This window comes from Streptomyces durocortorensis (assembly GCF_031760065.1).
Lineage (GTDB): Bacteria > Actinomycetota > Actinomycetes > Streptomycetales > Streptomycetaceae > Streptomyces.
Map to the genome: position 1 here is coordinate 115,343 of NZ_CP134500.1, position 55,947 is coordinate 171,289.

Sequence of the window (55,947 nt, forward strand, 5' to 3'; positions counted from 1 at the left end):
TCGTCGGCAGATCCATCGTCACGCATTACCTCTCAGTAATCAAGCGAAACCTTCTACGGATTCATACTTGCGAGTAGAAATCCTCCGGCCGCACGGAGCGCCGATTTTTGACACGCCGAATCGCCCTTCGGCACCGAGAAAGCAACGAAGGGCGTCCAGTTGCACCCAAGAGGAATTCAGTTCAGAAATGAACAATTCTTGAACTTATGAAATCCCCGACACGCGGTGCGCCCATGAGGGCCATCACCTCGGCGAACTCGTCCGAAAGTAGCCGTAGGACGGCCTCGACGCCCTCAGCCCCGGAGTGCGCCAGACCCCACAGGGCAGGGCGGCCGACGAACACCGCGTCCGCGCCCAGGCACAGCGCCTTCGCGACATCGGCGCCATGCCGGATCGAGCCGTCGAGAATCAGCCGACATCTCCCGTCCACCGCTTCCGCGATCTCCGGAAGGGCCTCGGCCGCAGGTCTCGCGAAGTCCAGCTGCCGACCGCCATGATTCGATACGACCAGCGCCTCGACCCCGTGTTTCGCTGCCAGCTCGGCATCTTCTCCGGTGAGCACGCCCTTCAATACGAGCGGCAGTGACGTACGCTCCCGCAGCCACTCAAGATCGTCCCAGGTAATGGAGGAATCGAACTGCTCCGCCGAATGCCGGGCGATAGCGGACTGCCCCGCCTGCCCGCTGTGAGAGGCGGACATGACGGAGGGATCGACGTTGACCGCACGGATTCCCTCGGGCAGGGAGAAGCCGTTACGGACGTCTCTCGGCCGGTACGCCACGCGCGGAGCGTCGACCGTCAGGACCAGCGCCCGGCACCCTGCCTCCTCCGCTCGTCGGATCAGTTCCAGCATCGGCTCCCGCCGCTTGAGCCAGTAGAGCTGCAGCCAGAGCGGACCGGTCGCCTCGGCGGCGATGTCCTCCAGACTGCGGCTGGCGAACATGCTCACGACCAGAAGGGCGCCCGCGGCGCCCGCCGCACGTGCGGTCGCCACCTCGCCCTCGGGATGCGCGAGCCGGTGATAGGCCATGGGCGCGATGCCCAACGGGGCCGCCAGTCCCGCCCCGAGAAGCGACGTACCGGGATCGCACACCGAGACATCGACGAGACAGCGAGGCCGCAGCCTGATCCTGTCGAGCGCCTCGCGGCCCGCCGACAGCATCGACTCGGTGCCGCTCCCGCCCTCGATGAAGTCCCACACCGGGCGGGACAACCGCTCCCTCGCCACAGCCTCGTACTCGTCAAGCGCCAACGCCGCCATCCCGCTCCCCCGCCGATGGTTGAATCCGCGTGCCCCAGTTAACCGCACGACCGTACGCTTACCGTACTCTCGCACAATGACAGCACGGTCGTCCACTTTGTACAGTGACCGGGCCCTGTCAGGGGCCCGGATGGGAAGATTGAGGAGGTCGCGTGACTGCGACGCACGCCGACGGACGGGTCGAACGGGGCAACCAGACAAGGCGGTTGATCCTGCGCCACGCTGTCGGCATTGCATCGGTCGAAGGCCTCGAAGGCCTGTCCTTAGGGCGACTGGCGAATGAACTGGGGCTCAGCAAGAGCGGGGTGTTCGCCCTGTTCGGCTCCAAGGTGGAGCTACAGCTGGCCACCGTGCGCGCCGCCATCAAGGTCTACATCGAGCATGTGGTGCAGCCCACCCGCGAACTGCCCCCGGGCCTCGGCCGGGTCTGGCTGCTCTGCCGCAACTGGCTCACCTACTCCGAGCAGCGTGTCTTTCCCGGCGGCTGCTTCTTCTACTCGGTCTCCGCCGAGTACGACGCCCGCGAGGGCAGAGTGCACGATACGGTCGCCGGGGCGCACGGCAGCTGGTTCTCCCTCCTGGAGCACACGATCGACGACGCCAGGCGCGCGGGTGAGGTCCGGGACGACACCGACATCCCCCAGCTCGCCTTCGAGATCGTCGCCCTCCTAGAGATGGCCAACGCCGAGTCCGTCCTGCACTCCAACTTCACCTGCTACAGCAAGGCGGCGGGCGGAATCCTCAACCGCCTCCGAGGCGTCGCGACCGACCCCTCGCTGCTGCCCGACACCCCGGACGCCGTCCCTTCCGACACCGTCCCCTCCAGCACCGCCCCTTCCGACACCGCCCCTTCGCGGTCCCGCTGACCGCGCACCATGCCCGGAGGCACCATGCCCTTTGATCCGCAATTCCAGGAGCTGTACGACCGGCTCGCAGCCGAGGACGTCCGGCCGCTCTACACGATGACGCTCGACGAGGCCCGGGCCGCCGACCTCGCCGCCATCCAGGCCGGCGCGGGGACCCCCGAGCCGGTGCACCAGGTGACCGACGAAACGTTCGCCGGCCCCGGCGGGCCGCTCCCCGTCCGGATCTACCGGCCGTCCGGCGAGGGCCCCTTGCCGGTCCTCGTCTACTTCTTCGGCGGCGGCTGGACACTGGGTTCCATCGAGACCGGCGACGCGATCTGCCGGAGTCTGGCCAATGCCGTCGGCTGCCTCACCGTCGCGGTGGGCTACCGGCTCGCGCCGGAGAACAAGTTCCCGGCGGCCCCCGATGACTGCTTCGCGGGCGTGCGGTGGGCCGTCGAGCACGCCGAGCGGTTCGGCGGCGACAGCACCCGGGTGGCCGTCGGCGGCGACAGCGCCGGGGGCAATCTCGCCGCCGCCGTCACCCTCATGGCCAGGGAGGCGGGCGGCCCGGAGCTGCTGGCCCAGCTGCTGGTCTATCCGAACACGGACCAGTTCGCGGACACGCCCTCCCTCCGCGAGAACAGCGATCGTCTGCTCTTCAACCGCAAGTCCGTGCAGTGGTACTGGGAGAACTACCTGGCATCGCCCGAGGACGGCGGCCACCCCCTGGCATCGCCCCTGCGGGCGCCTGATCACTCCGGGCTGCCGCCCGCGCTGGTGATCACCGCCGAGTACGACCCGCTGCGCGACGAGGGGGAGTTGTACGCCGACCGGCTGCGCGAGAGCGGCGTACCGGTCGAGTCGACCCGCTACCCGGGCGTGGCCCACGGCTTCTTCGCCATGGCGGGCACCCTGGACGCGGGCCGCAGCGCCGTCGGACAGGCCGCGGAGTATCTGCGGAAGACCTTCGCCCTCGCCGCGACGGGAGGCTGATCCGATGAGCGAGACCACCCCTGCGGCGGGGCGGCCCCGGGCGCTCGACCTGACCGGTCTGCACCCGTCCCTCGCCGATCCGGTGCTCGACGCGATGAACTTCCTCAACGAGGTCGTCGCGCGCTTCCCCGACGCGCTCTCCTTCGCTCCGGGCAGGCCGTCCGAGGGCTCCTTCGCCACGGAGGACCTGGCGCGCTATCTGCGGATCTACACCGAACACCTGGAGCGGGAACTCGGCTGGTCCGCGGACCGGGTGCGCACCCAGCTCTTCCAGTACGGGCGCACGAACGGCATCATCCACGACCTCATCGCCCGGACCCTCGCCAACGACGAGGGCATCCACGTCGCCCCGGAGTCGGTCGTGGTGACGACCGGCTGCCAGGAGGCGATGCTGCTGGTGCTGCGGGCGCTCTTCGCGCGGCCCGAGGACACGCTGCTCGTCAGCTCGCCCTGCTACATCGGGGCCACAGGCGCGGCCCGGTTGCTCGACATCGCGATGCGCCCGGTCCCGGAGGGCCCCGACGGACCGGACCCGGAGGCGGTTCTGGAGGGTGTCCGGCGGACCCGCGCGGCCGGGGGAAGGCCTCGTGCGCTGTACATCGTGCCGGACTTCGCCAATCCCTCGGGCGCGAGCATGACCCTCGCCGCCCGTGAACGGCTCCTGGAGATCGCAGCCCAGGAGGACCTGCTGATCCTGGAGGACAACCCGTACGGCTTCTTCGTGCGGGTGGGAACTCCCCGGCCCACGCTCAAGGCCCTGGACCGGGAACGGCGGGTGCTGCACCTCGGATCGTTCGCGAAGACCGCGCTGCCGGGGGCCCGCGTCGGCTATGTGGTGGCCGATCAGGAAGTCATCGGACCGGCGGGCGAGCGGTCCCTGCTGGCCGACCAGCTCTCCAAGATCAAGAGCATGACCACGGTCAACACCTCGGCCGTCAGCCAGGCCGTCGTCGGCGGGCTGCTCATCGATTCCGGCTGCCGGCTTCGCGAGGCGAACGCCGCGGCCATCGCCTTCTACCGCGCCAATCTCAACACCCTCCTGGCCGAGCTGGACCGGCACTTTCCCGCCGAGCGGCGGGACGCGCTCGGTGTCGACTGGAACCGGCCGGACGGCGGCTTCTTCCTCGTGGTGGATGTCCCCTTCCTCGCCGACGCCAAGGCCCTGGAACATTCCGCACGGAACTTCGGCGTGCTCTGGACGCCGATGAGCGACTTCTACCTGGGGGGCGGCGGGGAGAGCCGACTCCGCCTCTCCTGCAGCTCATTGACTCCCGACCAGATCACCGAAGGCGTGAGCAGACTCGCCGCCTTCATCACCGCACAGGCCGCGGAGGCGGGCCGGTAGCGACCGGTCGGCACGAACCGGCGAAGGTGCCCCGGCCCGATCGGGCCGGGGCACCTCTCTTTCGCGCCATCCCACACTAACTAAACGTACGGTCGTGCTATTGTTTTCCTGCTCGCGCACTCCGTCAGGAGACGCCTGCGTGGGCCCGCACTCGCCGAAAGGTTCCGCATGGACATCCGGAAGCTGGACCGAGCCGCCGTGCTGGAGACCGTACGCATCCTGGAGCAGGCGGATCCTCAGGACTGGGACCTGCCCACCCCGTGCGCCGACTGGACGCTGCGTCAGCTGGTGGCCCATATGGCGGGCCAGCACCACGGCTTCGCGGCAGCCGCCGCGGGAAACGGGGCCGACCTCTCCGTATGGCGGCCCGCCGCACTCGGTGACGATCCGCTGACGGCCTATCGCACGGCGGCCGACACGGTCCTCGACGCCTTCGCCCCGCCCGGCGTACTCACCCGGGAGTTCGTCCTCCCGGAGATCAGCGACACCCTCGGCTTCCCCGCCTCGGTCGCGATCGGGTTCCACTTCCTGGACTACGTGGTCCACGGCTGGGACCTGGCCCGCGCCCTCGGGGTGAGCCTCGACCTGGACGACGCGACCGCGGAGGCCGCCCTGGTGTTCGCCCTGCGCGTCCCGGACGACGAACGCAGGGTCGGCCCGGCGGCGCTGTTCCGCCCGGCCCTGCGCGCGACGCCCGGCGCGGATGTGCTCGACCTGGTACTGACCGCCCTCGGCAGGCCCCCCGACTGGACCGCCGACGCGGCCCGCCGACCCTTCACCGCTCCGCGGGGCTGAGCACACACAACCCCGGCCCCTCGCCCGTACGTACCGACCTCACAGGGAGACACGCATGCTCGCCGACATCCGAGTCAATGTCGCACGCCGTCTGGGCCTGACCCAGGAAGAGGTGTTCGCCGGCCAGCCGCTGTCGGCCGTGCTGGTCGCCTCGCCGAGCGCGATCAACTCCATCGACCTGCTCGACGCGTTCGCCGGAGCGCTCGCCGACGCGGGCCTCGACGACGACGTCGAACTTCCGACGATGACCCTCGACCACACCGCCGAGGACGTCGTCTCGGCTCTCGGCAAGCAGCTCGCCACCACCTCCTCCTGACCGGAAGGCGCGAACCGTGCTGATCATGACCGACATCGTCAAGGAGCTCCGCACCGGAGCCACCGTCACCGACGTCCTGCGCGTCCAGCAGAGCTATCACGAGCAGCGGCGCTGGGGGACGGACAGCCTCTTCGAGGGCCGCCGTCTGGAGCGCCCCAAGGACGGTGACCGGGCCGCCCTGTGGCACGCCTCCCGTGCCGAACTGACCACCCAGCCGGCCGGTATCCGGCTGGCCGTCGACGGCGTCAAGCTCGCCAACGAGATCCGCGAGTCGAACCCGCTGGGCTCCGACATCCTGCACATCGCCGCCGCCTGGTCGGCCCGCTACTGGCTGGAGGAGGAGGCGCACCACGAGATCGCCTTCGGCCGGCTCATGGAGATGGCGGGCATCGATCCGATCGACGAGGAGGAGGTCATCGAGTGCCGGGGCCCGCTCCCGATGGACAACTACGCGCGGGTCTGCATGCTCCAGGCGTGCGTGGAGATCGAGGCGTGCGTCTCCTACGGCTGGCAGTCGCGGACCACCGAGGACCCTCTGGTGCGGGACGTCTTCCACACCGTCATGAAGGACGAGGTGCAGCACCGCCAGTACTTCGCCTCGTTCGCCAAGGCCCTGGTGGACTCCGGCGTCTATCCCCTCAAGGACGTCCTGTCGATGGCGTACACCTGGGTCCGGCCCGACGGCGGCGAGACCTTCGGCGCCGCCCGGGAGGCCCAGACCGAGCGCGATGGCCACGTCAACTGGTGGGAGCGGACCCGTAGCGGCGACGAGGAGTTCGCTCTCGCCGACGACGCCCTCCACGAGGGGTCGGTCCACGCGAAGAAGCTGACCAGCGTGTTCGCCCTGGTCCGCGAGGTGACCGGCATCCAGATCACATCGTATGAGGACCTCAAGCGTGCCTACTTCGCCAGCCTCCGTACGAACGATGTCGACCGGATTCGATCTGCAGTCCGTGGCGGAGCTTCGCGCGAAGCCGCACTTGCTCGATAGCGGCGCCCTGTTCACCGCCGGGGAGCGGGCACACTGCCGCTCCCGGCCCGACCCCTGGGCGTCGCTGGCCGGGCTGTTCTCGGCCAAGGAGGCCTTCGTCAAGGCGCTCAGCTCCCTGGGCGGTGCACCGGACCACACCTTTCCCGAGGTCGAGGTGGTGCACGGCCCCGCCGGGCAGCCACGGATACGGCTGCACGGGGCCATCGCCCGGTGGCAGCGGCAGCAGTGCCTCGCGATGGAGGTGTCGATCAGCCACACCGGTGACATGGCCGGTGCGGTGGTCGTCCTCCTGGCCGAGCCGACGAGGAGAGGAGGGCAGGCGCCATGAGCGTCCGCACACCGCTGGACTTCGCGCACGCCTGCGAAGTCGCCCTGCGGCCCAACGACTTCGACTGGGCCGGGCATCTGAACAACAGTGTCCACGTCCAGATCCTTGAGGCGGGCCGCTGGCAGTGGGGGCTCGCCCTGGGGGTCGACCTGCGGGACAGCACCCTGGTCGCGGTGGTCCTCCAGCTCCAGCTGGACTACCTCAAGGCCGTCGACTGGGACCCGGTGGGGCGTGTCGTCGTCCGTACGGCGTTCGCGGAGCAGTCCACGTACAGCTTCACGCTCACCCAGGACATCGAGCAGCCGGACGGCACCGTGGTCGCCCGGGGCCGGGTCCGGCTGGGGCTCGTCGACCGTGACACCAAACGGATCCACCGGGCCGATCTCCAGGCGCTGCTGGACGTCCCGGGGAGAGCGGCATGATCGTGAACACGCTCCAGGAAGCGGTCGCCGGGCAGGCCCACCGGCACGGCGCGACGGTCACCTTCGGCACCTCCGCCAAGCGGGAGAGCCTGTCCTACCCCGCCTTCGCCGAGCAGATCGCGGCCGCCGCCGGTGGCTTCGCCCAGCAGGGGGTACGTCCCGGGGACCGGGTGATGCTGCGCATCAGCAGCTCCCGTGAAGGTGTGCTGGCCCTGCTGGGCCTGATGCACCTCGGCGCGGTCCCGGTCTCCGTGAAACCGCGCGTCCCGGGGGCGATCCTCGGCCAGTACTTCGCCCGGGTGATGCGGCAGCAGAACGTGCGCCACGCCTTCCGCATCTCCGGGCACGGGCTGAACGAGCTCCGGCTGGTTCTCCGTCCGCGCTCCTCCCCGGAACCCTCGCCGGGCGACCGTGACGGCCTCGCGTTCGTCCAGTACACGAGCGGCTCCACCGGGATGCCCCGCCCCATTCCGCTCAGCCACCGGGCCGTGCTCGGAAACATCGACGCGATCAGCGTCATCGCGGGCATGAAGCCCGGCCATGCCGGGCTGATCGCCCTGCCGCTCCATCACGACATGGGGCTCATCGGGGTCCTGACCTCGCTCGTCCAGGGGATCGACCTGGTCGTCGAGGAGCCGGGCACCTTTCTGCGCAGGCCCATGGCCGCCCTGCGGCTGCTGCGTGACGCGGAGAGCGTGCACAGCGCCTTCCCCGACTTCATGCTGCGCTACCTCGCGGCCCGGATGACGGAGGCGGCCGCGGGCCAGGACGCGCCCGATACCCGGTTGCTCAGCACCTGGAGCACGGTGTTCTGCGGGGCCGAACCCATCCGCCCGCAGTCGGTGCGCACCTTCCTCGACGCCGTCGAGCCCTGGGGCTTCGACCCGACGGCCCTGGTGTTCTGCTACGGGCTCGCCGAGGCGGCGCTGATGGCCACCTCTCACCGCTATGTGGACGCCGCCACCGGCTTCCGTACGGACGGGCCCACCACCACCGCATGTCTCGGCAGCACCATGCCCGGCCTGGACCTGCGCATCGTGGACGAATCGGGCCGCGACTGCGCGGACGGGGAGGTCGGCGCCGTACAGCTGCGCGGGGCGACGCTGTTCGACGGCTACGACGGAGCCACCGACCATCGCGCCACCTGGTTCGACACCGGCGACCTGGGGTGCCTGCGCTCGGGACATCTCCATCTGAGCGGCCGCAGGGGCGACCGCATCTCCGTCAACGGCGCCAACGTCTTCGCCACGGACGTCGAACAAGTAGCGGCGACGGTTCCGGGCGTCGCCGAGTGCGTGGTCCTGCCGTACGCCGGATCGTACGCCGTCGTCATCGTGCCGGAGCGGGCGCGGGAGATCGACACGGACCAGCTGGCCGCCCTCGTCGCCACCGAATTCGGTGCGGCTCCGGAGCGGGTGGTGCAGGTGACGCACAGCGCCGTCGCCCGCACGGCGAGCGGGAAGCCGGCCCGTACCCATATGGTCGCGCAGCTCGAACAAGGAACGCTCGGCTGACCGGCACGTCTGCTCGAACAACGCTACGGGAGGACCTGAGGTCCAGCGCGTCGTGGACCAGGGGTTCAGCGCGTCGGCGGCATGAGGAATCCCCGGACCGCAATTGCGGTCCGGGGATTGTCCCGCGTATATTGGATTCTTCTGCGCTCATGCAGAAAGGCCCCGCTCGGGGGCCTTATAGGAACGAATATATCCGGCGGGGAGCCATTTTGTCAAACCGGGAAAGCGACGAATTGCGGGAAGAGCAGGAATTCATCGACCGGCTCCATGCCCGGGTCGACGCGCTGCGCGGCGGCGCGGCCCAGGGCGTCGAGCACGCGCTGACGCCGGTCGGTACGGGACAGCAGGCGCGGCTCGAACGCGACATCCTCGTCGCGGAGCGCTCGGGTCTGCTGGCGGCACTCAACGCCGTGGACGGCTCCCTGTGCTTCGGCCGCATCGATCGCACCGACGGTCTCGCGCACCACATCGGCCGCATCGGGATCCGCGAGGACGACACCGACCGTACGCCGGTCCTCATCGACTGGCGCGCACCGGTGGCCCGTCCCTTCTATCTCGCCACCGGACACACCCCGATGGGGCTGCGCCGTCGCAGACACATCGCCACCGAGGGCCGCACGGTCACCGAACTCCACGACGAGATCCTCGACCTGGGCGACGACGACCGCACCGGCTTCGAGGACCCGAACGGCGACGCCGTCCTGCTCGCGGCGCTGAACTCCGCGCGCACCGGGCGTATGGGCGACATCGTGCGCACCATCCAGGCCGAGCAGGACGCCATCATCCGCGCCCCGCACCACGGAGTCCTGGTCGTCGAGGGCGGCCCGGGCACGGGGAAGACGGCCGTCGCGCTGCACCGGGCGGCGTTCCTGCTCTACGAGCAGCGCGAGCTGCTGGCCAAGCGCGCCGTGCTGATCGTGGGACCCAACCCGGCGTTCCTGCGCTACATCGGGGAGGTCCTGCCCGCTCTCGGCGAGACGGGGGTGCTGCTCTCGACGCAGGCCGAACTCTTCCCCGGCGTGCACGCCACCGGTACGGACACGGCCCGTGCCGCCGCCGTCAAGGGCGCCGATCAGATGGCCGAGGCCCTCGCCCTCGCCGTACGCGACCGGCAGCAGCTGCCCGAACCCGGCGCCCCGATGGTCATCCCGCACGACGACGGCGGTGAGCTCGTCCTCGACTGGGAGATCGCCTACGAGGCGCGGCAGGCGGCACGGGACACCCTGCTCCCCCACAACCTCGCCCGCCCGCACTTCGTCTTCCGGATCATCGACGCCCTCACGGCCCAGCTCACCGAGCGCATCGGCGCCGACCCCTACGGCGGTCCCAACTTCCTCGGCCCTGACGACATCGCGCTGCTCGGCCGGGGCGTCGCCCTGAGCAAAGAGGTGCACGCGGCGGTCGACGAGCTGTGGCCGCCGCTCACCCCCGAGGCGTTTCTCGCGGACTATCTGGCCGCGCCCGTGTACGTACCGGACGAGGACGCCGACGCCATCCGGCGTACGGCGGCCGGGAGCGAATGGACCCCCGCCGACGTACCGCTCCTGGACGAGGCCGCGGAGCTGCTCGGCGTCGACGACAGCGCCGAACGGGCCGCTGCCGAGGCCGTCCGCCAGGAGCGGATCGGTTACGCGCAGGGCGTGCTGGAACTGTCGCGCGGGTCGGAGAGCTACGAGTTCGAGGACGAGGAGTCCGAGCTCCTCGCCGCCCACGACATCATCGACGCCGAACGGATGGCGGAACGGCACGAGGAGGCCGACCACCGCACCGCCGCCGAGCGGGCCGCGGCGGACCGTACCTGGGCGTTCGGGCACATCATCGTCGACGAGGCACAGGAGCTCTCGCCGATGGCGTGGCGGCTGCTGATGCGCAGGGTGCCGACCCGCTCGCTGACCCTGGTCGGCGACCCGGCCCAGACCTCCGAGGAGGCGGGCGTCGGATCATGGGGGAAGATCCTCGATCCGTATGTCGGTGACCGCTTCGAGCACGTCACGCTGAAGGTCAACTACCGTACGCCCGCCGAGATCATGGAGCTGGCGGCCGGGGTCGTACGGGAGCAGGACCCCTCCTTCACCGCGCCCGTCTCGGTGCGGTCGACCGGTGAGAGGCCGTGGACGCGGGACGCGGGCGACGACCTCACGGGCGCGGTGGCCGGGGCGGTCGAGGAGCTGACGCCCCGGGAGGGACGACTCGCGGTCATCGCGCCCCGGTCGCTGCACGAGGAGATCGCCGCCCCGCTGGAGGGGGTCGCGGCGGGCGCCGCGCCCGACCTCACCCGCCCGGTGGTGCTGCTGGATCCGCGCCAGGCCAAGGGGTTGGAGTTCGACCATGTGCTGGTGGTGGAGCCCGCGCGGTTCGGGACGAGCGATCTGTACGTGGCGCTGACGCGGGCGACCCAGCGCCTGGGCATCGTCCATCGGGAGGAACTACCCCGGGCGTTGAGGTGAGAGCGGTCCGGGCCCGGTGCGGGAGGGGTTGGGGAGCAGGCCCGGGGAGCCCATAGGGTGACGCCATGTCTTCGCCCCTGAGTTCGACAAAGACGGCCGCCGCCCTGCGCACATCGGCCCGTGTCTCCGCCGAGTTGCTGCTGGTCCTGGTGATGGCCGCGGTCGCTCTGTGGGTCCTCGGCCGGATGTGGTCGGTCGTATGGCCGCTGATGGTCGCCCTGTTCCTCACCACGCTGACGTGGCCGCTCGCCCGCTTCCTGCGTCGGCGCGGGTGGCGGCCGGCCCTCGCCGCCGCGGCGGTGACCGTGCTCTTCCTGCTGCTGGGGATGGGCGTCGTGGCCCTGATCGCGGTGCCGGTGGCGGACCAGTCCGGTGAACTGGCCGACGGGGTGGTCGAGGGCATCCAGCGGCTGCGCGAGTGGGCGGCGGGGCCGCCGCTGAACATCGGCGACGACGAGATCACCGGTGCTCTCGACACCGCGACGACCCGCATCCAGGACAGTGTCGGCAGCATGGTCACCACCGTCGTCAGCGGGGTGGGCACGGTGGTCAATGGTCTGGTCACGGCCGTTCTGGCCGTGTTCCTGATGTTCTTCTTCCTCAAGGACGGCCCGCGGTTCCTGCCTTGGCTCACCCGTCAGCTCCCGGGCCGGCTCTCCACCGACGTGCCGGCCGTGGCCGAGCGCGGCTGGAACACCCTGGGCGCGTTCGTGCGGTCCCAGGCGTTCGTCGGGCTGCTCGACGCGGTGTTCATCGGGATCGGCCTGTGGGTCCTGGGGGTGCCGCTGGTCCTGCCACTGGCGGTGCTGACGTTCGTCTCGGCGTTCGTACCGATCGTGGGCGCGCTGTTCGCCGGTTTCGTCGCGGTGGTCATCGCGCTGGTCTCCAACGGGCTGACGGACGCGCTGATCGTGCTGGCGATCATCATCGTGGTGCAGCAGCTGGAGGGCAATGTGTTCCAGCCCATGATCCAGAGCCGGGGCCTCGGTCTGCACGCGGCGGTGATCCTGCTCGCGGTGACACTGGGCGCCAGTCTGGCCGGGGTCGTGGGCAGCCTGCTCGCGGTGCCGTTCGCCGCGGTGCTCGCGGTCGTCTGGAACTACGTCCGCGAACAGCTCAGCGTTCCCGGACGGCCGGAGGACCCGCAGGGGACTGAGGGCCCGGGCGGGCCGGAGGACCCGGGCGGGCCGGAGGCGGACGCCCTGCCCGCCGACGCGCCTGCCCCTTCGTGACGACTGCCCGGCACACGTCGTGACAGTCGGCCCGGCGCCGGGAGTTCAGGCGCCGGGCCGGATCGCCGCCAGCAGGCGGGCGCATCTGCGCTCCCCCGGGGCCGGGACCCTGGTGGTGCCGAGTCGGCCGCCTCTCGCCGTTGTCGGCCGCCGCGGGGCCGCCCGTGCGCGATGCGGAGGCGTCGCGCGATGCGGGGGGGGGCGGCCCTGTCGGGCGGTCAGGCCTTGGCGGGGCGGCGGCGCACCACGGCGTAGCCGTACGGGTCGGGCCAGCGCGGCTCGGCCCCCAGGGCGTCGGCGGCGTGGTGGGCCCAGTGCGGGTCGCGAAGCATCTCGCGGCCGATCATGACGGCGTCGGCCTGCCCCGTGGCGACGATCTCCTCGGCCTGGGCGGGTTCGAGGACGAGGCCCACGGCGGAGGTGGGGGTGCCGGTGGTCCGCCGGACCTGTTCGGCGAAGGGCACCTGGTAGCCGGGGTGCGCGGAGATCGCGGCGTCGCGGACCAGTCCGCCGGTGGAGACGTCGAGCAGGTCGACGCCGTGGGCGGTCAGCTCCTTGGCCAGGCGTACGGTGTCCGCGCCGGTCCAGCCCTCGCGCGGGTCCTCGGGGTTCTCGGTCAGCCAGTCGGTGGCCGAGGTGCGGAAGAGGACCGGCAGGTCGTCGGGCCAGACCGCGCGGACGGCGTCGACCACCTGGAGCGGGAAGCGCAGGCGGTTCTCCCAGCTGCCGCCGTAGGCGTCGGTGCGGTGGTTGGCGACCGGGGAGAGGAACGAGTTGATCAGGTAGCCGTGGGCGCCGTGGATCTCGACGACCCGGAATCCGGCTGCGAGGGCGCGCTCGGCGGCCGCGGCGAAGTCGCGTACGAGCTGCTGTATCTCGTCCTCGGTCAGCTCGTGCGGGACGGGCAGTCCGTCGAAGGCCACGGCGCTGGGGGAGACGGACGTCCAGCCGCCCTCGCTCCCCGGGACGTAGCGGTCGCCCAGCCAGGGCCGGTCGGTCGACGCCTTGCGCCCGGCATGCGCGAGCTGGATGGCCGGAACCGATCCGTGGGAGGTGATCGCCGCGGCGACGCGGGCGAAGGCCTCCTGCTGGCGGTCGTTCCACAGGCCCAGGTCCCACGGGCTGATCCGGCCGTCCGGGCGCACGCCGGTGGCCTCCACCATGACGAGCCCGGCGCCTCCGGCGGCGCGGCCCGCGAGGTGGGTGAGGTGGAAGTCCGTCGGAACGCCGGTCTCCGGTCCTTCGCCGGCCGCGGAGTACATGCACATCGGAGACATCCACACGCGGTTCGGGATCTCCAGGGACCGCAGGGTCAGAGGCGTGAACAGAGCACTCACCGGTATGTCTCCTCGGGTTCGTGGCGTAGCTGCCGGGGAGCAGCGACGATGTAGGTACGATAGACCTCGTAGTACGGCAGTTGTCAAACTACGATGAGCTTCGTACTTTGGGAACGCGACCAGAAGGAGGTCCCCATGCCCACCACCGAGCGCGGAGCCGCGTCCGGGCGACAGCTCGCCCATCCACCCCGGGAGGAGATCCGCCTGGAGGCCGTCCTGCACGCGCTGTCCGACCCCATCCGGCTGCGCATCACCCGCGAGCTGGCCGAGGGGCACGACGACATGGCGTGCATCGCGTTCGATCTTCCGGTGAGCAAGTCCACGACCACTCACCACTTCAAGGTGCTGCGCGAGGCGGGCGTGATCCGCCAGCACTACGCGGGAACCTCCCGTATGAGCCGGCTGCGCGCGGACGACCTGGAGGAGCGCTTCCCCGGGCTGCTTCCGGCCGTCCTGGAAGGTGCGCGACGGGCCGCCGTCGGCTTCTCGGCCCCGGCATGAGGAGACGCGTCGGCCCCGAGCCCTTGAGGAGGCTCGGGGCCGACGCGTACTCCGTTTCCGGCCGTTCCGGTCGGATCAGATCGTCGCTGTGTCGATCACGAACCGGTAGCGGACGTCGCTCGCGAGAACCCGCTCGTACGCCTCGTTGATCCGGTTCGCCTCGATCACCTCGATCTCGGAGCCGAGCCCGTGCACGGCGCAGAAGTCCAGCATCTCCTGGGTCTCCGCGATCCCGCCGATCGCCGAGCCGGATATCGACCTGTTGCCGCTGATCAGGGAGAACAGGTTCAGCGTGATCGGCTCTTCGGGGGCGCCGACGTTGACCAGCGTGCCGTCGGTCCGCAGCAGGTCGAGATAAGCGCCGAAGTCCAGCGGGGCCGAGACCGTGGACAGGATGATGTCGAAGGTTCCGGCCAGCTCCTCGAAGGTCGTGGGGTCGCTGGTCGCGTAGTAGTGGTCGGCGCCCAGCTTCAGCCCGTCGTCCTGCTTCCGCAGCGACTGGGAGAGGACGGTGACGTCCGCACCGAGGGTGTGCGCGATCTTGACGGCCATGTGGCCGAGGCCGCCCAGACCGACGACCGCGACCTTCTTGCCGGGGCCCGCGCCCCAGCGCTTGAGCGGGGAGTACGTGGTGATGCCCGCGCACAGCAGGGGCGCGGCCTCGTCGAGGGCGATGCCCTCGGGGATGCGGACGACGAACGCGTCGCGCACGACGATGTGCGTCGAGTAGCCGCCGTAGGTCGGCTCGCCGCTCCGGTCGAGCGCGTTGTACGTCTGCGTGTTGCCCTCGGCGCAGTGCTGCTCGCGGCCCGTCAGGCAGGCGTCGCACCTTCCGCAGGAGTCGACCATGCAGCCGACGCCGACGCGGTCGCCGACCCTGAACCTGGTGACGCCGGACCCGGTCTCCGCGACGACACCGGCGATCTCGTGGCCGGGCACCATCGGGAAGATGCCCTCGCCCCAGCCGTCACGGGCCTGGTGGATGTCGGAGTGGCAGATACCGGCGTACTTGATGTCGATCAGGACATCGAACTCGCCCACCGGGCGGCGCTCGATCGTGGTGCGCTCCAGCGGGGCCTTGGCACGGGGAGCGGCGTAGGCGGCAACGGTGGTCATGCCGGAGGTTCTCCTCTGGGTGGTGCGGTCAGAACATCTCCAGCATCACTCTGCGGCCGGCCTTTACCCAGGTCACCGCTTTGCCTACGCCCACTGGTCCTACCACTGGCGGGGACAGGCTCCTGGGCGTACGACCAGGAATAATGGGAGCCATGGACGATCAGCCCGCAACTTCCGCCCCCGAGCCGCTGGACCGTCGCGCCGAGCTCAGCGAGTTCCTGCGCACCCGGCGGGCCCGGCTCCTGCCGCAGGACGTGGGGCTGCCGGAGTTCGGGCGGGCCCGCCGGGTGCCGGGGCTGCGGCGGGAGGAGCTGGCACAGCTGGCGGGGGTCTCCGTGGCGTACTACACCCGCCTCGAACAGGGCAACGGCCGCAATGTGTCGACCGAGGTGCTCGACGCGATCGCCCGTGCGCTGCGGCTCACCGACGCCGAGCACGCGCATCTGACGCACCTGGCCAAACCGGGGCGGCACAAGAAGAAGCGCCGCCCGGCGCGGGTCCAGCAGGTGCGGCCAGGGCTGCGGCATCTCCTGGACGCGATGGACGGCGTCCCGGCGTACGTCTCCGGGGCGCGCTCCGACATCCTCGTCTGGAACCCCATGGCGGCGGCCGTGTTCGGCGACTGGGGCGCCCTGCCGCCCGCCGAACGCAACTGGGCGCGGCTCGTGTTCCTCTCCCCCGGCTACCGGGACCTGTTCGTGGACTGGGGCTCCAAGGCCTCGGACATGGTCAGCTATCTGCGGCTGTACGCGGGCTGCCACCCGGACGATCCGGAGCTGTCGGCCCTGGTGGGCGAACTCTCCGTCAAGAGCGAGGAGTTCCGGCGGCTGTGGGCCACGCACAACGTGAAGGAGAAGGGCCACGGCGTCAAGGTCATCCGGCACCCCCTCGCCGGTGAACTGACCCTGTCCTACGAGACGCTGAACCTCCCCGACGACGAGGAGCAGTACCTGGTCACGTATCACGCGGAGCCTGGCTCCGAGTCGGCCCAGGCCCTGCGCCTCCTGGCGAGCTGGGGAGCGGACGCGGCCCGGGGAGCGGAGTCGTCGGGGCGGGTGTGATCAGTCGAGCGTGATCAGCGACGCTGACCGGGGGCGGCCGACGGGCCACCCGGCCGGTCGGGGATCGCGCACCCCGCGGCGACAGGAGAAGGCCGCTACGCGGGGGCTGCGCGACCGATACCCCGGAACTCCCACGCTGTGGGCGGCTCGCCCCCTTCGGGTCCGTGCGCGTTCCGAGCGGCCGTCAGCGCCGCGCGACCGGTTCCGGCGCCCCGGCCTCCCCCGCCCCCGCGCCGACGGTGTGCCCAGCAGTGGCCGTCGTCGCCCCGGTGCCGGACGGGTCCAGCCGTGTGAGGGCCTGCGGGGTGGCGAGCCGGGGCAGCAGCAGCCGCCAGAAGCCCGTGAGCGTCCGCGGGGACAGCCAGGCGCCGTCGTGCCGGCCCAGCACCTCGAATCCGGCCGTCGCCGCGACGATCGCGGCGACCGCGTCCTCACGGGACACGCCATCGGCGAGGGTTCCGACGTCGGCGGCCTCGGTCAGCAGGTCCTGGACGCGGCGCTGCCACTCCGCGCGCAGGTCCGGTGCTGCGGAGCGCTCCCCGTCGCAGCTCAGCCGGAACCCGGCCCGGGTGACCGGGTCGTCGCGGAGCAGTTCGGCGACGGTGTGCGAGGTGTCGACGAGGGCCTGGAGGGCGGTGTCCGTACGGTGGCGGATCGCGCCGGACGCCTCGTGCAGGCCGCGTGACGCCTCGGCGACCACGGCCTCCGCGACGGCTGCCTTGTTCTCGAAGTGGAAGTGCAGTGCGCCCGTGCTGACGCCCGCGCCGGAACTGATCAGGACCAGTCGCGCCTCCGCGTAGCCGTGCCGCTCGATCACGGTGGCGGCGGATCGGATCAGCGCCTGGCGGGTACGGGTGGCACGCTCCTGCTTGGTCACCGGAGCCTCCGCTCATGGACGGCGTCGGGGGATATCAAACCAACTTACCGGTTTTGTTCCCGGAGAACCGGAGAAGGACAGAGCGCGGCACACTGCGGGAGCGGGGCATCACCGCTGAACCGGCGCGAACGCGTCCTTGTGGTCGGCCGCCCAGGTACGGAAGGGCCGGGCCTCGCTGCCCGTCACGTCGTGGACCGTCGGCACGACCGCCGCCTTGGCGCCGGCGAGCTGCCGCTCCGCGCTTTCGAGGAAGGCTTCCGCCACCGGCCGGGGATACTTCGCGAGCAGTGCCGCGCGCGCCGCGTCCGGGCCCAGTTCCTCGAAGCGCAGCGGCCGCCCCAGTGCTCGGGAGAGCTGGGCCGTCTGCTCACGTGCGGTGATCGCCTCGGGGCCCGAGACGGCGTACGCCTTGCCCTCGTGACCCGTACCGGTCAGGACGCCGACGGCGACCGCTGCGACGTCGCGCGGGTCGATACAGGCGACCGGCGCGTCGCCGTACAAGGCGCGCACCACGCCCGACGAGCGGATGCCGGGTGCCCAGGACAGGGTGTTGGACATGAAGGTCCTGGGGCGGACGAACGTCCACGGGACGCCCGACTCCCTGACGGCCTGTTCGTTCTCCCGCTGGCGCCGGGTGATGAAGTCGTCGGCGCCGGGCTCCTCAACGGCCATCATCGACAGCTTCACCAGGTGACGGACGCCCGCCGCGGCCGCGGCCGTCGCGACCCTCTCGTCGTCGGGCTCCGTGGGGCTGTTCGTCACCAGGAACACCGACGTGACGCCGTTCAGCGCCCGATCGAGGGCGGGGCGGTCCGCGTACTCACCCGCGACGACCTCGGCCTCCGGTCCCCGTACGGTCAGCCGCTCGGGGCGGCGCGCGAGAATCCGCACCGGCCCGGCCGCCGCCAGCAGTCCGGCGACCTCGCGGCCCACCGCTCCGGTCGCACCCGTCACCAGAATCACTCGGAACCCCTCAACACCCTTGTCGACAGCCGTAGCACTTCGGGGTCGGCTGCCCGTCAGGCCCTGACCAGTGGACCGGACAGGAGCGTGGAGAACACCGGCTTGCCGTCCTGGTTGCCCGTCACCCTCAAGGTCACCGTATCGCCGGCCGATTCGGGCAGGACCACCGCCCTGATCCAGCACGGGCTGCCGAACTCGGCGTACCGGTGGAAGCGGGTGCTCGCCTCCGCCGGGACCATCCCGCCGCCTCCGGCCACCAGGCACGCGGCCTGCCTGGCCGCCTCCAGCAGCAGCATGCCCGGGACGTGGTCGTTGGGGCGCTGGAACAGCGTCGGATGCCGGGTGTCCACGCGCAGTCCCCAGACGCCGTCCCGTCCGGTCTCCGACAGCACCACGTCCTCGGCCCTGGTCCGGCCCGCCCGGCTGGCGGGGACCGGGGCGGTCCGCGGTATGGATATGCCTTCGGTGGGCACGTCCTGACGGATCCGCCGGTACGCCTTGGGGGTGGTGAACCGGGTCGCCCCCGTGCCCGTGGCGGCGAGCCGACCGCCCCGGTGCACCGCCCAGCCGACGCGCCCCTGCGCCGGGAGCCCGCCCCGCCACTTCAGGTCGGAGCAGTACACCTCCACGTCGATCGCGGTGGGCCCGCCGCCGACGGCCAGGTGCTCCGGGTGGCACACGTACTCCAGGTCCGCCATCAGGAAGTGGTGGCCGAGGGGCACTCCGTACCCGGCGTGGAAGGCGAGCATGGCCGCCTGCCGCATCGCCTCGGCGACGAGCAGCGGGTCGTGCCGGTCCTCCGCCACGGGGGCGAAGAACGGGTGGTCGTGCGGGAGGAGCGCCTCCACCGAGAACCGGTCATGCCCCAGGCGGACCCAGTTCTGCGGAAAGGCGTCCTCCGGCCGGCTCCGGTGCACCATCTCGATCCCCACGGGATGCACCACCGCGGCCTCCGAATCCATAGCCGGCACCGGATCGATCAAAACTGCTGCTTCGGTCATAACTCCCCCCAGGGGTCATGTGATGGCGAGCCGTTCCTGCGATGCACGCGCGCTGATAAGATACAGACTAAGCGGTTTTTTTTCTATCCCCGGCAGGGTGGGCCCCCCACACCGACCCGGCCGTTCACCGGCCCCCGCCCAGCGAAGGAGACAGAATGGCCAAGCAGGACCGGGCGATCCGCACACGCCAGACAATTCTGATGGCGGCAGCCCAGGCCTTTGAGAAATACGGTTATCAAGCAGCCACCATTACCGAAATACTGAAAAGCGCCGGCGTCACGAAAGGCGCCCTCTATTTTCATTTTCCGTCGAAGGAAGATCTCGCACTCGGCGTCCTCGATGCCCAGGAACCACCGAGGGCGGCCCCGGACCAGACCCTCAAGCTCCAGGAACTCATCGACGTAGGGATACTTTTCAGCCATCGGCTTCAGACCAGCCTCCTCGCCCGAGCGGGTGTCCGCCTCTCGATGGACCAGCAGGCTCAGGGCCTCGACCGCAGTGGCCCCTTCCTCCGCTGGCAGGAGGCCACCCACGCCCTCCTCGCCCAAGCCAAACACAACGGCGAACTACTCCCTCACGTCAACCCCACCGAGACCGCGGATCTCTATGTCGCCGCCTTCGCGGGCACGCAGGCGGTCTCCCAGACCCTCACCGACTACCGGGACCTCCAGCGCCGCCACATCACGCTCCAGCAGCACATCCTCCCCAGCATCGCCACGCCCTCGATCCTGACCGCCCTCGATCTGACCCCGGAGCGCGCCGAGCGCCTCAGCCGCCTCGATCCCGTCGCCTGAGCCCGCCGGGCCGGGTTCAGGCCCCCAGGGCCAGCTTCGCACCGAGGCCGATCATCATCACGGCGACGAGACCGTCCAGCACCCGCCACGACGAGGGGCGTGCGAGAACCCCGCCCAGCAGCCGGGCGCCGTAGCCGAGGGCGGCGAACCAGCACGCGCTGGCGAGGATCGCGCCGAGCCCGAAGGTCCAGCGCAGGGACCCCTGGCCGGCCGCGACGGAGCCGAGCAGGAAGACGGTGTCGAGGTACACGTGGGGGTTGAGCCAGGTCATCGCGAGGCAGGTGAGCACGACGCCCCGCTTCGTCGCGGCCGGGGCGTCGTGCGTGTGGAGCGCGGCCGGGCGCAGGACACGGCGCGCGGCGAGGAGGCCGTAGGCGATCAGGAACACGCCGCCGAGCAGCCCCACCACGGTCAGGGCCGTCGGCCAGGCCACGACGACGGCGCCGACCCCGGCGACGCCGAGCGCGATGAGCGCCGCATCCGACAGGGCGCAGATGGCCACCACCGCGAGCACCCCGTCGCGGCGGACGCCCTGGCGCAGCACGAGGGCGTTCTGGGCGCCGATGGCGACGATGAGGGAGAGGCCGGTGCCGAAGCCGGCGGCCGCGGCGGTCAGGGCGTTGGTCATGGGAACACCGTATGAACGCGGGCATCCTGATGTACAGCTAATGATTCTTACGTATCATTAGCTCACATGATGTCGGAGCTTCCTCTCGATCAGGTAAGGACGCTGCTGGCCGTCGTCGACGAAGGCACGTTCGATGCGGCCGCGCAGGCCCTGCGGGTCACACCGTCGGCGGTCAGCCAGCGCGTGAAGGCGCTGGAGCAGCGCACGGGCCGGGTGCTGCTGATGCGGACGAAACCGGTCCGGCCCACCGAGTCCGGCGAGGCGGTGGTGCGTTTCGCCCGACAGCTGGCCAGGCTGGAGCGCGACACCCGCGCGGCGCTCGGGATGTCCGGGCCGGGCGAGTCGGCGCGCCTGGCGATCGCGGTGAACTCGGACTCGCTGGCGACCTGGTTCCTGCCCGCCCTGCGGCGCGTGCCCGAGGAGCTGGACCTCTGCTACGAGCTCCGCCGGGAGGACCAGGACCACACCGCCGCGCTGCTGCGGGAGGGGCTGGTGATGGCAGCCGTCACCTCGTCGCCGAAAGCGGTGACGGGCTGTTCGGTGCGGGGGCTGGGCCGGATGCGGTATGTGCCGGTGGCGACGCCGGGTTTCGCGGACCGGTGGCTCGGGCGGGGCACGGGGGCCGAACTGCGCGAGCTGCTCGCCGACGCACCGGTGCTCTGCTTCGACCGGCGGGACGACCTCCAGGACTCCTTCGCGCGCGGGCTCGGCCTCCCGGCCGGAGCGGGCGCACGGCGGCACTCCGTCCCCACCTCCGAAGGGTTCGTGGAGGCCGTGGCGGCGGGCATGGGCTGGGGCATGCTGCCCGAGGTCCACGCGCGACCGCTGCTCAGCACCGGCGAGCTGGTGGCCCTCACCCGGGATCACGTCGTCGACGTCCCGCTGTTCTGGCAGCAGTGGAAGCTGGACTCCCCGGCCCTGGCGGCCGTTGCCGAGGCGGTGGCGGCCGAGGCCGCCGAGACCCTGCGCGGCACCCGGTCCGGCTGACGCCCGCGCGGCGCGACGGGAGCGGTGCGAGGACAGCCGTCCGCCGCCCCGGCCACCCGAGGTCAAGCGGCGCCGCTACCCTCCCGGGTCCCTCGGCCCCCATCAGCAGGCGACCCTGCGCCTGCCGCGCGCCCCGGCAGGACTTCACCTGCTCACCGGGACGGAACCGGGCGTCTTCCGGACCCTCCGCCGCCGGTGAAGTCCTGCGTACGGGCACGCCCGGTCCGACGGTCGCCATGACGCGGATGTTTCACCGATCCGGTGATGCCGCGGGGGCGGGCCGGGGCACAGCGCTCACCGCCGTCACCGTGCCGCACCGCTTCGGATTCGGGCGCTTCGGCACCGTCGCGGATATCGGCGGCGACGGGGACGACGTGCGGTGCGCGACCGTCCTCCGGCATGTCCGGGACGTCATCCCCGCCGACGGCACGCCGCTGGTCGTCCAACCGGTGCTGCCCGCCACCGTTCCTGCCGACCGCCCGGAGGACGTCCGCCTCAGTGACCTCCATATGCTCGTCAACGTCGGCGGCCGGGAACGTACCGCCGGCGTTTTCGCCGCCCTGTGCACGGCGGGCGGCTGCGCCCTCCGCGCCATCACACCGCCGCCCGTACCGAACATCTTCCAGATCATCAAGGCCTCACCGCCTGACGCCAATCGGGCGCCCACGCACCGGAGTACGCATGTCCCCGCAGGTCCCCGCCCCCCTCCTCCGCCGCAGGGGCAGGCTCTTCGCACTCGCCGGCGGTGCCGCGGTCGCGACGGGAGCAGGGCTGCTCCTGTCCGGCGTCCTCGCCACCGGCTCTCCCGCACCTCCCGCGCCTCCCGCGCCGAAGGTCGTGCCGCCCACGGCGAACGCGACGTTCGACTACCAGATCGGCGGTGCGTACCCCCCGCCCGCCGGGGTGGAGGCGGTCGCCCGCGACCGTGGCGACCAGCCCGCCGAAGGGCTGTACAACGTCTGTTACGTCAACGCCTTCCAGGCCCAGCCGGACGCACTTGCCTGGTGGCGGAAGAACGACCCCGATCTGCTGCTGCGCGACAGCGACGGCGACCTGGTCAACGACGAGGCGTGGGGCGAGGCGCTGCTCGACACATCGACCGCGGCCAAGCGCAGTCGGCTGGCGGTGATCGTGGGGGACTGGATCGACGGCTGCGCGAAGGCGGGGTTCCAGGCGGTGGAGCCGGACAACCTGGACTCGTACGAGCGCTCCGGCGGCCTGCTGACCCCGGCACACAACGCCGCGTTCGCCGAGCTCCTGGCCACCCGGGCGCACGCGGCCGGGCTGGCGATCGGCCAGAAGAACAGCACCGATCTGCTGGAGCGGCGCGAGGCGATCGGGTTCGACTTCGCGGTCAGCGAGGAGTGCGGCCGGTACGACGAGTGCGCCGACTACGCCTCCGCGTACGACGACCGGGTCTTCGTCGTCGAGTACACCGCGCGCGACTTCGCCCGGGCCTGCTCGTCCGTGGGAGCGCGGCTGTCGGTGGTGCGCCGGGACCTGGACGTCAGGCCGGCCGGACGAGCGGGGTATGTGTTCCGTACCTGCTGACGCCTCAGGCCGAAGGAGCAGGCGTCCGGCCCTGCTGACGGACTCAGGCCGAAGGGCCGGGAGCGTCCGGCGCGAGGTGGGTGCAGACGGTGAAGATGCCGCCGTAGGGGTCGCTGATCACCGACTCGGTTCCGTCGGCCGGGCGGTCCACGGGCGGCGAGACCGCGCCGCCCGCCCTGCGGGCCGCCTCGGTGACCGCTTCCAGATCCTCGACCAGGAAGCGGACGTGCCAGCGCGGGCGCAACCGGGGGTCGGGGGACGCGCCGTCCCCGCCGCCGCGCAGGGTGGCCACGGTCCGGCCGCCCTGGCGTACGACGACGGCGTCCTGCGCGTAGGCGTAACCGACCTCGCAGCCACCGGGCTCCTCGGAGGCCCAGCCGAAGATCTCGGCGTAGAAGATCGCGGCGTCGAAGGCGTGGCTGGTGCGCAGTTCGAGGGAGGCCGGTGCGTTGTCGCGGCCGAGCAACCACGGAGGGGTCCGGCCCTCCCAGAAGCCGAATCCGGCCCCCTCCCGGTCCGCGGCGACGGCTCCCCGGCCGGGGCCCAGCCGGATCGGGCCGACGGCGATCGTGCCACCGCGCTCCCGGACCCGGCCCGCGGCGGCGTCCACGTCGTCGACGGCGAAGTACGGGGTCCAGTTCACGGACGCGGGCAGGCCCGGGGCGATCTGTCCGATCCCGGCGACGGGCACGGTCCCGACGTGGGCGACGGAGAAGCCCTTGCCGAGGGTGCCGGAGCGGAAGGTCCAGCCGAGAACGGCCGTGTAGAAGTCCTCGGTGGCCCGCAGGTCCGGGGTCATGAGACTGACCCAGCACGGAACGCCGTGCACGGGAGTGGTCTGCTCTGCCGCCGTCATCGGGATCCGTCTCCTCGCCCCCGGTCCTGGGCCGCCGGCCGCTGACGCCGGTCCGGCGGGTGAGTCTGGTGGTCATCGGCCGCTTCCAGGCCGATGCGCTCCGCGGCCTCACGCCTCCTCGGAGCAGCATGCCCTCCATACCTACGCCGCCCGCGTCGCCGCCGCCACCCGGGCCGCGGGTTCGCCCAGGTGTCCGGCCGCCGTGCGCCAGGCGGACGTGACGGCAGCGCGGGCCCTGGCGGTGGCCGCCTCGACGTCCGGCGGAAGGTGCAGCGCGGCGCCGACGTGGACGTGGAGGCGGGGGCGGCGGGCCGGAGCGGTGAGCAGCCCGGAGATCTGCTTGACGCACCGGCCTGAGGTCACGCGGCGGGCGCCCGCCTGGCCGAGCGGCACGACCGGAGCGCCGGACGCGTGGGCGAGGCGGGCGAGGCCGCTGCGGAAGCTCTCCGGAGGGGCCTCGGCGGCGTCGGTGCGGCCGGGCAGCCGACCCTCCCCGTAGATCAGGACATGCCGCCCGTCCCCGAGCGCGGCGGCCGCCTCGTCGAGGGCGTCGGCCGCCCGGTGGGTGTGGCGGTGCACGGGCACATGGCCGCCGCGCTCCAGCAGCCGGCCGAGGACCGGGATCCGCCAGAGCCCCGCGGTGGCGAGGACGACGGGTTCGACGCCGAGTCGGAGCAGAGCGGCGAGGACGATGCCCGGGTCGGCGAGGGAGGTGTGGTTGGCGACAATGATGCTGCCCGCGGCCGGGGCTGAGGCGTGGTCGGACGTCACGGTGAGGCGTCCGAAGGAGGGGACGACGACGGCGGCGATGCGGCTGAGCACGGGTCTCGGTTCTCCAGTGGTCCGGTGGGCGGGGCGGCCTTCCGCGGTGCGACGCGGCCGGGCCGGGCCCGCCCGGCGCTCGCCCCGGCTGTCGTCCTCATCCTCGCGGCGGCCCGGGTGGTGGACCTGAGCGCTCGTACTCAGGCGTACCGGGTCAGGTGCTCGGCTCCGGTCTGCTCGGCGGCCCTGCCGTGCCGCGTCGAAATGCGGTGCGGGTAAGGGCCGTGGCCGCGATCGGCCCGGAACCGCCGACGGGCGACCCTGGTTTCGAGCTGCCGCCCGGGCTGGGCATCCGCTGGGAGAGCGCGGTGAGGGGCGGGGTGACGGATGCCGTGCTGTACCCGCTCGACCTGCTCACCGCGTCGCTGGGGCTGGGCCGTCGGCCGGACGCCGGGGCGGGTGCTGCGGAGCGCGCTCCGGTATGCCGAGGGCGGCCGGACCGCGCTCGAACCCGCGCGGGTCGTCATCGCGACGGCTCTGCTGGAGCACAGGGGCTCCCCCGCTCGGTGCGGGGCCCGCCCGCGGTGGACTACCTTATTGCACATTGATTGCACTTACTGAATACGACAAGGAGGCTCCAGTGGGCTCTCCTGTGGTACTCGGGATCGAATCGTCCTGCGACGAGACCGGGGCGGGACTGGTGCGGGACGGGCGGCTGCTCGGGCATGCGCTGGCCTCCAGCATGGACGAGCACGCTCGTTTTGGTGGCGTCGTGCCGGAGATCGCGGCGCGGGCGCACGTGCACGCGTTCACGCCGGTGGTCCGGCAGGCGCTGGACAGCGCGGGGCTGAGCATGAGGGACATCGGCGCGGTCGCCCTCACCACGGGTCCCGGGCTCTCCGGGGCCCTCCAGGTGGGGCTGGCCGGGGCGAAGGGGCTGGCGTACGCGCTGGGCGTGCCGCTGTACGGCGTGCATCATCTGGCGGGCCATGTCGCCGCCGACACGCTGGAGCACGGTCCGCTGCCCGACCCCTGTGTGGTGCTGATCGTCTCCGGCGGCCACACCTCGCTGCTGCTCGTACGGGATCTGGCCCGCGATCCGATCGTGCACCTCGGGGACACCGTGGACGACGCGGCCGGGGAGTGCTTCGACAAGGTCGCCCGGGTGTTCGGGCTGCCCTATCCGGGCGGTCCGGCGATCGACCGGGTGGCGCGGGAGGGCGACCGGCGCGCGGCGGCGTTCCCGCGGCCGATGACCGGCGCGCGGGACGCCCCGTACTCCTTCTCCTTCTCCGGGCTCAAGACGGCGGCCGCTCGGTGGGCCGAGCAGCGACGCGTGGAGGGCGGCGAGCTGCCCGTGGTCGACGGGGCCGCGTCGCTCCAGGAAGCCGTGGCCGATGTGCTGACCCGTAAGGCGGTGGCTGCCTGCCGCGATCACGGGGTGTCCACGCTGGTCGTGGTCGGCGGGGTGGCCGCCAATTCACGGGTGCGGGAGCTGGCGGAGCGGCGGTGCCGGGCGGCCGGGATCACGCTGCGGGTGCCGCCGCTGAAGCTGTGCACGGACAACGGGGCGATGATCGCGGCGGTCGGCGATCTGCTGGTGCGGGCCGGGGCTGAACCCGCTCCGCCGGACGTGTCGATCGACCCGTCGGCGCCGCTGGAGTACGCGGCGCTGCACCCGGGTGTGCGGAGTGTGAGCCGGGCCGCCTGAGGCCCCGGCCGCGTTCTCCCGGGTTCCGGACGCCGGGGGGGCGTCCGGAACCCGGGCCCTTCGGCGGCCCTCGGCGTCCAGGGGGCCGCTGGTGAGCAGGGCCCCGGTGCGGGCCGGGAGGGGTACGGGCTCCCCGGCGAGGTCGACCGCGCAGACCAGGTGGTCGCCGCGCGCGAACATGCAGACCACGCGGTCTGCGCGCGAACGTCAGGAGGTCCGGCCCCTCGCTCACCCGGTACAGCGGTTCGGCGTGCACGCGGCGAGGTAGCGCCTCCGCCGCAGGACCTCGCGGTACGCGGCACAGGACAGCATGGACGCGGGGTCGTCGGCCTGGCGGTCGGCCGCGCGCAGCGGCCCGTCCCGGGGGCAGCGGAAGCCAGGGTTCCACGGTGGTGCCGAGGCCCGCGCACGGTTCACCGGCCGCCCCGGGCAGCGGGGTGCGGCAGCCGTCGCGGCCGGGGCCCGGCGCTGGAAGCGGAAGCACATGGGGTCCTGGACGCGGGCCACCGGTACGTCGGCTTCCGGCAGGCCACAGCTCCTCGCCCTGGTGGGGGTGGACGGAGCCGGGCAGGGCGAGCGAGAGCAGGGCGGCGGCGCGGGCGCCGAGGTCCAGGTCGCTCGGGACGCCCGCTCGGGAGCGCTCTCCGCGCGTCGGCGCGGGCCGCTCACCGACGCGGGGCCGCCGGGGTGTCCGTGGCGGTCCGCCGGGGGGCCGCGGTGGCGCCGGGCCTGGATTCAGGACATCCGGCCTACCGCGGCCTCACCCGCTTCCGCTTGCGGCGGTTCTCCAGCAAACCATCGCGTCACGAACGCAAGAACATGGCAATAGTTGCAGGACGTTCATCGTCCCGTGATGGCCAGGCCCGCAGGGGCGTGGCCGCCCTCGGCGGACGCGGGCCGGGTCTCGGCTCGTCCGCCCCTGGGGCTGCTAGCGGGCGGCGGCGGCCGTCCGGACGGTGCCGAAGTCGACCGCGCGATCGGCGTCGCGCAGGACCTCCTCGGCCACACGGCGCACTTCGGCGAGCACGTCGCCCTGCTCCTCCACAAGGCCGGCGTAGATCGGTGCTTCGGTGCTGTCTGCGGTACTCATACGGAATATTTCCCCGTCGGTCTCGTGCGAAGAGCCCCTGCCGGTCGGCAAAGGCGGGGGCGAGTGTACGTGGTGGGCGGCGGCGGTCGCGATTCCGGTCCAGCACTGGGACAACCGTCACACCTGCTGGAACACCCGCACGGGCGGCACCTGCGGGCGGCCGGCCCGGTCAGCCGACGCGGGCCGCGGGCAGCGGGCGGTGGCCATCGGTCCACTGGTTGACCCAGCCACAGCCCGAGCAGGCGTAGCGGCCGTCGAGGCCCGCGATCTGGGTGCCGCACCGCGCGCATCCGATGTACGTGATCTCCGGGTGTTCGGTGGCCGCCTCGGCCGGGGGCCGCTCCTCCGGGCCGGTCGAGGGTGCCCCTCCTACGAATCGCGTCATGCCAGCAACGTAACGCAGGGGTCTGACAGTGCCCCCGGGCCGCCCGCGCGCCGGTCCGCGCCGACCCGCATTGATCTTTCGGTTCCCGTCGCTTATCGATCGGCCGGGATGCATTGTCGGCCGTTTCTGACTGCTTTTCGCTATGAACGGAGGCGGCGGGGCCCGGCGAGGCAGGATGTCCCCGTGATGGGCAACCTCCCCGTCGTGACGACCAGCTTCGTCGGCCGCGACAGCGAACTGGTCAGCATCGAACGGGCACTTCGAGATCATCGGCTGGTCACGCTCACGGGCAGCGGCGGGGTCGGCAAGAGTCGCCTGGCCCTGCGCACCGCCGAGCGGGTCCAGGGCCGTTACCCGGACGGCGTGTGGTGGGCCGACCTGTCCCATCTGCACGACGACCAGCTGCTCACGACGACGGTCTGCGACGGGGTCGGACTGCTCGACCACAGCCCTCGCCGCCCGGTGGCCGCACTCTGCGAATGGCTGGCCGACCGGCGGCTGCTCCTGGTCCTCGACTGCTGCGAGCGGGTCGTCGGCCCGTGCGGGCAGCTCGTCGCCGAGCTGCTCTCCGCGGCTCCGGGCCTGACGGTGCTGGCCACCAGCAGGGAGCCCTTCGGCGCACCGGACGAGCACGTCATAGAGGTGCCCCCGCTCTCCGCGGGAGCCGACGGGGACGACGCCGTGCGCCTCTTCCACGACCGTGCGGCCGCGATCGCTCCGGACCTCCGGCTCGACGCCCCGGACAGTGCGGCCGCCGTCGCCGACATCTGCCGCCGCCTCGACGGCATACCGCTCGCCGTCGAACTGGCCTGTGCCCAGCTCCGCGGGAGCAGCGCCCAGGAGATCACCGGACGGCTGGCCTCCCGGATGGACGCCCTCACCGACGACACGGTGTGGCCCCGCCGCCACCGTGCCCTGCGCACCACGATCGGCTGGAGCCACGAGCTCTGCGCTCCGCTGGAGCGGCTGCTGTGGGCGCGGCTCTCCGTCTTCCGGGGCGTCGTCACGGCGGCGGACGCCGAGGCGGTGTGCGCGGGCGGGCCGCTCGGCGCCGACGCGATCGCCCCCGCGCTGGAGCGGCTGGCCGACCAGTCGGTGCTCCGGCGGACCGGGGACGGCTATCTGATGCTGGACACGCTGCGCGAGTACGGTGCGATGTGGCTCGCCGAGCTGGCGCAGGACGCCCTCCTGGCTGACCGGCACGCCCGGCACTTCGCCCAGGTCGCCGTCCAGGCGTACGCGGGCTGGCTGGGGCCCTCGCAGGTCGCGTGGTACCACCGGATCGCCGACACCCACGCGGATCTGTGCGCCGCCCTGGACCACCTGCTGGCCGAGGACCCGGAGAAGGCGATGGAGATGGCCGGGTGCGCCGGGCTGTTCTGGAGCTGCTGCGGCCATCTGCACCAGGCCCGTACGTATCTGGAACGGGTGCTGGCCCTGCCGCTCTCCGCCGGTCCGCACCGCACCCGCGCGCTCTGGGCCCTGGGCATCACGCTGACGCTCCAGGGCGACCACGAGGCAGCCCGTCGTACGGGCGAGGAGTGCCACTACGCGGCCCGCCGCGACGAGGACGCCGAGGCGGTGCTCCTCGCGGCGCACTCCATGAGCTTCACGTATCTGATGATGGGCAAGCCGCACACCGCGCACTCCATCAGCGACCACGCGCTGCGCCACCACGCGGGCGACCCCGCCGACGCGCCTTCGCAGCTTCGCTGCCGGGTGATACGCCTGTTCGCCCTGTCCGCGCTCGGCCGCCTGGACGAGGCGTACGAGGAGGCCACCCGGCTCCAGCGGATCAGCCTGCGCTTCGGCGAGCACTGGGCTCGGGCCTACGCCGATCACCAACTGGCTCTCATCCACCTGCTCCAGGGACGCCCCCGGCACGCCGAGAGCCATGCGCGGGCGATGCTCGCGAGCAAGCACGAGCTGCACGACAGCCTCGGTATCGCGCTCGGCCTCGATCTGCTCGCCGGAGCCATCGCCGTCCAGGGGAACGGGGTGGCCGCGGCCCGCGCCTCCGGGACGGGGCACACGTACTGGCGCATGATCGGGCACCCCCACCGGGGCACCCCGGAGCTCGGGGCGATCCGCGAGCAGTGGGAGCTCCGGGCCCGGCAGGCCGCGGGCGACTCGGCCTACGAGCGGGCCTACCTGCGCGCGTCGGCCGACGACGCGGAACGGGGCCTGGCCCACGCGCTGGAACGCCAGCTGCCCTGAGGGCTGTCCCGTGGCGAGAACCGGGGATGGCCCGGGAAACGCCCCCGGGCCGGGGCCGGAAACCGCCTAGCATCCCGGTATGACGACCATCAGCCGCCTGCGTCCCGGCCATGCCGACGCCCTTCTCGCGTTCGAGCGGGAGAACCGCGCGTACTTCTCCGCCTCGGTGCCCGACCGGGGCGACGACTACTTCGCCGGTTTCGCCGAACGCCACCGTGAGCTGCTCGCCGAGCAGGACGCGGGCCTGCACCACTTCCATCTCATAGAGGACGCCGACGGGACCGTCCTGGGCCGCATCAACCTCGTGCAGGTGGAGAACGGTTCGGCGGAGCTCGGGTACCGGATCGCCGAGAAGGCGGCCGGGCGCGGCCTTGCGACCCGGGCGGTTCAGCAGGTCTGCGTGCTGGCGGTGCGGGAGTACGGGCTGACCGAGCTGCGGGCGGAGACGACGCTGGACAATTCGGGCTCCCGTGCGGTGCTGGCCCGCACCGGGTTCGAGCCGGTGGAGGACGTCATGTTCGGCGACCGCCCGGGGCGGCGGTACGTCCTCGATCTGCGCCGGGGCGCTCCCTTGGCCCTGTGACGGAGCGGCAGTGATCGGCCGGATGGACCACCTCGGGGGCATGGCCCGCCCGGCCGTCGGATGCTGGGGCTCGCGGGAGCGGAACGCCCCGCCCGCGCGGTCCGCGCGACGCCACCCCTTCCAGGAGGTACCCCCGGTGCCGACACCCCACCTTCCCCGCGTCCCGCTGCCCCCTGACCGCCCCCGGCGGCAACGGGCCGCCCGGCGAGGAGCCGTCGTCGCCGTGCTGGCGGCCGCCTCGCTCGCCGGGCTGCTGACCGGCCCGGCCCACGCGGGCGGTGACGGGGGCGACGGCCCGCACGGTCCGGCCGACCGTGAGCTGCGGCGCAGGCTCCAGGCGCTCGTCGGCACGCCCGGCGGTCCGCCCGGGGCCGTCGCGGTCCTCACGGCGGGCGGGCGCAGCGAGGTGTACCGGGCGGGCACCTCGCAGATCGGCACCGGGCGCCCGCCGCGGACCGGCGATCACATGCGGATCGCCAGCACGGCGAAGGCCTTCAGCGGTTCGGTCGCCCTGCATCTGGCGGACCGGGGCGCCCTCTCCCTCGACGACACCCTCGGGCGCCGACTGCCCCGGCTGCCCTCCGCCTGGCACCGGGTGACGCTCCGCCAGCTCCTGAACCACACCAGCGGGCTGCCCGACTACACCGAGGCCCCCACGTTCATCGCCGAGCTGACCGCCGACCCGCGCAGGCACTTCGACTCCCGGAAGCTGCTGGACTACGTCGCCGGGGACCCGCTGCGGTTCCGGCCGGGCTCCGCGTACCGCTACTCGAACTCCGACAACATCGCCGTCGCCCTCATGGCGGAGGCAGCGACGGGACAGCGTTACGAGAGGCTCCTCGCCGAACTCGTGTACCGGCCACTGGGTCTTCGTCACACCACCCTCCCCCAGGGCTACCGGCTGCCGGAGCCCTATCTGCACGGCTACGCGACGGACGCCCCCGACACGCCCGAGGACGTCAGTACGGTGCTCAGCGCCTCCGGAGTGTGGGCGTCGGGCGGCATCGTCTCGACGCCCCGGGACCTGGGGGCCTTCATCCGCGGCTACGCCGGGGGCCGGGGCCTGGGGCCGGCGGTCCGCCGCCAGCAGCTGACGTTCGTGGAGGGGAGTTCCGAACCGGCCGGTCCCGGCCGCAACAGGGCCGGACTCGCCCTCTTCTCCTATACGACGCGCTGCGGCACCGTGTACGGACACACCGGCAACTTCCCCGGCTACACGCAGCTCGCGGCGGGCACGAAGGACGGCAAGCGGTCCCTGACCGTCTCCCTCACCTCCCAGGTGAACAGCACCACGAATCCGCGGCTGCTGGCCACCCTCCGCGCGCTCCAGGAGGACTTCGTCTGCCGGCTGCTCGACCGCCGCGAGCCGGGCGGCAAGCGGTAGCGCACGCGCGAAGGGGTACGCCGGACCTCCGGCGTACCCCTCTTTCCTCGCAGGCTCTCAGCGGTCAGTAGTCGTCGTTCTCCTCGCGGACGATCGCGTCGGTCTTGGCGTCCACGTCGAAGGTCGTCCTCTTCCAGTCGGAGCCGACCACGTCGACGGCCCAGATGACGCCGTCGCCGTTGTTGTCCTCCAGGCTGACGGAGGTGACCGTCCCCTTCTTCTTCTCAGTAGCGACCTTCGCCGCCTGCTGGGGGGTCTGGGTGGCCTGTGAGAGCCACTCGACCGTCTGCTCCTTGTCCTCCGTGTCCTGATCGGCGTCGACGCGGGCCTCGGTGACCTTGCCGTCGACCGCGTTGATCCGCACGGTGTGGATCGTGCCGTCCCTCTCGGCGACCTCCGCGACCCAGACAGGGCCCTCGGCACCGGGGCTCGCGGTGGGACTGGACGTTCCGGTCGGGCTGGCCGTGCCCGTCGGGCTTCCGGTCGCGGTCGGACTGGGGCTCTCGTCGCGGTCGTCGTCGTCCACACCCTCCAGGTCGAGGTCGACCAGCTTGCCCCCGGCCACCTCGCCGACAGCGGTCGTGGCGGCGTCGTCGAAGGTGACCTTCGTGGCGTCGAGCACCTCCTTGCGTTCCTGCTGCTCCTCGGTCAGCTCAGCGGTGGCGGACGGGGTGGTCGTCTGCTGCTGCGGAAGGACCTTCGCGGCCTCGGAGGTGGCCGCGGACGTCGCGTTGTCCGCGCTCTGGCCACAGCCCGTCAGCAGAACGGCCGCGGCCGCCGCCATACCGAGGGCGCCGACCATCGTGAGGTTGCGGGAACGGAGGGAAGCGCTGTTCTTTCGTCGAGGCTCAAGTCTCATGCACGCATGCCTAGCCCTCCGCGCGGCCGCTCATGTTGTCCTACCGGGCGGAGTCACCCGATCGACCGGGCGGCTCCGCCCGTTGGCCGTCGCTCCCCGGGCAAGGGGTGTCCGGGTGCGAAACAATGGGTTACAGGACCGCATCCTGTCCGCGGTCCGGCCGGGAGGCCGTCATGCACCACATGGTTCACACGGAGCGCTACGAACTCATCTTCCAGCTGTCCGGCGCCACGGACGACGTGGTCACCGTCCGACTGACGGACCGGATGGGGGCGGGCGGATTCCCGGTGTACGAGGACGAGACCGGGATCGTACGGGCCGAGATCAGCGACCGGGGCGAGGTCCGCATGCTCGCCAGCGGCGGACACCAGCTCCCGGGGGCGCCCCTGCTGGCCCGCCCCCTCCACGAGGACGCACCGCAAGCGCACTGACCAGTCCGAACAGCCCCACCGGCGGGGCGTACCCCTCACGGGTGCGCCCCGCCTTCCGTTCATGCCCACTCCTCACCCGTTTGTGTTTACATTCCCACACCTCGGACGTAACCTGAGCGCGAAACCACAGACTCGGTCATGAAACGGAAACGAAACCACATGTACGCACCGGAGCGTCAGCAGGAGATCCTCCGCCTCGCCCAGGAGAGCGGCCGGGTCGACGTGCTGTCCCTGGCCGAGGAGTTCCAGGTGACCGCCGAGACGGTCCGGCGGGATCTCAAGGCGCTGGACCGGGCGGGGCTGCTGCGCCGGGTGCACGGCGGCGCGATTCCGGCCGGACGGCTGGACTTCGAGCCCGATCTCGCCCAGCGCGACGCCGTCGCCGCCGACGAGAAGGACCGCATCGCGCAGACCGCGCTCGCCGAGCTCCCCGCGGACGGCAGTGTGATCGTCGACGCCGGGACCACGACCGCCCGGCTCGCCGCGGCCCTGCCCGTCGAGGCGACGCTGACCGTGGTGACGCACGCGCTGCCGGTGGCCGCGCGGCTCGCCGATCACCCCGGCGTCGCGCTGCATCTGGTCGGCGGCCGGGTCCGCCACCGCACCCGGGCCGCGGTCGATGCCTGGGCGCTCGGTTCGTACGCCGAGATCAACGCCGACGTGGTCTTCCTCGCCACCAACGGCTTCTCCCCCAAAAGCGGTCTGACCACGCCCGACCTCGCCGAGGCCGCAGTGAAGCGGGCCGTGATCAGGGCGGCCCGCCGGGTCGTCCTGCTCGCCGACTCGGGCAAGTTCGGGCAGGAGCACTTCGCGCGCTTCGGCGATCTGACCGATGTGGACCTGCTCATCACCGACACGGGCCTCAGCCCCGACGACGCCCGCTCCATCGAGAGCCGGGGCACGGAAGTAGTACGCGCATGATCCTCACCGTCACCCCCAACCCCAGCCTGGACCGCACCTACGAGCTGCCCGGTCTGGTACGCGGCACCGTGCTGCGGGCCACCTCGGACCGCGTCGATCCCGGTGGCAAGGGCGTCAACGTCTCGCGCGCCGTCGCGGCAGCCGGACACCGGACGGTCGCCGTCGCCCCGATCGGCGGACCGGAGGGAGCACTGCTCGCCCGCCTCCTCGGTGACCTGGGCATCGAGGCCGCCGGTGTGCCGATCGCCGGGAGCACCCGGATCAACGTCACGCTCGTCGAGCCCGACGGCACCCTCACCAAGGTCAACGCGGCGGGTCCCGAGCTGAGTCCGGCCGAGGCGGAGGACGTCCTGGAAGCGGTACGGGTCCGCTCGTCGGCCGCCGACTGGATCGCCTGCTGCGGAAGCCTGCCGCGCGGACTGCCGCCCCGGTGGTACGCGGAGCTGGTCGCGCGCAGCCACCGGGCCGGGACGCGGATCGCCCTGGACACCTCGGGCGCGGCGCTGACCGCCGCGCTCGCCGAGCGGCCCGACGTGATCAAGCCCAACGCCCAGGAGCTGGCCGAGGCCGTGGGCCGTCCGCTCGCCACGGTGGGCGACGCCCTCAAGGCCGCCGAGGAGCTGCGCGAGCGCGGCGCCCGGTCGGTGCTGGCGAGTCTGGGCGCGGACGGGCAGCTGCTGGCCGAGGCGTCGGGGGCGTATTTCGCCACCGCCCCGGTGGCGGCCGTTCGCAGCAACGTCGGTGCCGGAGACGCCTCCCTGGCCGGTTTTCTGACGGCGGGCGGGCAGGGACCGAAGGCTCTCGCCTCGGCCGTCGCCCACGGTGCCGCGGCGGTGCAGCTGGCCGGAAGCATCATGCCCGCCCCGGCCGACCTCGATCTGCCGTCGGTCGTGACGACCTCCGACGTGCCGCTGGACCGCGCGCTGACGGAGCCCGCCCCATGACCCCCGCACCGCCCCCGACACCGCCCCAACTCCCGCGACTCCCGTACGGACCCCACCCGTACGAGCCCGCCGCCCCGTCCCCCCGAGCCGCCGCAGGGCGGTCCCCGAGCAAGGAGCACCGCGATGAGTGAGCTGATCACCGCGGAACTGGTCGACCTCGATCTGTCCGCCGCAACGAAGGACGCCGCCGCGAGGTCGCTCGCCGAGCGGATGGTGGCCGCGCACCGCGTCACCGATCTCGACGGCTTCCTGGCCGACGTCGCCGCCCGTGAGGCACAGATGCCGACCGGTCTGGACGGCGGTATCGGCATCCCGCACTGCCGCAGCGCACATGTGAGCGCCCCGACGCTGGCCTTCGGGCGCAGCGCGGCGGGCATCGATTTCGGAGCGGCCGACGGTCCTGCGGACCTGATCTTCCTGATCGCCGCACCGGCCGGGGCCGACGACGACCACCTCACCATCCTGTCGGGCCTGGCCCGCAGGCTGATGGACCCGGAGTTCACGGCCGCGCTGCGCGCCGGTACGGACCCGGGGGCGGTGGCGGCGCTGATCCGGGGCGAGGAGCCTGCGCAGGAGGCGCCTGCGCCGGAGTCGGCCGCAGCCGTGGTGGAGCCCACCGAGGAGCCCGCCCCCTTCCGGATCGTCGCCGTCACCTCCTGCCCCACCGGCATCGCGCACACCTATATGGCCGCCGAGTCCCTGACCGCGGCAGGCCGCGCCGAGGGCGTCGAGGTGACCGTGGAGACCCAGGGCTCGGCCGGTTTCCGGAAGCTGGACCCGGCGGTGGTCTCGGCGGCCGACGCGGTCATCTGGGCCCACGACGTGGAGGTCCGGGAGAAGGCCCGGTTCCGGGGCAAGCCGCTGGTGGACGTCGGGGTGAAGGCGGGCATCAACCGGCCCGCCGAACTGATCGCGGAGGCCCGCCGCAAGGCGGAGCACGGAGAGATCGCCGTCGCCCCGGAAGACGACGGCACCACGGACGACGGGAGCGGATCCGGCGCGGACCACGCGCACTTCGGCGTCCGGCTGCGGACGTATCTGATGTCCGGTGTGAGCTACATGGTGCCGTTCGTCGCGGCGGGCGGTCTGCTGATCGCCCTGTCGTTCGCCATCGGCGGCTACGAGATAGCGGACGCCAGGTCGGTGGCCGACCACTTCCTGTGGGGCGAGGCGGACAGCTGGGCCGCGCTGCTCAACCAGATCGGCTCGGCGGCCTTCGCCTTCCTGGTGCCGGTGCTGGCCGGATACATCGCGTACGGGATGGCGGACCGGCCCGCGCTGGTCCCCGGTTTCGTCGGCGGGGCCATCGCGCTGACCGTGAACGCCGGGTTCCTCGGCGGTCTGGTGGCCGGTCTGCTGGCCGGTGCGGTGGTGATGGCCATCCAGCGGGTGCCGGTCCATCCGACCCTGCGCGGCATCATGCCGGTGCTGGTGATCCCGTTGATCGCGTCGGCGGTCGTGGGGTTCCTGATGTTCATCGTGGTCGGCAAGCCGATCGCCTCGTTGCAGGGCGCGCTGACGGACTGGCTGAACGGTCTGTCCGGCTCCAACGCGGTGATCCTCGGCGTCGTCCTCGGGCTGATGATGTGCTTCGACATGGGCGGACCGCTGAACAAGGTGGCATACGCCTTCGCGGTCGGCGGTCTCGCCGATCCGACCCCGGGCAGCCTCAAGGTGATGGCGGCGGTCATGGCGGCGGGCATGGTCCCGCCGCTGGCGATGGCGCTCGCCACCACCGTACGCAGGAAGCTGTTCACGAAGACCGAGCGGGAGAACGGCCGGGCGGCCTGGGTGCTGGGTGCCTCGTTCATCACCGAGGGCGCGATCCCGTTCGCGGCCGCCGACCCGCTGCGGGTCATCCCGTCGGTCATGGCGGGCGGCGCGGTGACCGGTGCGCTGTCGATGGCCTTCGGGGCGACCCTGCGCGCTCCGCACGGGGGGATCTTCGTGGTCCCGCTGATCGGTGAGCCGTTCCTGTACCTGCTGGCGGTCGCCACCGGCACACTGGTCGCGACCACTCTGGTCGTGCTGCTGAAGAGTGCGCGCCGGACGACGGCCCCGGTCGGCGACGCGGGGCCCGCGGACTCCCCGGTCCCGGTCGCCGCCTGACCTCCCGGCGGACCGTATCCGGGGCGTACCGCCCCGGTGCACCGGGGTGGTTGGATGGCTCACGTGAGCGAGAACTGGAACGCCGGCGATCCGGCCGTCCTGGCCCTTCCCTCCGGGCGGCTGGTCCGTGGCCGGGGGCTGCGCGAGCCGTTGCCCACCGGCCCCGAGCCGGAGTTCGGCGTCTATCTGCTGGGGCGCACACCGCCCCCGGTCGGGTGGGAGTCACGGTGGCTGCGGTGGCCGGACTTCCGGCTTCCGGCGGACCGGGAGGCGGCCCGGGCCCTCCTCGAAGAGGTATGGAACCGGGCCGCCGACGAAAGAGTCGAGGTGGCCTGCGGCGGCGGAATGGGCCGGACGGGGACGGCGCTGGCCTGCCTGGCCGTCCTGGACGGGGTCCCCGCGGCGGACGCGGTGGCGTTCGTCCGCCGGGGCTACCACCCACGGGCGGTGGAGACGCCCTGGCAGCGCCGTTACGTACGGAACTTCGCACGGCGCTAGAAGCGTGCGGGCCTTCGCCTTCCTCCTCGGCTGTGCGGTCAGTCGTGGCGTACGGCGCGGAGCACCGCGTCCCGGACGACGGTCTCGCGGCCTTCCGGGTCGGGGCCGACGCGTTCGGGTGCGGTCGCTTCGATGACCGCCCATTCGGCGGGGTCGAGGACGGCCGCCATCTCCTCCCCCGTGGCGAAGAGGTCCGCGCTGCCGGGGCGTCCGACGGAGGGGTCGCGGTCGTCCGGGTGGTGGCTGACCACGAGGAGCGTGCCGCCGGGGCGGACGGCGGCGGCTAGCCTGCGGTGCAGGGCGTGGAGCTCGGCCCGGGGCAGGTGCATGAACTGGGCGGAGACCAGGTCGTAGCGTTCGGGGGCCGGGTCCCAGCTGCGGACGTCGGCCTGCCGCCAGGTGATCCGGTCCGCGATGTCCGCCCCGGCGGCGGCCGCCGTACGGGCGGAGGATTCCAGGCCCGTGGAGGACCAGTCGGCGCCGGTGACCCGCCAGCCGCGGGCGGCCAGCCAGATCGCGTCGGCGCCCTCGCCGCTGCCCACGTCCAGGGCCGTACCGGGGTCGAGGGGCGTCGCGTACTGGACGAGGACCGGGTTGGGGTCGCCGCTCCAGGCGTTGCCCGCCCGGTAGCGGTCCTCCCAGAACTCCTGGGTGAAGAACTGGCGGGCGTCATCGTCGTCATGCCGGTGGCCGGGGGCGTGCTGATCCGTGTGGTGGTGGCTCATGGAGGCATGGTGCGGTCCGGGCCCCGGGGTGGGCCAACTTGCTTGCCGGATCAGCAAATCCCGCCGTTCAGCGCCTCGCCCGGCGGCGGCGCAGCACCACCAGGGGTACGGCGGCGGCGAGCGTGATGCCGCCCGGGTCTAGCACCGCTTCGGCGGCCGGGGCCGGGTGGTCGGCGCTGCCCTGGGCGTTGTCGAAGGTGTCCGGCACGGGCAGGGTGCTCCAGCGGCCGAGCGGCCAGGCGATGACGACGGCGCGGCCGACGACCTCGTCGACCGGGACCATGCCTTCGGTGCTGTCGTCCTGGTGGTAGCGGGAGTCCTCCGACGCCTGGCGGTGGTCGCCCATCACCCAGAGCTTGCCCTCGGGCACGGTGACCTTGAAGCGGCCGCCCTCGTCGTCGCTGCACGGGGTGTTCCCGGGGAAGACGTACGGCTCGTCCAGGGCGGTGCCGTTGACCTTGACCGGCCCGTCGCCGGCGCACTCCACGGTGTCGCCGCCGACGCCGATGACCCGCTTGATGAGGTCCTTGTCCTCGGCCGAGGGCATCACGCCGATGAAACCGAGCACCTTCTGCACGGTGTTGGGCTCATCGACGGGCACATCGTCGAGCCAGTCCGCCGGGTCGTGGAAGACGATCACTTCGCCGCGTTCCGGTTCCGCCCCGAACCAGGGGGTGAGCTTGTCGACGAGGACCCGGTCGCCCGTCTGCAGGGTGTCCTGCATGGAGTTCGAGGGGATGGAGAAGGCCTGCAGAAGGAAGGTTTTGATCAGCAGGGCCAGGACCAGGGCCATGCCGATGAGGAGCGGGAGCTCCACCCAGAACGGCCGGTTCTTCCTCGTCCTCGCTCGTGCGCCCGCACGCCTCATCGCCCCGCTCCTCGCCCCGTGTGTCCCGCCCGTCCGTTCCTGGGGGAACGGATCCCGTGCGGATCACTCTATGGGGTGCCGGTGACGGCGGAGGACTCTACGGGGCAGGTGAGGGCGGTCCGGCGGGCTGCCCGGCGGCGACCGGCGGGACCGTGGCGCCCGCACCCTCCCGCACGGCCTCGACCACGCTCTGGTGGAAGGCGCGGCTCTCCTCCTCGGAGGGACACGGCGCGGGGCTGCCCGCGAGCGTAAACCAGTCCGATGATCCGCTGTACTGCACGGCCACCGACGCCTGTCCGTCGGACCAGGTCGTATGCACCGTGAGATCACCGGTGAGGATTCCTGCTTCTACGGTGCGTACTCCGCCGGTTCCCGCGAAGACACCGCTGGTCGTCCACGATGCCCAGCTCATGACGCGTCGCCTTTCGGACAAGAACAAGCCTGTCTAGCGGACTGCTTCCGAGTATGGCACCGCTGGTGGGAGTGTGCACGGGTGTGCGAGGGCCGGTCGCGGCCGCCGGTGCTCAGGCCCGTTCCAGCACCCCGCGGACGAAGGCGGCCTGGCCCGCGTGCTGGAGGTCCTCGGCGATGACGCTGATCAGCCGGACGCCCAGGGTCACCGGGGGTGACCAGGTCTCGTCGACGATCCGGTCGAGGGCGTGGCCGTTCAGCCCTGCGACGAAGTCCAGGGTCCGTTCGTGCACGGCGTCGTAGTAGCCGAGGAGGGGTGCGGCGGAGTAGACGCGGACGGCGGCGACCTCGTCACCGCTGTGCCCGTAGCCGGTGGCCGTCTCGTCGAACGGCAGATCGAACCGGTCGGCCCAGCCCTCGGTGAGCCAGACCTGTTCGGTTCCGGCCGCGTCGGCGATGTGGTCGTCCTGGATGCGGGTGAGGTGCCAGATCAGCCAGGCGATCGAGTTCGCCTCCTCGTCGAGGCGGGCGTTGAGGTCGTCGGGCGGGAGTCCTTCTGCCGCCGCGTGGACCACTTCCCTGACGCGGCCGAACGCCTCGGCCAGCATGCCTGCGCTGTTCATCCGTTCACCTTCGCCCCCGGGGCGGGCGGGAGCGGGGCGCGACACACCCCCGGCCGGGGCTCGCGGCCCTACGGTCGGGTCATGGTCCGCAGCAGGGCGCACGACGTCGATCCATCTGCTGCGCACCGGTGTCCGTTACGCGTTCACGGACCGGCTGGCCTCCCGCGACATGGGCAAGGGCTGCCTGCGCTTCCGCGACCCGGCCAGGATCGACTTCACGCTCGTACGCGATCTGCTCCGGGCGACCGCGGCGACGCGCGGCACGCCCTGCTGACGGGCGCGTTCCAGCCGCGTTTCAGCGCCTGTCGTGCAGCCAGTCGGTCAGCAGGGTGTTGACCTCGGCGGGGCGTTCCTGCTGGATCCAGTGGCCGCAGCCTTCGAGGAGGTGGGCGGCGGACAGGCCGGGAAGGGTCCTCGGGTAGGCGTCGATGGCGTCGGACATCCAGGTGGTGGAGGCGTCGAGGGTACCGCCGATGAAGAGGGAGGGCTGCGCGACGGAGGCCCCGTGCCAGGCGGTGAGGTCCTCCCAGTCCCGGTCGACGTTGCGGTAGCGGTTGAGCGCGCCCGTGAGGCCGGTGCGTTCGAACTCCGCGCTGTAGACGTCGAGGTCCCGCTCCTCCAGCCATCCCGGCAGTCGGCCTGTGGGAAACCGGTCGGCCATGCGCGCGCCCTTCGGGACGAAGAAGAGGCCGCTGTGATCCGCGGGGGCGAGGGTGTCGCCGGAGAGGCCTGTGTAGAGGCCGGTGAGCCAGCCGCGTACGTCGGGCTCGATCTCCGCCTCGGCGCGGCCGGGGGTCTGGAAATAGCTGACGTAGAACTCCTCGTCGCCGCCGATCCGGGTGAAGGCGTCGGTGGGACGAGGGCCTCCGGGGGGTGCGTAGGGGACGCTGAGCAGGGCGGCGGCGGTGAAGACGTCGGGGCGGAGCAGGGCGCTGTGGGCGGCGATGGGCGATCCCCAGTCGTGTCCGACGACGATGGCGGTCTCCGCGCCGAGGGCCCTCACGACGGCGGTGTTGTCGGCGACGTGGGCGAGCATGCGGTAGGCGTCGACGGCGACGGGCTTGGAGGAGCGTCCGTAGCCGCGTACGTCGATGGCGACGGCCCGGTATCCGGCGGCGGCCAGCGCGGGGAGCTGGTGGCGCCAGGAGTACCAGGACTCGGGGAAGCCGTGGACGAGCAGAACGAGAGGACCGGTGCCTTGTTCGACGCAGTGGATGCGGCCGCCGGGGACTTCGACCAGGCGGTGCACCGCGCCGGGGAGGAGCGTGGAGGGGCGGGCCGCGCGGTCCGCCGACGGGGTGGGTACGGGGGTGTGCTCCGGCATGGTTCCTCCTCGGGCGCCCGGCGGTGGGGCGGTCGTGACGGGGCTGCGGGCGGCCGGCTCGGAAGCCCGGCCGCCCGGTCACGATCATTCGGCCGGGGCAGCCGCTCGTACAAGCTTTCTTGCTGTTCCGGCAACCCGGCCCGGGCGGTCAGACGAGGAGGCTCAGCAGGTGCGCGCAGGCGGCGGCCTCGTCCGGGTGGCGGGCGACGACTTCGTACGTGCCGCGCTCGAAGGCCCCGGTCTCCCACCGGCCGTCGGCCGCCCGCCGGACGAAGAGGAAGTCCGGCGGGGTCGGAGCGGGCTCGTGGACACCCTCGATCCAGTAGTAGCCGCCGGGGATTCGGGCCTCGACGAGTGCGGCGTGCAGCGCCCGGCGGTCCATGGGTTACGCGCCCGCGGGGGTCAGGTAGGCGTTGTCGAGCAGCCACTTCACGTTCAGCCGCTGCCCCTCGCCCGGGTCCAGGAACACCGCGTCGAGCTTGATCTGCTGACCGCCACCGGGCTGCTCGAACCACGGGGCGATGCTGCCCTGCCAGACCCAGAAGGGCTTGGCCACCTTGTAGACGCGGTAGTCGCAAGGAGTGGCCGCTTCCCTGGTGTTGAGGTTCTGCGGGGGCAGGGCGCGCTCGGCGTAGGCGTCGCCCGCGGGGGCCAGATAGCCGCCGTACTCGGAGCCGAAGCGGTCCAGGCGCTGGCCGGTGCGGAGCTTGACGGGCTCCTTGTCGATCTCGCCGTTCACCTCGGCGAAGCCGTCGTTGGGCGGGTACTTCCAGCTTCCCGTGTCCGCGGGCCCCTCCCAGTACTTCTTGAGGAAGTCCCTGGGCGTGAGGTCACCGGTGCGCTGGTAGCCGTTCAGCAGCGGGCCGACCGGGGCGAGCCGCTTGCCGGGCAGCCACTTCGGACCGAGGCGGGCGTCGCCGCGGAACTCCCCGGTGCAGGGCGCGTGGCGCTCGGCGGCGGGCGCGGTGCCGACCGGCTGCGGGGCGGCACTCGCGGCGGGGGCGGTGATCAGTCCGGCGGTGATGCCGAGCGCGGCAAGTACGGTACGCATGCGGTTCATTCAGGGGTCCCCTCGATCACGAACGACAGGCGCTGATGACGGCGCTGATGGCCAATCAGGACAGCTGACGTAGGGTAACCGCTCGACTACTGGGGACTGCCGCGCCATGCCGTTTCCGGCCACCGGGAACCGGGAACAGCGCCGCACCCCGGTGGCGGTGAGCCGGTCCGGGGCGCGGTGGACGCAGGGGCGGGGTGACGGCCGGACGACGCTGACGTCGATGCAGACGGAGAAGGCGCGCACGGTGTCCGCGATGCGGACGCCGGCGGAGCTCGCCGGGAAGGTCAGGGCGAGCACCGGGGCGAGCAGGGCGCCGATGGCGCGTGCGGACTTCCTTTCGCGCACACCCCTTGCCGGACACGCTTGTTGAAAGATGTCCAAAAAGCCTCGCGCTCGGCCTGGACCATACAGATGGACGCGCTCACATCAAGAACGGCGTGAGGCCGCCACGCGAACACGGTCGCTCGCGCCGTCGGAGAGGAACAACGCCAGTTCCCGCCCCTCGTCGGCCACGGCACCGCGGTCGGCCCTGGAGAACGGCCGCAGCGGGTCCACCGTGACGGTGCCCTCGGTGACGGTCCAGGTGGCGGCGGTGCGGCCGTCGACCAGCACGACGCGTTCACCGGCGACCGAGAGGCCGCGGTGGGCGTCGTCGATGATCCGGCTGCGATCCTGGTAGCCGAGGATCGCGTTGTCGAAGGCGGGCAGGAACCGTACCGGTGCGGGGGTGCCGGGGTCCGGGCGCGGCGCGTCCGGAAGGTCGAGCAGCTCCCGGCCCCGCTCGTCGCGGAAGCTGACCAGTTCGCCGCGGAGGGCCGCCACCGCACCGGGCAGCCCGGCCAGGCCTGACCAGGCGCGCAGGTCGGCGGTGGCGGCGGGGCCGTGGGCGGCCAGATACCGGCGGACCAGCGCCTGGCCTACCGGGTCCGTGCCGTCCGGGGCGGGCGGGTCGACCGGCCGGCCCAGCCAGGAGGCGAGCGCGACGTTGCGCACCCCGCCCTTCGTGCGCCAGAGCCCCCGGGGCGGCGCCTGGGCCATCGGTACGAGGGCGGCGACGACCGCCTCGCCCAGGGGGCGCGGCCCCGGCCCCGGCCAGCGAGGGGCGAGCTCCCGTACGATCTCGGCTGCCGTACGGGGTTCCCCGTCGGCCATCAACTCCCGCCCTTCCGCTGCGAGTTTATCGAGGTCGACCCCTTCCAGATCGTCCCGGTAGACCCCGAGCACGCGTTGCCGCAGCATCGCCTCGTGGCGGGACCGCCAGGCGAGGACGTCGTCGGCGCTGACGAGGTGGACCGTGCGGCGCATCAGGTGGGTGCGCACCACGGTCCGCCGCGTCAGCAGGTCCGAGAGGACCGCCGGATCGAAGGCGGCGAGCCGCGACCACAGCCCGACGAAGGGTTCCTGCGGCTCCTGCGCCTGGAGACCGCAGAGATGCGCCACCGCGTCGGCGGCCGGCAGGTCGGCGCGGTCGAGCAGCAGCTGCCGGGCTAGCGTGGCGCGGTTCAGTGCCCGGTTGTCGAGGACGGTCATCGGGCTCTCCCCGGGGGTCAGGTCGCCTGCCGTCCGTCGAGGCTCTCGCGCAGGATGTCCGCGTGCCCGGCGTGCTGGGCGGTCTCGGCGATGACGTGAGCCAGGACCCGCCGTACGCTCCACACCGCACCGGGCTCGTTCCAGGGCGCGTCGGGGAGCGGGTGGGTCGCGGACAGGTCGGGGACGGTGGTGACGATCTTCTCGGTGCGGGCGGCGACCTGCTCATAGTCGTGCAGAATCCCGGCCACTGTCTCTCCGGGCAGCATCCGGAACTCCCTCTCCCGGTCGATCGCCCACTGCGGCAGCTCACGGGCCGTGCCGGCCATCAGGTCGTCCCAGGTGACCCCGTCGGGCAGCGCGAAGGACAGCGCCGAGGGGCCCTCGGTGACGAAGCGCAGCCAGCCGCTCTCGGTGGCCGTGACGTGTTTGATCAGGCCGCCCAGGCACAGGGCGCTGACCGTGGGGCGCAGACCGGCCTGTTCGTCGTCGAGGCCGCGCACGGTGGCCGTCAGCGTGGATCGCGCTTCGGCCAGAGCGGCGAGCAGGTCGGCCCGCTCGCCGTCGAGGGAGGAAAGGGTGGTGGTCGTGGAGGTCACGGCGATGGAGTCCTTCCGGTGGTTCACGTCGTCCGGTACGAGATCCACTCTCCCAGGAGAAGAGGACAGGGTGTGACCTCTGTTCCGACCGAAACTGGCGTCATGCCGAAAACATCAGCGCGTCTGCTGTCGCTGCTCTCCCTGCTCCAGGCCCGCCGGGACTGGCCGGGGCAGGCTCTGGCCGAGCGGCTGGAGGTCAGCCCCCGCACGGTGCGCCGGGATGTCGACCGGCTGCGCGAGCTGGGCTATCCGATCGTGGCCTTCAAGGGGCCCGACGGCGGCTACCGGCTCGACGCGGGCGCGCGGTTGCCGCCGCTGCTGTTCGACGACGACCAGGCGGTCGCCCTCGCCGTCGCCCTGCGCACCGCTGCCGCCACCGGGGCCGGGATCGGGGAGGCCGCGGCCCGTGCGCTGACCACGGTCCGGCAGGTCATGCCCGACCGGCTGCGCCACCGCCTCGACGCCCTGCGCATCACCGCCGTCGAACGTACGCCGGGCCCGCCCGGCCCGCAGGCCGACCCGCGCGTACTGATGGCGCTCAGCGCGGCCGTGCACGCGGGCGAAGTGCTGCGCTTCGACCACTCCCCCGCGCACGCGCCGCGCACGGACGAGACCGGGGGCTCCGCCGCCCGGCCGCGCCGGGTGGAGCCGCACCACCTCGTCACGTGGGGCGGGCGCTGGTATCTCGTGGGGTGGGACCTCGACCGCGCGGACTGGCGCACCTTCCGCGTGGACCGGATCGCCCCGCGCACCCCCACGGGGCCCCGGTTCACCCCGCGCGAGGTGCCCGGAGGGGATGTGGCCGCCTTCGTCGCCGCCCGGTTCAGGGGCTCCGACGGCCCCGACGGCTGGCCCTGCCGCGGTGAGGTGATCCTCGGCCTGCCCGCGTCCGAGGTGTCCGGGTACCTGCGCGACGGCGTCGTCGAAGAACTCGGCCCGGACCGCTGTCGCCTGGTCCTGGGCGCCTGGTCGTGGGCGGGGGTCGCCGCCGCTGTCGCCAGGTTCGACGCCGACTTCGAGATCGTCGGGCCGGACGAATTCAGGGACGCGGTCGCGGATCTGGCCCGGCGGTGCGCCCGGGCGGCGGAGCAGTCCGGCGACACCCCACAGGGTGGCTGAGGGCTGTCCCGTAGTCCCCGCCTGGTCGGCCCTCAGGGGCCCACCAGGCGGGTGTCGTCCGTCGGCTCGTCGGTCCACGTGGCGGTCACGGAGGAGGTGACATGGCCCGCCAGGCCGAGCACCAGGAACAGCACCACGAGCCACTTCGCCGCGCTGCTCATGACCAGCGGACGGGTCGAGGAGCGCCGCGCCCCCTGCGCCACGGTGAAGTCGTCGTCCCCGAAGAGGCCCTTGGGGTAGGCCGGGGTGAGCATCATGGAGTACGCGGAGAACCGCATCCGGTAGCGCAGGGTGGCCGCCGTCGCCTCGAACAGCGGCCTCGGCATACGGCCCAGGACCAGCGTGATCAGCCACCAGACGAAGCACAGTGCCCACCAGCCGTACACCGCGAGGCTCTGCACGATCGCCGCCGGGATCATCAGGAAGATGCGGAACAGGACCGCGAGCCGGTTGAGCGGGGTGGGCCGCACCTCGATCTGTACCGGGTAGTCGGGGGGCGGGGTCAGCGCGAACGGCGGGTAGCGGTCCACCAGCAGCATGTCGCTCGCGGAGACGCGCATGTCGTATCCGAGGACCGCGCTGAGGAACCGGAACACGGGGTCGGGCAGCCGTCCCAGCACGAGGGCCGCGAACCACCCGATGATGACCGTGAAGAACGCCGCGATTTGCAGGAAGAACAGCACGATGAAGTGCGGGATCAGCAGCAGGAGTCGCAGCAGAACGGTCAGCCGTCGCTGGCCCGGGGGTTCCACGATGTCCAGGACGGGCCGGAACTCGTTCGCGTCCGCCTCCGTGCGGCCCGGGCTCCACTGGCCTTCGGCCATGTCGCTCCTCCTCGGCTGGAAATCCGTGCGGCATCCGCGCGCAGGACGTGTCCCCACCGTGCGTCCGGCTCGGGGCGCCCGCAAACGGCCCGGCCCGAACGGGTGCCCGGGCCCCGGCTGCGGGCGCGCGGATCAGCGCCTGCGCAGTCGGCCGACGAACGAGCGGCCGACGGCCTTCCCGGAGCGGGATCGCGGCCCGGGCTGCGGGTCGGCGCTCGGCGGGGCCGACCCGGGCGCGGAATCTCACTCGGCTGTCCACGGCCGCCTGCGACGATGAGCCCATGAGTGCACAGAAGAAGGACCTGCTGGACGAGGCCGAGCGGCTGCGCGCGGAGGGCCGCCCCGAGGAGGCACGGGAACGGCTCCTCGCGCTGACCGCGGAGTACCCCCACGACGCGGAGGTGGCCTACCGGACGGCGTGGATCCATGACGTTCTCGGCCTGGAGGCGGAGGCGGTGACGTACTACGAACGCTGCCTGGCGAAGCCGGAGCTCAGCACGGAGGACCGGCGCGGCGCGCTGCTGGGGCTGGGCAGTACGTACCGGATCCTGGGCCGGTACGGGCAGGCGGTGGAGATCCTGCGCCGGGGCGTCGAGGAGTTCCCGGAGGACGGGGCGCTGCGGACGTTCCTGTCGATGGCCCTGTTCAACACCGGTGAGCATCACGAGGCGATGCGGCTGCTGCTGGAGCTGACAGCCGCGACCAGCGACGACCCGCACGTACAGGGGTACCGGCGGGCCATCGAGCACTACGCGAAGGATCTCCACGAGACGGTCTGACGGCCCGTGCCCCCGGTCGGGCTCCCCCGTCTCACCTTCTCTTCACTCTGTGTGGGGCAGGTCTTCGCCGGAGTGATGACCGGGAATCCGGTGCTGCTCGGTGGGGCGGCCGTGCTCGGGGCTCGGCCAGGTCGGGTCCTACGGCGGGAGGCTCGGGCTGCCGGCCCTGGTGGCAGCGGCCGGAGCGCTGATCGTCGAAGCGGCGCCGCGCCCGGGCCACGGACCGCGGCCGGGGAGGGGGAAGCCCCGGCCGGATCGGGGGAATCCAGCCGGGGCAGCTTGAGTGCGTGCGTGAGGGGGTGGTCGCCTCTCGGCGGCGAACGCCAGGGGATTCGGCCGCGCGATCTTCCCCATGAGCCGGAGACGAGGCCCTGGGGCACGGCCCCCTCACACCACGTATAGGTGAACGATAAACCATCCAGGGCCGTCCCCAGGAACCCGCCCCCCGCGATGTGATCCACGGCACGAGGGGCGGGACTCCGGGCCGGTCGGCTCCCCCGGCCGCGACACCCCCCGCACGGACCAGTCAACTCGCCCCAAGCGCAAGCCTGTTCGGATGACCACCGCCCCGGCCAGCCGCTGGCATATGCCAGAAGCAACAGCGCATCGAGTGTCGCCAAATCCCTTACGGGTCGCCGCGGCCTGTGCCACAGTCGGTAGCGGTCCACCCATCAGAACCGGCTACGCCGCGCCTGCATCGGAGTACGAGATGCCGTCCCCCCACTTCGCGGACCGCCCCGCACCACAGCCCCCCGCGCACGATGCCGTCGACGCCCTGATCGACCGGACGCGCCGGCTGCGCGGAGACGTGGACGCCGTGCGGCGGGACGCCGTCGTGATCGACGAGGACGACCCCCAGCTGCGCTGGCAGCGCGCCCTGTGCGAGCTGGCCGTCCACCACCTGGACAATCTCGACGAGCATCTGGGACAACTCAAGGCGGGTCTGCCGACACACCGGGCCGGGCACGGCGCCCCGGAGAGCGCGGGAACACCGGAGGACCCCCGGTCCGGCTCCCTGCTCAACCGGGTGGGCAGCGCCGAGTGGAATCTCCTCACCGACGAGGTCAGCTGGTCCGACGAGCTGTACGGGATCTTCGGCAGGCCGCACGGGTCCCCGCCCCTCTCCCTGGACGACATGCCGTCCGTGCTCCTGGCCGACGATCAGCCACTGCTGACCGCCATGGTCACGGGCTGCCTCGTCGACGGGCGTCCGATGGACGGGGAGTTCCGCATCGTCCGCCCCGACGGCCGGACGCGCACCCTCCATATGACGGGCGAGCCGGTCCTCGACGCGCAGGGCTGCACCGCCTCGATGTGGGCAGTCCTGCGGGACGTCAGCGAACTGCGGCGCAGCGAGCAGGCGGTCAGCAGCAGCCGCGCCTCGGTGCGGCGCGAGGAGCACATCGAGCGGGCCGAGCACCGGATGGCGGTCGAACTCCAGGAGACCGTCCTGCCGCCGTGGCGCGGATCGCTGCGCCTCCCGCAGCAGGGGCCCGGGGCTCTGGACATCGCCGCGCACTACCTCCCCTCCACGTCGAGCGGACTCATCGGCGGCGACTGGTACGACGCGATGGAGCTCCCCGACGGACGGACACTGCTGACCGTCGGCGATCTCACCGGGCATGGCATCCCCGCCACCTCGGCGATGGCGATGATGCTGGGCGCGCTGCGCGGCATGGCGGTCGCCGGCATCGAGCCGGGCGCGCTGATGGGACACCTCAACCAGCTGCTCGAATCGTCTATGCAGCCCGCGCTGGGCAGCGCCCTGTGCTGCCGTTTCGACCCCGACGGCTCGATCCTGTCCTGGGCGCAGGCCGGACACCCCGCTCCGCTGCTCTTCCGCGAGGGATCGGGACGGCCGCTGCCCCCGCCGGACGGGGTGCTGCTCGGCGCCTCCTCCAAGGTCGCCTTCGAACAGGACGAGGTACGCCTGTTCCCCGGCGACGTGCTCGTTCTGCACACCGACGGTCTGACGCGCCGCAGCGACCGGGGTGCGGGCCCGGAGGCACTGCTCGCCCTCGCTCCCCGGTTCGCCCGGGCCCGTACGGCCCAGGAGTGCGTGCGGAGCGTCGTCGAGGAGTTCGGCGGGACCGAGCGCATGGACGATGCGTGTGTGCTGGTCGCCCGGGTCGGGGCATGAGGGAGCGCCGTACGACGGCGTTACGGTTTCCGGTCTGTTCGGTTCACCTGCCCCGGGCGGTCCGTCCGGTTCAGGACCGGTGCGACCGTGCCCGCCTCAGATCTGTGTGCCCTCGGCCTTCTTCCGGCTCGGCGGCATCGACAGCTCGATCTCCTCTCGCAGGTCCTGGATCCCGGCGTACCCCGAGAACTGACCGGTGAGCCGGTACATCTCGCGGAGCCGGTCCCAGGTGCGGTGCGAGGAGGTCTCCCCCATCGACACCAGCGCGAGCCGGGCGTAACGGTCGGCCTGTTCGGGGTCGTTGGCGATGAAGCACGCCGAGGCCAGCGAGATGTAGTCGAAGATCTTGGACCGCTGGCGCCCGTTGATCCGCAGCTCAAGCGCCTGCTTGGCATGGCGCTGGGCGATGATCGCGGCCCCCGGGTCGTGCTCGGCCAGGGTGCGGAAGGCGAGTGCCTGCATGCCGTGCATATCGGCCTCGTCGAACATCTGCATCCAACTGGGCGGCGGGACATCGCCCTTGTCCGAGACGAAGAGCTCCTCGGCCTCGCCGAGGGTGCGCCGCATCGCCTGGCCACGGCCCATCGATGCCTGTGCCCAGGCTTCGATGGTGTGCAGCATCGCCCGGGTGCGCGGCAGGGTCTCGTCGCCCGAGCCGGACTTGGCGAGCTTCATCAGGTCGAGGGCGTCGTCCGGGCGGCCCAGGTGCACCATCTGGCGGGCCGCCCGGGAGAGCGCCTCACCGGCGCGCGGCCGGTCGCCGCCCTCACGGGCCGCGTGGGCGGCGATGACGAAGTACTTCTGGGCGGTGGGTTCGAGGCCCACGTCGTGGGACATCCAGCCCGCCAGGACGGCGAGGTTGGCGGCGACGCCCCACAACCGCCGCTGGAGGTGGTCGGGGTGACGGTAGGCGAGCATGCCGCCCACCTCGTTGAGCTGGCCCACGACGGCCTTGCGCTGGAGTCCGCCGCCACGGGAGGCGTCCCAGGCGCGGAACACCTCGACCGAGTGCTCCAGGGCCTCGATCTCGTCCGAGCCGACGGGTGCGGCCTCGTACCGGTCGAATCCGGCAGGGTCGGCATGCAGGGGGTCGTTGGTGCGTGGCGCGTCGGCCGCCAGAGCGGGGTCGCTGTGCAGCCAGTCGTACATGGGCCTTGCGATGGTTGAGCCGGCGGCGAGCGCGGCGCCCGCACCCACCAGGCCGCGACGGTTGAGCATGAGGTCCATCCCCGTGAATTCGGTGAGGACCGCTGCCGTCCGTTCGGGCGCCCACGGCAGTTGATCGGGATTGTGTTCCGTCCCGGAGTCACGCCGTTTCCCCACACGCCCGCGTCGGCCGAACCCGAGGTCCTCGATGGTCACGACACGGCCGAGCCGCTCGGTGAACAGGGCAGCCAGCACTTCGGGCACGGGATCACGGGGGGACTCCCCCATATCGATCCAGCGCCTGACACGCGAGGTGTCGGTGGCCAGCTGCGGGTGGCCCATGGCCGCCGCCTGCCTGTTCACCATTCTCGCGAGTTCGCCCTTGGACCAGCCGGCCAGGCCGAACAGGTCAGAAAGGCGGGTGTTGGGTTCTCCGGTCACGTCAAGCCCCCAGGTTCTCGGCTGACTTGACACTAACCCCCGGTCAGATGCGCTGTGACTATTCGCCAGGGTTCGCCAGGGTCCGCCAGATGGTCTGCCACCCGTGACTCGTTGTCAGGTAGGAAAGCGCCACCCCGCCCGGCAGCCCTAGGTACTCCCCAGGGTGCCGAACGGCCGTCGGCCGGGTTGGCGCGCGTACCTTGTCGGCGCACGAAGGGATCTGTCTCGCCCATGTACACAGCATCGTCCTCCGTGTCCGCCCCGCCCCGCCCGCTCCGCCCGATGGGAGCGGGCGGCGGGCCCTATCTCGCCCCTCCCACCGGTGCACCGGTGCAGGGTCTGGGCCGGCCCCGACGGGCCTCGGGACCGGGCACCGGACCGCTCAGCGGGAGAATCGACCTGTCCGGGCCGCAGGGCGCGCAGGTGCGGATGGCGATCGCCTCCGTGCAGCGCATCTGCCCCGAGTTCAACCCGGTCCAGGTGCTCCGCCGCAGCGGCCGCTCGGTCCTGATCGTCGGAACGACCGGGCGGGCCACCGCCGTGGCGAAGTGTTTACTGGACCACTCCCCCGCGTGGACTGAGCGGTTCCGGCACGAAATAGCGGCATACCGCGCGTTCGTCCGGCACCGTCCCCCGGTACGGGTGCCCCGGCTGATCGCGGCGGATCCGGAGAACTGCACGCTGGTGATCGAGCGCATGCCCGGCCGGGTCGCCGCCCTGACCCGGCACCCCGCCGAGGCGCCGCCGCGGGCGGACATCCGCGCCGCGCTGGGCGCGATCAGCCGGGTGAACGCCTGGCGGCCGCCGCCCGGTGTTTTCGAGGCGCCGCTCGACTACGCCTCGCGGATCGCGCGCTACCACGAGCTCGGTCTGTTCACCGACCGCGACCTCGGCGATCTACAGAAGCTGCTGCACGGTCTGGCGCACGCGAGCGGCAGGCAGGGGATGGGGCAGTTCTGTCACGGTGACGCGCTGCTCTCCAACATCCTGCTGTCGCCGACCGGGCCGGTGCTGGTCGACTGGGAGCACGCGGGCTGGTATCTCCCGGGGTACGACCTGGCGACCCTGTGGGCGGTACTGGGCGACGCCCCGGTGGCGCGGCGCCAGATCAGCCAGCTGGCGCAGGCCAGGGGCCCGGCCGCGCGGGACGCGTTCCTGGTGAACCTGATGCTGGTGCTGACCCGCGAGATCCGCAATTACGAGACCGCGGTGCAGCGGACCATGCGCGAGGCGCCCCCGGTGGGTGCGGGGCAGGACCGCCCCGGCGCCCTCTCCTGCGGTGAGGAGCAGCGGCTGCTGCTGCGCAGGCTGCACGACGACTGCGCGATGGCGCGGCGGGCCGTACGGGCGGCGGTCGGCACGCGCTGACTCCCGGCGCGACAGCCGCCGCCCCGCGCCGTCCCCTCGGTGCGGGGCGGCCGCGCGGGGCCGTACGACAACAAGGGCGGGCGGGTGTTCGCCCGGCGAAGACCACGGTGCTCAAGCCACTGTGAAGGGGAAGCGCGCTGCGGGACCGGTGCCGACACACCGGTCCCGCAGCGCGCTGTTCTGTGTGCCGATCCGGCGTGACCGTGTGCTGACGCAGAGCTGTCCCGGGGGCCTCCACGGGTGAGGCCCGCCACGAGACCCACGTCACCTACGACCTCCGTTAGTGGATGCCGTCGCTCCCGTACGGCGTAACGAACAGCCCAAATGGCTCATAAATTGGCGTTCCACGACGAAGAGTAGTAATGGCGGTCATTGCATCTCGTATCGGGCACCGCTAACCATGGATTCCGGCAAGCACCGAGTACGAGCCAGCGACGAGCGCCCACCGGCGGCCGCGGCCGAACAGCTCGGACCCTGCTGACGCGGCGCGAAGGCCGCGAAGCCCGTCCCCCATCAGGAAGAGCTCACGCATGCCCCGCATCTCCACCCTGCGCATCACCCGTACGCACAAGCTCGCCACCGCCGCACTCGTCGCGGCCGGTTCCGTCTCCGCCATAGCCGCCACGAGCGCCCAGGGCGACACGCCGCCCGCCGCGGCCCGCTCCTCCGTCGCCGTCGAGCCGGTCGCCGCCGCGGGCATCCCCACGGCGAAGGACGCCGCGGAGAAGAAGGCCGCTCAGGACACCGCCGAGAAGGAAGCCGCCGCCAAGAAGGCCGTGGCCGACCGAAAGGCCGCCGCGGAGAAGGCCGCCGCGAAGGAGCGCTCCGAGAAGCAGGCCGCCAACCGTTCCACCGAGCGCAAGGCCGTCACGCCGAAGAAGTACGCGAACAACCTCGACGGCTGGATCCGCGAGTCGCTCGACATCATGAAGAAGAAGAACATCCCCGGCTCCTACGAGGGGCTGCACCGCAACATCATGCGCGAGTCCAGCGGCAACCCGAACGCCGTCAACGACTGGGACATCAACGCGCAGAACGGCATTCCCTCCAAGGGCCTGCTCCAGGTGATCCAGCCCACCTTCGACGCCTACCACGTCAAGGGCACCCCGAAGAAGCTCACCGACCCGGTCGCCAACATCACCGCCGCCGCGAACTACGCCGCGGACCGTTACGGCTCGATCGACAACGTCGACTCCGCCTACTGAGCGACCGACTTCCGAGCACGCACAGGCCAAGCCGCGATTATGTGACTAATCGCCGTCGTGCGTGCTCCGTATGGCCGAAGGGTAGTGCTGCGCGGACACCACCGGTCCGCGCGTGTCCGCGCGCGGAGGCTTCTGGAAAGGCCTGACGCACATGGCACAGCCCTTCTCACTGCCGGACTTCTATGTTCCGTATCCGGCACGGCTCAACCCTCATGTGGAGGCGGCACGCACGCACACCCGCGAGTGGGCCCGTTCCATGGGGATGCTGGAGGGGTCCGGCATCTGGGAGGAGAAGGACCTGGAGGCGCACGACTACGCCCTCCTGTGCGCCTACACCCACCCCGACTGCTCGGCCGAGGCCCTGTCCCTGGTCACCGACTGGTACGTGTGGGTCTTCTTCTTCGACGACCACTTCCTGGAGCTGTTCAAGCGCACGCCCGACCGGGAGGGCGGCAAGCGGCATCTGGACCGGCTGCCCGCCTTCATGCCGATGGAGCGGGGCGCGGCGACGCCGGAGCCTACGAGCCCCGTCGAGGCGGGGCTCGCCGATCTGTGGGCCCGGACGGTCCCGGCGATGTCGGACGCCTGGCGGGCCCGGTTCGCGGAGGCGACGGAGAACCTCCTCAACGAGTCCCTGTGGGAGCTCGCCAACATCCACGAGGGCCGCATCGCGAACCCCGTCGAGTACATCGAGATGCGCCGCAAGGTGGGCGGTGCGCCCTGGTCCGCCGGCCTGGTGGAGTACGCGGCGAACGCCGAAGTGCCCGCGACGGTCGCCGACGCCCGCCCGCTGCGGGTGCTGCGGGACGCCTTCTCCGACGGGGTGCACCTGCGCAACGACCTCTTCTCCTACCAGCGCGAGGTGGAGGACGAGGGGGAGAACAGCAACGGCGTGCTGGTGCTGGAGAAGTTCCTCGGCTGCTCGACGCAGGAGGCCGCCGAGGCCGTCAACGACCTGCTGACCTCGCGGCTCCAGCAGTTCGAGAACACCGCGCTCACCGAGCTCGGCCCGCTCTGCGCCGAGAAGGGCCTGGACCCGACGCAGACCGCCGCCGTGCTGGCGTACGTCAAGGGGCTCCAGGACTGGCAGTCCGGCGGCCACGAATGGCACATGCGCTCCAGCCGCTACATGAACGGCGGCGGCGCGGGTGAGGCCGTGGCCGGCTTCGGCATGTCCGCCGCCTCCATCCGGTTCACGCTCCGCTCGGAGACCGCCCGGGCCCGCAGCCACAGCCATGTGCCGTACCAGCACGTGGGCCCCTCGCTGCTGCCGGACTTCGACCTGCCGTTCGGGACGACGCTGAGCCCGCATCTGGAGGGGGCCCGGGTCCGGGTCGTCGACTGGGCGCGGCGGATGGGCATCCTGGAGGCCCAGCCGGGCGTGCCGGGTTCGCACATCTGGGACGAGCGGCGGATCATCGCGATCGACCTGCCGCTGTGCGCGGCGGGCCTGCATCCGGACGCGACCCCGGACGAGCTGGACCTGTCCTCGGCGTGGCTGGCCTGGGGGACGTACGGGGACGACTGGTTCCCGGTCGTGCACGGGCGGGCCCGGGACCTGGCGGGCGCGCGCCTGGCCAACGAGCGGCTGTCGCTGTTCATGCCGCTGGACGGCGAGGGGACGCCGGAGCCGGTGAACGCCCTGGAGCGGAGTCTGGGCGATCTGTGGCGCAGGACGGCCGCGCCGATGGACGAGGGCGGGCGGCGCACTTTCCGGACCGCGATCGAGT

At 72.1% G+C, this 55,947-nt stretch carries 55 protein-coding genes and 1 pseudogene (1 of these 56 running past the window's edge); 33 read left to right on the forward strand and 23 right to left on the reverse strand.

Annotated features, from left to right (window positions below):
- Positions 1-181 precede the first annotated feature (181 nt).
- On the reverse strand, positions 182-1,261 hold the full coding sequence (locus tag RI138_RS00465; protein WP_311118256.1) for an alpha-hydroxy acid oxidase: 1,080 nt from the start codon (positions 1,259-1,261) through the stop codon (positions 182-184).
- Between the two features lie 152 nt (positions 1,262-1,413).
- Here RI138_RS00465 and RI138_RS00470 point away from each other — a divergent pair, with 152 nt between their 5' ends.
- The 11 genes from RI138_RS00470 to RI138_RS00520 all read left to right on the forward strand — a co-directional run bounded on the left by RI138_RS00470 (position 1,414) and on the right by RI138_RS00520 (position 12,492).
- The gene (locus tag RI138_RS00470) at positions 1,414-2,127 is read left to right on the forward strand and encodes a TetR/AcrR family transcriptional regulator (RefSeq protein ID WP_311118257.1); all 714 of its coding nucleotides are present in this window, start codon (positions 1,414-1,416) and stop codon (positions 2,125-2,127) included.
- A 24-nt stretch (positions 2,128-2,151) separates the two neighbouring features.
- The gene (locus tag RI138_RS00475) at positions 2,152-3,102 is read left to right on the forward strand and encodes an alpha/beta hydrolase (protein WP_311118258.1); all 951 of its coding nucleotides are present in this window, start codon (positions 2,152-2,154) and stop codon (positions 3,100-3,102) included.
- Positions 3,103-3,106: 4 nt separating this feature from the next.
- Entirely contained in the window at positions 3,107-4,447 is a 1,341-nt protein-coding gene (locus RI138_RS00480; RefSeq protein ID WP_311118259.1) for an aminotransferase-like domain-containing protein, read from the forward strand.
- 168 nt (positions 4,448-4,615) lie between these two features.
- Entirely contained in the window at positions 4,616-5,242 is a 627-nt protein-coding gene (locus RI138_RS00485; RefSeq protein WP_311118260.1) for a TIGR03086 family metal-binding protein, read from the forward strand.
- 55 nt (positions 5,243-5,297) lie between these two features.
- On the forward strand, positions 5,298-5,558 hold the full coding sequence (locus RI138_RS00490; protein ID WP_096625145.1) for a hypothetical protein: 261 nt from the start codon (positions 5,298-5,300) through the stop codon (positions 5,556-5,558).
- 25 nt (positions 5,559-5,583) lie between these two features.
- A complete protein-coding gene (locus RI138_RS00495; protein WP_143660003.1) occupies positions 5,584-6,549 on the forward strand; it encodes a ferritin family protein in 966 nt (321 codons plus the stop codon).
- Positions 6,539-6,877 carry a holo-ACP synthase gene (locus tag RI138_RS00500; RefSeq protein WP_311118261.1) on the forward strand — a complete coding sequence of 113 codons (339 nt, stop codon included), beginning with the start codon at positions 6,539-6,541 and terminating at the stop codon, positions 6,875-6,877. The genes RI138_RS00495 and RI138_RS00500 overlap by 11 nt, the downstream gene beginning before the upstream one ends.
- A complete protein-coding gene (locus tag RI138_RS00505) occupies positions 6,874-7,299 on the forward strand; it encodes an acyl-CoA thioesterase (RefSeq protein ID WP_311118262.1) in 426 nt (141 codons plus the stop codon). The genes RI138_RS00500 and RI138_RS00505 overlap by 4 nt, the downstream gene beginning before the upstream one ends.
- A complete protein-coding gene (locus RI138_RS00510; protein WP_311118263.1) occupies positions 7,296-8,813 on the forward strand; it encodes an AMP-binding protein in 1,518 nt (505 codons plus the stop codon). The genes RI138_RS00505 and RI138_RS00510 overlap by 4 nt, the downstream gene beginning before the upstream one ends.
- Positions 8,814-9,046: 233 nt before the next feature.
- A complete protein-coding gene (locus RI138_RS00515) occupies positions 9,047-11,260 on the forward strand; it encodes a HelD family protein (RefSeq protein ID WP_311122771.1) in 2,214 nt (737 codons plus the stop codon).
- Between the two features lie 65 nt (positions 11,261-11,325).
- Positions 11,326-12,492: an AI-2E family transporter gene (locus RI138_RS00520; protein ID WP_311118264.1), complete on the forward strand. Its 1,167-nt coding sequence runs from the start codon at positions 11,326-11,328 to the stop codon at positions 12,490-12,492.
- Between the two features lie 218 nt (positions 12,493-12,710).
- Here the strand turns inward: RI138_RS00520 and RI138_RS00525 are convergent, their stop codons facing one another.
- The gene (locus RI138_RS00525; protein WP_311118265.1) at positions 12,711-13,829 is read right to left on the reverse strand and encodes an NADH:flavin oxidoreductase/NADH oxidase; all 1,119 of its coding nucleotides are present in this window, start codon (positions 13,827-13,829) and stop codon (positions 12,711-12,713) included.
- Positions 13,830-13,964: 135 nt separating this feature from the next.
- Between RI138_RS00525 and RI138_RS00530 the strand changes: the two genes are divergently transcribed.
- On the forward strand, positions 13,965-14,330 hold the full coding sequence (locus tag RI138_RS00530; protein ID WP_311118266.1) for an ArsR/SmtB family transcription factor: 366 nt from the start codon (positions 13,965-13,967) through the stop codon (positions 14,328-14,330).
- A 75-nt stretch (positions 14,331-14,405) separates the two neighbouring features.
- Here the strand turns inward: RI138_RS00530 and RI138_RS00535 are convergent, their stop codons facing one another.
- Entirely contained in the window at positions 14,406-15,446 is a 1,041-nt protein-coding gene (locus RI138_RS00535; protein WP_096625127.1) for an NAD(P)-dependent alcohol dehydrogenase, read from the reverse strand.
- A gap of 152 nt (positions 15,447-15,598) precedes the next feature.
- Here RI138_RS00535 and RI138_RS00540 point away from each other — a divergent pair, with 152 nt between their 5' ends.
- Positions 15,599-16,507 (forward strand): helix-turn-helix domain-containing protein, encoded by a 909-nt coding sequence (locus RI138_RS00540; protein ID WP_311118267.1) that lies wholly within the window; start codon positions 15,599-15,601, stop codon positions 16,505-16,507.
- Between the two features lie 184 nt (positions 16,508-16,691).
- Here the strand turns inward: RI138_RS00540 and RI138_RS00545 are convergent, their stop codons facing one another.
- The 3 genes from RI138_RS00545 to afsA form a co-directional block, all read right to left on the reverse strand.
- Positions 16,692-17,384, reverse strand: a complete 693-nt coding sequence (locus tag RI138_RS00545) for a ScbR family autoregulator-binding transcription factor (RefSeq protein ID WP_311118268.1) — start codon at positions 17,382-17,384, stop codon at positions 16,692-16,694.
- A 108-nt stretch (positions 17,385-17,492) separates the two neighbouring features.
- The gene (locus RI138_RS00550; protein ID WP_311118269.1) at positions 17,493-18,347 is read right to left on the reverse strand and encodes an NmrA family NAD(P)-binding protein; all 855 of its coding nucleotides are present in this window, start codon (positions 18,345-18,347) and stop codon (positions 17,493-17,495) included.
- 56 nt (positions 18,348-18,403) lie between these two features.
- A complete protein-coding gene (gene afsA, locus RI138_RS00555) occupies positions 18,404-19,309 on the reverse strand; it encodes a 2-oxo-3-(phosphooxy)propyl 3-oxoalkanoate synthase (RefSeq protein WP_449343288.1) in 906 nt (301 codons plus the stop codon).
- Between the two features lie 194 nt (positions 19,310-19,503).
- Between afsA and RI138_RS00560 the strand changes: the two genes are divergently transcribed.
- A complete protein-coding gene (locus tag RI138_RS00560) occupies positions 19,504-20,142 on the forward strand; it encodes a ScbR family autoregulator-binding transcription factor (protein WP_096625117.1) in 639 nt (212 codons plus the stop codon).
- A gap of 16 nt (positions 20,143-20,158) precedes the next feature.
- Here the strand turns inward: RI138_RS00560 and RI138_RS00565 are convergent, their stop codons facing one another.
- On the reverse strand, positions 20,159-20,770 hold the full coding sequence (locus RI138_RS00565) for a LysE/ArgO family amino acid transporter (RefSeq protein ID WP_311118271.1): 612 nt from the start codon (positions 20,768-20,770) through the stop codon (positions 20,159-20,161).
- 66 nt (positions 20,771-20,836) lie between these two features.
- On the opposite strand from RI138_RS00565, the gene RI138_RS00570 reads away from it, so the two are divergent.
- From RI138_RS00570 to RI138_RS00580, 3 genes and pseudogenes are all read left to right on the forward strand, one after another.
- Positions 20,837-21,757 (forward strand): LysR family transcriptional regulator ArgP, encoded by a 921-nt coding sequence (locus tag RI138_RS00570; RefSeq protein ID WP_311118272.1) that lies wholly within the window; start codon positions 20,837-20,839, stop codon positions 21,755-21,757.
- Positions 21,758-22,002: 245 nt separating this feature from the next.
- Positions 22,003-22,275, forward strand: a pseudogene (locus RI138_RS00575) (methyltransferase); the annotation flags it as partial.
- Positions 22,276-22,438: 163 nt separating this feature from the next.
- Positions 22,439-23,308: an endo alpha-1,4 polygalactosaminidase gene (locus RI138_RS00580; protein WP_311118273.1), complete on the forward strand. Its 870-nt coding sequence runs from the start codon at positions 22,439-22,441 to the stop codon at positions 23,306-23,308.
- A 43-nt stretch (positions 23,309-23,351) separates the two neighbouring features.
- On the opposite strand, the gene RI138_RS00585 is transcribed toward RI138_RS00580, so the two are convergent.
- Positions 23,352-24,164 (reverse strand): VOC family protein, encoded by an 813-nt coding sequence (locus tag RI138_RS00585; RefSeq protein ID WP_311118274.1) that lies wholly within the window; start codon positions 24,162-24,164, stop codon positions 23,352-23,354.
- A 141-nt stretch (positions 24,165-24,305) separates the two neighbouring features.
- Positions 24,306-24,986: a lysophospholipid acyltransferase family protein gene (locus RI138_RS00590; RefSeq protein ID WP_311118275.1), complete on the reverse strand. Its 681-nt coding sequence runs from the start codon at positions 24,984-24,986 to the stop codon at positions 24,306-24,308.
- 580 nt (positions 24,987-25,566) lie between these two features.
- Here RI138_RS00590 and tsaD point away from each other — a divergent pair.
- On the forward strand, positions 25,567-26,637 hold the full coding sequence (gene tsaD / locus RI138_RS00595) for a tRNA (adenosine(37)-N6)-threonylcarbamoyltransferase complex transferase subunit TsaD (RefSeq protein WP_311118276.1): 1,071 nt from the start codon (positions 25,567-25,569) through the stop codon (positions 26,635-26,637).
- A 928-nt stretch (positions 26,638-27,565) separates the two neighbouring features.
- Here tsaD and RI138_RS00600 read toward each other — a convergent pair.
- Positions 27,566-27,727: a hypothetical protein gene (locus RI138_RS00600; RefSeq protein WP_179500259.1), complete on the reverse strand. Its 162-nt coding sequence runs from the start codon at positions 27,725-27,727 to the stop codon at positions 27,566-27,568.
- A gap of 169 nt (positions 27,728-27,896) precedes the next feature.
- The gene (locus tag RI138_RS00605) at positions 27,897-28,112 is read right to left on the reverse strand and encodes a hypothetical protein (protein ID WP_311118277.1); all 216 of its coding nucleotides are present in this window, start codon (positions 28,110-28,112) and stop codon (positions 27,897-27,899) included.
- Positions 28,113-28,298: 186 nt separating this feature from the next.
- On the opposite strand from RI138_RS00605, the gene RI138_RS00610 reads away from it, so the two are divergent.
- From RI138_RS00610 to RI138_RS00620, 3 genes are all read left to right on the forward strand, one after another.
- Positions 28,299-30,329: an ATP-binding protein gene (locus tag RI138_RS00610; RefSeq protein WP_311122772.1), complete on the forward strand. Its 2,031-nt coding sequence runs from the start codon at positions 28,299-28,301 to the stop codon at positions 30,327-30,329.
- Between the two features lie 79 nt (positions 30,330-30,408).
- A complete protein-coding gene (locus RI138_RS00615; RefSeq protein WP_311118278.1) occupies positions 30,409-30,912 on the forward strand; it encodes a GNAT family N-acetyltransferase in 504 nt (167 codons plus the stop codon).
- A 253-nt stretch (positions 30,913-31,165) separates the two neighbouring features.
- A complete protein-coding gene (locus tag RI138_RS00620; RefSeq protein ID WP_398864181.1) occupies positions 31,166-32,296 on the forward strand; it encodes a serine hydrolase in 1,131 nt (376 codons plus the stop codon).
- Positions 32,297-32,360: 64 nt separating this feature from the next.
- Here the strand turns inward: RI138_RS00620 and RI138_RS00625 are convergent, their stop codons facing one another.
- Positions 32,361-33,155 carry a PepSY domain-containing protein gene (locus RI138_RS00625; protein WP_311118279.1) on the reverse strand — a complete coding sequence of 265 codons (795 nt, stop codon included), beginning with the start codon at positions 33,153-33,155 and terminating at the stop codon, positions 32,361-32,363.
- A gap of 182 nt (positions 33,156-33,337) precedes the next feature.
- Between RI138_RS00625 and RI138_RS00630 the strand changes: the two genes are divergently transcribed.
- The 5 genes from RI138_RS00630 to RI138_RS00650 all read left to right on the forward strand — a co-directional run bounded on the left by RI138_RS00630 (position 33,338) and on the right by RI138_RS00650 (position 38,058).
- Positions 33,338-33,586 (forward strand): DUF6296 family protein, encoded by a 249-nt coding sequence (locus tag RI138_RS00630; RefSeq protein ID WP_096630539.1) that lies wholly within the window; start codon positions 33,338-33,340, stop codon positions 33,584-33,586.
- Between the two features lie 159 nt (positions 33,587-33,745).
- On the forward strand, positions 33,746-34,507 hold the full coding sequence (locus RI138_RS00635; protein ID WP_311122774.1) for a DeoR/GlpR family DNA-binding transcription regulator: 762 nt from the start codon (positions 33,746-33,748) through the stop codon (positions 34,505-34,507).
- On the forward strand, positions 34,504-35,451 hold the full coding sequence (gene pfkB, locus RI138_RS00640) for a 1-phosphofructokinase (RefSeq protein WP_311118280.1): 948 nt from the start codon (positions 34,504-34,506) through the stop codon (positions 35,449-35,451). The genes RI138_RS00635 and pfkB overlap by 4 nt, the downstream gene beginning before the upstream one ends.
- Positions 35,452-35,574: 123 nt before the next feature.
- Positions 35,575-37,560: a PTS fructose transporter subunit IIABC gene (locus RI138_RS00645; RefSeq protein ID WP_311118281.1), complete on the forward strand. Its 1,986-nt coding sequence runs from the start codon at positions 35,575-35,577 to the stop codon at positions 37,558-37,560.
- 63 nt (positions 37,561-37,623) lie between these two features.
- The gene (locus RI138_RS00650; RefSeq protein WP_311118282.1) at positions 37,624-38,058 is read left to right on the forward strand and encodes a protein-tyrosine phosphatase family protein; all 435 of its coding nucleotides are present in this window, start codon (positions 37,624-37,626) and stop codon (positions 38,056-38,058) included.
- Positions 38,059-38,096: 38 nt separating this feature from the next.
- Here RI138_RS00650 and RI138_RS00655 read toward each other — a convergent pair whose 3' ends face one another.
- From RI138_RS00655 to RI138_RS00670, 4 genes are all read right to left on the reverse strand, one after another.
- Complete coding sequence (locus RI138_RS00655) at positions 38,097-38,783, reverse strand: class I SAM-dependent methyltransferase (RefSeq protein WP_311118283.1); 687 nt, start codon at positions 38,781-38,783, stop codon at positions 38,097-38,099.
- 67 nt (positions 38,784-38,850) lie between these two features.
- The gene (gene lepB, locus RI138_RS00660; RefSeq protein ID WP_311118284.1) at positions 38,851-39,651 is read right to left on the reverse strand and encodes a signal peptidase I; all 801 of its coding nucleotides are present in this window, start codon (positions 39,649-39,651) and stop codon (positions 38,851-38,853) included.
- Between the two features lie 97 nt (positions 39,652-39,748).
- Positions 39,749-40,063: a hypothetical protein gene (locus RI138_RS00665; protein WP_311118285.1), complete on the reverse strand. Its 315-nt coding sequence runs from the start codon at positions 40,061-40,063 to the stop codon at positions 39,749-39,751.
- Between the two features lie 112 nt (positions 40,064-40,175).
- Complete coding sequence (locus tag RI138_RS00670; protein WP_311118286.1) at positions 40,176-40,685, reverse strand: mycothiol transferase; 510 nt, start codon at positions 40,683-40,685, stop codon at positions 40,176-40,178.
- Between RI138_RS00670 and RI138_RS00675 the strand changes: the two genes are divergently transcribed.
- Positions 40,669-40,959 (forward strand): hypothetical protein, encoded by a 291-nt coding sequence (locus tag RI138_RS00675; protein WP_311118287.1) that lies wholly within the window; start codon positions 40,669-40,671, stop codon positions 40,957-40,959. The genes RI138_RS00670 and RI138_RS00675 overlap by 17 nt on opposite strands.
- A gap of 21 nt (positions 40,960-40,980) precedes the next feature.
- Here the strand turns inward: RI138_RS00675 and RI138_RS00680 are convergent, their stop codons facing one another.
- The 5 genes from RI138_RS00680 to RI138_RS00700 form a co-directional block, all read right to left on the reverse strand.
- A complete protein-coding gene (locus tag RI138_RS00680; RefSeq protein WP_311118288.1) occupies positions 40,981-42,009 on the reverse strand; it encodes an alpha/beta fold hydrolase in 1,029 nt (342 codons plus the stop codon).
- A 148-nt stretch (positions 42,010-42,157) separates the two neighbouring features.
- Entirely contained in the window at positions 42,158-42,391 is a 234-nt protein-coding gene (locus tag RI138_RS00685; RefSeq protein WP_311118289.1) for a hypothetical protein, read from the reverse strand.
- A gap of 3 nt (positions 42,392-42,394) precedes the next feature.
- A complete protein-coding gene (locus tag RI138_RS00690; protein ID WP_311118290.1) occupies positions 42,395-43,069 on the reverse strand; it encodes a TNT domain-containing protein in 675 nt (224 codons plus the stop codon).
- 426 nt (positions 43,070-43,495) lie between these two features.
- On the reverse strand, positions 43,496-44,599 hold the full coding sequence (locus RI138_RS00695; protein ID WP_311118291.1) for a winged helix DNA-binding domain-containing protein: 1,104 nt from the start codon (positions 44,597-44,599) through the stop codon (positions 43,496-43,498).
- Positions 44,600-44,616: 17 nt separating this feature from the next.
- Positions 44,617-45,195 carry a DinB family protein gene (locus RI138_RS00700; protein ID WP_311122775.1) on the reverse strand — a complete coding sequence of 193 codons (579 nt, stop codon included), beginning with the start codon at positions 45,193-45,195 and terminating at the stop codon, positions 44,617-44,619.
- Between the two features lie 102 nt (positions 45,196-45,297).
- Here RI138_RS00700 and RI138_RS00705 point away from each other — a divergent pair, with 102 nt between their 5' ends.
- Positions 45,298-46,314 (forward strand): helix-turn-helix transcriptional regulator, encoded by a 1,017-nt coding sequence (locus tag RI138_RS00705; protein WP_311118292.1) that lies wholly within the window; start codon positions 45,298-45,300, stop codon positions 46,312-46,314.
- Between the two features lie 32 nt (positions 46,315-46,346).
- Here the strand turns inward: RI138_RS00705 and RI138_RS00710 are convergent, their stop codons facing one another.
- Positions 46,347-47,138 carry a DUF4389 domain-containing protein gene (locus RI138_RS00710; RefSeq protein ID WP_311118293.1) on the reverse strand — a complete coding sequence of 264 codons (792 nt, stop codon included), beginning with the start codon at positions 47,136-47,138 and terminating at the stop codon, positions 46,347-46,349.
- A 281-nt stretch (positions 47,139-47,419) separates the two neighbouring features.
- On the opposite strand from RI138_RS00710, the gene RI138_RS00715 reads away from it, so the two are divergent.
- Both RI138_RS00715 and RI138_RS00720 read left to right on the forward strand, forming a co-directional pair.
- On the forward strand, positions 47,420-47,917 hold the full coding sequence (locus RI138_RS00715) for a tetratricopeptide repeat protein (RefSeq protein ID WP_311118294.1): 498 nt from the start codon (positions 47,420-47,422) through the stop codon (positions 47,915-47,917).
- 709 nt (positions 47,918-48,626) lie between these two features.
- On the forward strand, positions 48,627-50,057 hold the full coding sequence (locus RI138_RS00720; RefSeq protein ID WP_311118295.1) for a PP2C family protein-serine/threonine phosphatase: 1,431 nt from the start codon (positions 48,627-48,629) through the stop codon (positions 50,055-50,057).
- 96 nt (positions 50,058-50,153) lie between these two features.
- On the opposite strand, the gene RI138_RS00725 is transcribed toward RI138_RS00720, so the two are convergent.
- On the reverse strand, positions 50,154-51,644 hold the full coding sequence (locus RI138_RS00725; RefSeq protein ID WP_311118296.1) for a DNA-binding protein NsdB: 1,491 nt from the start codon (positions 51,642-51,644) through the stop codon (positions 50,154-50,156).
- Positions 51,645-51,875: 231 nt separating this feature from the next.
- Here RI138_RS00725 and RI138_RS00730 point away from each other — a divergent pair, with 231 nt between their 5' ends.
- The 3 genes from RI138_RS00730 to RI138_RS00740 form a co-directional block, all read left to right on the forward strand.
- Entirely contained in the window at positions 51,876-53,012 is a 1,137-nt protein-coding gene (locus RI138_RS00730) for an aminoglycoside phosphotransferase family protein (protein WP_096630511.1), read from the forward strand.
- A gap of 530 nt (positions 53,013-53,542) precedes the next feature.
- On the forward strand, positions 53,543-54,217 hold the full coding sequence (locus RI138_RS00735) for a transglycosylase SLT domain-containing protein (RefSeq protein ID WP_311118297.1): 675 nt from the start codon (positions 53,543-53,545) through the stop codon (positions 54,215-54,217).
- A 151-nt stretch (positions 54,218-54,368) separates the two neighbouring features.
- Positions 54,369-55,947 carry the 5' portion of a terpene synthase family protein gene (locus tag RI138_RS00740; protein ID WP_311118298.1) on the forward strand. It continues 635 nt past the right edge of the window, so only the first 1,579 of its 2,214 coding nucleotides appear in the window; it begins with the start codon at positions 54,369-54,371; its stop codon lies off the right edge, out of view.

Coding starts and splice junctions, on each gene's coding strand:
- RI138_RS00465 (WP_311118256.1), bottom strand. CDS start 1,261: ATGGCGGCGTTGGCGCTTGACGAGTACGAGGCTGTGGCGAGGGAGCGG.
- RI138_RS00475 (WP_311118258.1), top strand. CDS start 2,152: ATGCCCTTTGATCCGCAATTCCAGGAGCTGTACGACCGGCTCGCAGCC.
- RI138_RS00480 (WP_311118259.1), top strand. CDS start 3,107: ATGAGCGAGACCACCCCTGCGGCGGGGCGGCCCCGGGCGCTCGACCTG.
- RI138_RS00485 (WP_311118260.1), top strand. CDS start 4,616: ATGGACATCCGGAAGCTGGACCGAGCCGCCGTGCTGGAGACCGTACGC.
- RI138_RS00490 (WP_096625145.1), top strand. CDS start 5,298: ATGCTCGCCGACATCCGAGTCAATGTCGCACGCCGTCTGGGCCTGACC.
- RI138_RS00495 (WP_143660003.1), top strand. CDS start 5,584: ATGACCGACATCGTCAAGGAGCTCCGCACCGGAGCCACCGTCACCGAC.
- RI138_RS00505 (WP_311118262.1), top strand. CDS start 6,874: ATGAGCGTCCGCACACCGCTGGACTTCGCGCACGCCTGCGAAGTCGCC.
- RI138_RS00510 (WP_311118263.1), top strand. CDS start 7,296: ATGATCGTGAACACGCTCCAGGAAGCGGTCGCCGGGCAGGCCCACCGG.
- RI138_RS00520 (WP_311118264.1), top strand. CDS start 11,326: ATGTCTTCGCCCCTGAGTTCGACAAAGACGGCCGCCGCCCTGCGCACA.
- RI138_RS00530 (WP_311118266.1), top strand. CDS start 13,965: ATGCCCACCACCGAGCGCGGAGCCGCGTCCGGGCGACAGCTCGCCCAT.
- RI138_RS00535 (WP_096625127.1), bottom strand. CDS start 15,446: ATGACCACCGTTGCCGCCTACGCCGCTCCCCGTGCCAAGGCCCCGCTG.
- RI138_RS00540 (WP_311118267.1), top strand. CDS start 15,599: ATGGACGATCAGCCCGCAACTTCCGCCCCCGAGCCGCTGGACCGTCGC.
- afsA (WP_449343288.1), bottom strand. CDS start 19,309: ATGGATTCGGAGGCCGCGGTGGTGCATCCCGTGGGGATCGAGATGGTG.
- RI138_RS00560 (WP_096625117.1), top strand. CDS start 19,504: ATGGCCAAGCAGGACCGGGCGATCCGCACACGCCAGACAATTCTGATG.
- RI138_RS00565 (WP_311118271.1), bottom strand. CDS start 20,770: ATGACCAACGCCCTGACCGCCGCGGCCGCCGGCTTCGGCACCGGCCTC.
- RI138_RS00570 (WP_311118272.1), top strand. CDS start 20,837: ATGATGTCGGAGCTTCCTCTCGATCAGGTAAGGACGCTGCTGGCCGTC.
- RI138_RS00580 (WP_311118273.1), top strand. CDS start 22,439: ATGTCCCCGCAGGTCCCCGCCCCCCTCCTCCGCCGCAGGGGCAGGCTC.
- RI138_RS00585 (WP_311118274.1), bottom strand. CDS start 24,164: ATGACGGCGGCAGAGCAGACCACTCCCGTGCACGGCGTTCCGTGCTGG.
- RI138_RS00600 (WP_179500259.1), bottom strand. CDS start 27,727: ATGAGTACCGCAGACAGCACCGAAGCACCGATCTACGCCGGCCTTGTG.
- RI138_RS00605 (WP_311118277.1), bottom strand. CDS start 28,112: ATGACGCGATTCGTAGGAGGGGCACCCTCGACCGGCCCGGAGGAGCGG.
- RI138_RS00610 (WP_311122772.1), top strand. CDS start 28,299: ATGGGCAACCTCCCCGTCGTGACGACCAGCTTCGTCGGCCGCGACAGC.
- RI138_RS00615 (WP_311118278.1), top strand. CDS start 30,409: ATGACGACCATCAGCCGCCTGCGTCCCGGCCATGCCGACGCCCTTCTC.
- RI138_RS00625 (WP_311118279.1), bottom strand. CDS start 33,155: ATGAGACTTGAGCCTCGACGAAAGAACAGCGCTTCCCTCCGTTCCCGC.
- RI138_RS00630 (WP_096630539.1), top strand. CDS start 33,338: ATGGTTCACACGGAGCGCTACGAACTCATCTTCCAGCTGTCCGGCGCC.
- RI138_RS00635 (WP_311122774.1), top strand. CDS start 33,746: ATGTACGCACCGGAGCGTCAGCAGGAGATCCTCCGCCTCGCCCAGGAG.
- pfkB (WP_311118280.1), top strand. CDS start 34,504: ATGATCCTCACCGTCACCCCCAACCCCAGCCTGGACCGCACCTACGAG.
- RI138_RS00645 (WP_311118281.1), top strand. CDS start 35,575: ATGAGTGAGCTGATCACCGCGGAACTGGTCGACCTCGATCTGTCCGCC.
- RI138_RS00655 (WP_311118283.1), bottom strand. CDS start 38,783: ATGAGCCACCACCACACGGATCAGCACGCCCCCGGCCACCGGCATGAC.
- lepB (WP_311118284.1), bottom strand. CDS start 39,651: ATGAGGCGTGCGGGCGCACGAGCGAGGACGAGGAAGAACCGGCCGTTC.
- RI138_RS00665 (WP_311118285.1), bottom strand. CDS start 40,063: ATGAGCTGGGCATCGTGGACGACCAGCGGTGTCTTCGCGGGAACCGGC.
- RI138_RS00675 (WP_311118287.1), top strand. CDS start 40,669: ATGCCTGCGCTGTTCATCCGTTCACCTTCGCCCCCGGGGCGGGCGGGA.
- RI138_RS00670 (WP_311118286.1), bottom strand. CDS start 40,685: ATGAACAGCGCAGGCATGCTGGCCGAGGCGTTCGGCCGCGTCAGGGAA.
- RI138_RS00680 (WP_311118288.1), bottom strand. CDS start 42,009: ATGCCGGAGCACACCCCCGTACCCACCCCGTCGGCGGACCGCGCGGCC.
- RI138_RS00685 (WP_311118289.1), bottom strand. CDS start 42,391: ATGGACCGCCGGGCGCTGCACGCCGCACTCGTCGAGGCCCGAATCCCC.
- RI138_RS00690 (WP_311118290.1), bottom strand. CDS start 43,069: ATGAACCGCATGCGTACCGTACTTGCCGCGCTCGGCATCACCGCCGGA.
- RI138_RS00695 (WP_311118291.1), bottom strand. CDS start 44,599: ATGACCGTCCTCGACAACCGGGCACTGAACCGCGCCACGCTAGCCCGG.
- RI138_RS00705 (WP_311118292.1), top strand. CDS start 45,298: ATGCCGAAAACATCAGCGCGTCTGCTGTCGCTGCTCTCCCTGCTCCAG.
- RI138_RS00710 (WP_311118293.1), bottom strand. CDS start 47,138: ATGGCCGAAGGCCAGTGGAGCCCGGGCCGCACGGAGGCGGACGCGAAC.
- RI138_RS00715 (WP_311118294.1), top strand. CDS start 47,420: ATGAGTGCACAGAAGAAGGACCTGCTGGACGAGGCCGAGCGGCTGCGC.
- RI138_RS00720 (WP_311118295.1), top strand. CDS start 48,627: ATGCCGTCCCCCCACTTCGCGGACCGCCCCGCACCACAGCCCCCCGCG.
- RI138_RS00730 (WP_096630511.1), top strand. CDS start 51,876: ATGTACACAGCATCGTCCTCCGTGTCCGCCCCGCCCCGCCCGCTCCGC.
- RI138_RS00735 (WP_311118297.1), top strand. CDS start 53,543: ATGCCCCGCATCTCCACCCTGCGCATCACCCGTACGCACAAGCTCGCC.